The organism is Limnohabitans sp. B9-3 (assembly GCF_002778325.1).
GTDB classification, from domain to species: domain Bacteria; phylum Pseudomonadota; class Gammaproteobacteria; order Burkholderiales; family Burkholderiaceae_C; genus Limnohabitans; species Limnohabitans kasalickyi.
Window position 1 is genome coordinate 110,671 of the sequence record NZ_NESI01000003.1, and the last position, 52,544, is coordinate 163,214.

A 52,544-nucleotide genomic window follows, 5' to 3' on the forward strand; every position below is an offset into this window, starting at 1 on the left:
TGTGACGCACGACCAAGAAGAAGCCCTCGAAGTGGCTGACCGCGTGGTGGTGATGAACAAAGGCCATGTCGAACAAGTGGGCAGCCCGCAAGAGGTGTGGGAGCACCCTGCTAGCCCGTTTGTGTATGGCTTCTTGGGTGATGTGAATTTGTTCCATGGCCGTGCCCACGAAGGCGAAATGCACATTGGTGTGGAAGACCAAACGATGCGAATGGCCAGCCCCGAGCACCACGCCGCAAAGGACGCCAAAGCCTTTGCTTATGTGCGCCCCCACGACCTCGATGTGCGTCGTTACGCATCCGGCAGAGACGACGAAGGCGGCATTGTTGCGCAACTCACCCGTGCCATCGTGGTCGGGCCCATTGCGCGTTTGGAGCTGGTCGCGGCTGAGGGCGGTGCTGCGTCAGATCAGCAGATCATTGAAGCGCAAATCCCTGCATCGCAGTTCTACGAGCAGGGATTTATTGAGGGTGAGACCTTGGTGCTCACACCACGCAAAGCGCGGGTGTTTGTGGCCTAACTTCCAGCTGTTTCAGGGAGTTGGTGGGCTCAGACGTATTGCTTGAACCAAGCCACCGCGCGGCTCCAGCCATCCGCCGCAGGGGCTGCACGGTAGCTGGCGCGGTAGTCGGCATGAAACGCGTGAGGTGCGTCTGGGTAAACCACAAATTCTGAGGCCTTTGCCGCTGTGTTGCCTTTGGCCGCTGCTTGCGCCAAGGCACCTTTCATCGCGTCGACCGACGTCACAGGAATGCCCGTGTCTGCAGCACCGTACAAGCCCAGTACGGGGGCTTTCAACATAGTAGCCAACTCGATGGGATGCTTGGGGTTGTTGGCATTGGTTTGTCCTTCCATACGACCGTACCAAGCCACGCCAGCTTTGATTTTTGGGTTGTGAGACGCATAGAGCCAAGTGATGCGACCGCCCCAGCAAAAGCCCGTGATGGCAACTCGGTCTGGATTGCCGCCGTGGGTTGCGGCCCAAGCCAAACAAGCGTCTAAGTCGCTCATCACTTGGGCGTCAGGCACTTTGGAGATGATTTCTGATTGCAGTTTGGCAATTTCGCCATACATGCTGGGATCACCTTGGCGCACGAACATTTCAGGTGCGATGGCCAAGTAACCGAGCTTGGCAAAGCGTCGTGTGACATCTGCAATGTACTCATGGACACCGAAAATTTCCGAAATGACCAAGACAACAGGCAGATTCTTTTGACCCGCAGGTGCAGATCGGTAAGCGGGCATTTGAAAGCCATTGACGCTGATCATCACTTCGCCTTCTACCAAGCCTTCACCCGAGGTTTTGATCGCTGTTTGTGCCATCAATGGCATGGCTGCAGCGGCATAGCCTAAGCCCAACGCAGATTGCAAAGCCAGACGTCTCGTGGGTGGGGTATGAGACTGTCCGTCGTGGTTGAGCAGAGCTTGGGTGTCTTGAAGGGCGTTCGTGTTCATATGTTTACCTGTGCGTGTGGGACAAAATGTGGGTCAAGCTTACGATGAATCGTGGAATGGGGCTTCGCTTCAAAATGAATTCCCTCCAACAGAATTTAGATTGTTATTGCGGGCTTAAATATAAGCCATCAATGATTCATCGATACAATTTCAAGCAACCCACCCAGGCCAAACCAGCCTGTCTTCATTTCTTAAGGTCGCCATGAACCGCCATTTGTTGCTGCTCGCCATCGCCCAGGGCTTGTTCCTGACCAACAACGTGACCTTTATTGCGATCAATGGTTTGGTGGGTTTGAGTTTGGCGCCACAAGCGTGGATGGCCACGCTGCCTGTGATGGGCTATGTGGTGGGCGGTGCACTCAGCACGGGCTTGGTGGCCAAATCGCAGCAACGTTTTGGACGCAAGGGCTCGTTTCAACTCGGGTTGTTGGTGGCGTTGCTGTCTGCTGCGTTGGGCGCATTTGCGGTGCTTGCACAATCATTTTGGCTGTTGGTCACGGCCACGGTGGTGGCGGGTTACTACAGCGCCAACGGTCAGTTGTACCGCTTTGCTGCGGCTGAATTGTGCAAGCCCGACTACCGTGAGAAAGCGGTGTCGTTGGTGATGGCGGGGGGCTTGATCGGCGCCATCATCGGTCCCAACTTAGCGATTCAAACCAAAAGCATGTTTGGTCTGCCGTTTGCTGGCGCTTATGTGGCGCTGATAGGGGTGGCTGCTTTGTCGATGGCCGTGATGAGCCGCATTGAATTTCCACCGGTGCCCGTTGTCAAAGTAGACGATGGACAGGGCCGTCCTTTGCGCGTGATCATGCGACAGCCCGTATTTGTGATTGCCACTCTGGCTGCAGCTTTAGGTTACGGCGTGATGAACCTGCTGATGGCGGCCACACCCTTGGCTATGCAAGTGTGTGGTTTGCCTTTTGAAGACACAGCTTGGGTGCTGCAATGGCATGTGATTGGCATGTTTGCACCTGGGTTTTTCACGGGCCATTTGATCAAACGCTTTGGCGTGCTGCCCATCATGGGCGTTGGCGTGGTGCTCAACGCGGCGTGTATTGCCATCGCGTTGTCGGGCACCGATGTGCACCAATTTTTACTGGCTTTGTTTTTGCTGGGTGTGGGCTGGAACTTCTTGTTCACAGGCAGCACCACGTTGTCGATGCAGGCGTACACCGCGGCTGAAAAAAATCGCGCACAAGCAGCCATCAATTTTTGTGTATTCACCACCATGGCATTCACGTCGTTTGCATCGGGTGCTTTGGTCACCAGCCAAGGCTGGGCTTGGCTCAATTGGGGCTCTTTGCTCCCCGTGGCGATGACGGGGGCGGGTTTGTTGTGGCTGGCTAAGCAACGAAGCCCCAGCGCGCCATGATGTGGGCACGCTTGATGTGAATCAAGCGTGCCACATTGGCGTTTTAAGGCAGGCTGCGGGCGTAGACCGCCATGGCCTCAATTTCTTCATCGGTCAAGCTTCGCGCAGCGCTGGCCATGGTGCCGTCCATGTCCGCGCGAACGCCAGAACGCAGGTTACGAAGTTGCGCAATGAAATATTCGCTGGATTGGCCAGACAGCCGTGGCACGTGTTTTTGCCCTTGCAGTTGTGCGCCATGGCATGACGAGCAATATTGCTGTTGCGCAATTTGCTGACCGCGAGTAATTTGCGCAGCGTCGCCGCCGGCATGCGCTGGAGGCGCGGGCAGTTTGGCGTAGTGCGCCGCGATGTCGCGCATGTCTTGTTCGCTCAAGGTCGCGGCAATGGCTTCCATACCGCCGCCTTTGCGTCGTTGGTCGCGAAACTGCAGCAGCTGATAAAAGATCGACAACTGTGGTTGTGCAGCCAAGTGAGGCGTGCCGGGGATGGCCGACACGCCGTTCTCTCCATGGCAAGCCGCGCACAGTTGTGCTTTGGCTTGACCTGCCACCGCATCAGGTGCTGCAGTGGCGTAAGAGGTGGTGAGTGCTAAGAAAAAAAAGGCCATTCCAGGAATGGCCTTTGAAACGTTCGAAAACATTATTTGCTGTGTGAGACGCGGAAGATGGCACCGGCCACATCGTCAGACACCAACATCGAGCCGTCTTTCATGACGTGCACGTCGGCAGGGCGACCCCAGAAGTCATCGCCCTGAATCCAACCAGAGATGAACACTTCTTTTTTGGTCACGTTGCCTTTGGTGTCAAGCGCCACACGCACCACATCAAAACCGGTTTTCTTGGTGCGGTTCCAAGAGCCGTGTTCAGCGATGAAGATGTTGTTGGTGTATTCAGCCGGGAATTGCTTGCCGGTGTAGAAGCGCATGCCCAAGGCTGCAACGTGAGGGCCAATTTTCAAGACAGGTTTGTCGAACTCATCACAAGAGCGGCCTTTGCCAAAGTCGATGTCCAGCAGGTCGCCTTGGTGGCAGAACGGATAGCCAAAGTTCATGCCTTTGCGCGTGACGCGGTGCAAGGTGTCGTTGGGCAGATCGTCATTCACCCAATCACGGGCGTTGTTGGTGAACCACAACTCTTTGGTGACAGGGTGGAAGTCCATGCCCACGCTGTTACGCACGCCGTGCGCCACGGTTTCCAAGATGTTGGTCTTGAGGTTCAAGCGAACAATGGTGGCGTGCGTCACAGGCTGAACCACGATGTTGGCAGGTGTACCAATTTGGAAATACAAGTAGTTGCCGTCTGGGCTCAACTTCATGAACTTCCAGCCGTGTGGTTCGTCTTTTGGCAATGCGTCAAACACGACCACGGGTGTCGGTGGTGTGTCCAAGTTGGCTTCAATGTTGTCGTAGCGAATGATGCGCGACAGTTCGGCCACATACAGCGAGCCGTCTTTGAACGCCACGCCGTTGGGGCGGTGCAGACCTTTGGCAATGGTCTTGACTTCGCGCTTACCGTCTTTTTCGACCACGGCATACACATTGCCTGGGAAACGGGTGCCCACAAACAGAGTGCCGTTGGGTGTTTGCACCATGGAGCGTGCGTTGGGCATGCCAGAAGCCCACAGCTCGACTTTGAAGCCAGCAGGGACTTTGAGTTTGTCTGTAGGAATATCGCCTGCAGGCAGAGCGGTCATGCCTGGTGGGTGGGGGACCAAGTTAAGTGCGGCTTGCTCGGCGGTGCGGCCTTGTGCCCAAGTCGGTGGAATGGCTGGTGCTGCGGGTGCAGCAGCAGGGGCCTGCGCCATGGCCAGAGTGCTTAGGGCCATGCCCACGGCGAGTGAAGCGCTTTGCAAAGCGCGATTAAATCGGGTTAATTTCACAAGGGTCTCCTAAAGGTGAGGCGAATTAAAACCGAAATTTGCACCGAAAGAGTCACCAAGGCGATTGGTTTTGCAAATAATTTAGGTTGTCACTGCGGTTGCCACCTGCGCGACACGGCTTGGCTCGACGGGCCCTTAGAGTCAGGCGCGCTGGTCAAACCGCAGGAGATTTTCATGATGCCTTGTTATTTGCTTCGTTTCAAAATGGCTTTGACCTGCTGGCTATTGGCGCTGCCTTTTTGGACGGCTGCGCAAAGTGGGCCGAATTTGCCATCTCGCATTGAGCTTCATCCAGTTCAAAGCACGACCTTGACGGGTGACGAATTTTTAAACGGCGCGAAGACAGGCAAGCCCGTGACCTTGGCGGGTGAGTTGCGCCTGCCAGTGGGCACAACGGCCAAATACCCGGTGGTGGTGTTGGTGCATGGCAGCGGCGGCGTGAGCGGCAGCATGGACATGTGGCTGCACCAACTCAACCAAGCTGGCATTGCCACCTTTGTGATCGACACCTTTTCGGGCCGAGGCATTGTGAGCACCGTGCAAGACCAAACCCAGCTGCACAGTTTGGCCATGATGACGGACGCCTACCGTGCCTTGGATCTGCTGGCCAAACACCCGCGCATCGATGCTAAAAAAATCTCGGTGATGGGGTTTTCTAAGGGCGCCGTCGCCTCCATCTTCTCTGCGTCTACCCGGTTCAAAAATGCCTACGGCAGCAGCGCTCAATTCGCGGCACACATCGGGCTTTACACCCCTTGCAACACGCGTTACTTGGGCGACACACAACTCACGGGCGCACCCATGCGATTTTTTCACGGCACTACGGACGACTATGTGAACGTCGCCCCCTGCCGCACTTACGTGCAGGCCTTGAAGCAGCAGGGTATCGATGTCAGCCTCACAGAGTTTCCTGACACCGAACACGGTTACGACAGCCCGTTGGCGCCCAAACGCTTGGCTGTACCAAGCGCACAAAGCACACGCAACTGTTACTTCACCGAGAAGTCGACCGCTGAGTTAGTCAATGAAAAAACAGGCGCGGCTTTCAGCTACACCGACGCCTGCGTGGCGGTGGGCGCGCATGTGGGCCACAACCCTGAATCCACAGCCCAGACCGTGAAAGCGGTCATCGAATTTTTGAAATCTTTAAAAGGTTGACCTTATGTTTCGTTACTTGTCGCGTTTTCTGGCCATGGGCTTGTCGTTGCTCATGACCTGCGCCACTGCGCAAGACTTCTCCAATCGCAAAGAGGGCGTTTGGGTGGCCAAAGATTTCCGTTTTCATACGGGCGAGGTGATGCCGGAGTTGAAAGTGGGCTACACCACCTTGGGCAATCCTGCGAACGAAGCGGTGGTCATCTTGCATGGCACCACCGGCACAGGCGCGGGCATGTTGAGCCCCGCATTCGGTGGCGAGCTGTTTGGCCCAGGCCAAGCCTTGGATGCCAGCAAATACTTTGTCATCTTGCCCGACGCAATTGGCACGGGGCCTTCTAGCAAACCGTCAGATGGCTTGCGCGCCAAGTTCCCGCGCTACAACTACGACGACATGGTGAACGCGCAATTTCGCTTGCTCACGGAAGGACTCAACGTCAAGCATGTGCGACTGATCTTGGGGAATTCGATGGGCGGTATGCAGGTGTGGTTGTGGGGCGTCACGCATCCTCAGTTCATGGATGTGATGGTGCCCATGGCGTCCATGCCCAGCGAAATGTCCGGACGCAATTGGATGATGCGCCGGCTCATCATCGATTCGATTCGCAACGACCCCGAGTGGATGGGCGGCAACTACACCACCCAACCCCGCAGCTGGCAATTTGCCTCGGTCTTTTATGCCACGGCAACCAATGGCGGCAACCAAGCGCTGCAGCGCTTAGCCCCCACGCGCGAAAAAGCCGACCAGTTGCTGGATCAGCGCTTGAAAGCAAATTTCGCGGGTGACGCCAACGATCACCTCTACCAATGGGACTCGTCGCGTGACTACAACCCACTGGCAAGTCTGGAAAAAATCAAAGCCACGGTCATGGCCATCAACTCTGCCGATGACGAGCGCAACCCCCCTGAGCTGGGGGTGATGGACAAAGTGCTCAAACGTATTCCCAATTCACGCTTGCTCTTGATTCCTGCCAGCGACCAGACCGCGGGGCACGGCACAACAGGCCAAGCCAAATGGTGGAAAAGCGACCTTGAGGCTTTGCTCAAATCCGCACCTCGTCTTTCACGTTGACCTAACGACGATGAACTAAGTTTGACGTGAAGGAATGACGATGCACAAAGTTGCTTGGATCTTGGCCTGTGGCCTTTTGGGCGCGGTTCACATGAGCGCGCAAGCGCGTGTGACACGCATCGTCATTGATGAAACGCAGTCCATGCCGGCAGTGGCAGGCTCGGACATCGCTTACGAGCAAATTGCGGGCCGTGCCTTTGGTGAACTGGATGCCAAGTTGCCTGCCAACGCGATCATTCAAGACATTGAATTGGCCAAAGATGCCGATGGCAAAGTGCGTTACATGGCGTCGTTTGTGATTTACAAGCCTGTGGATTTGAAACAAGCCAGTGGCTTGATGTGGCACGACGTGCCCAATCGCGGTCGGGTCTACCCCTTTGCCGCGCAAGAGCGGGCTTTCGGCGACATTGAATTGGCCAGCGCTTGGCAGGGTGACAACGCAGGCTGGACCGCCATTAAGCCGAAGGCCTCTGTGTCAGGCATGCAGTTTTTGCAAGTGCCGGTGGCCAAGCACAAAGATGGTTCGCGTGTGACGGGCCAAGTGTTGGGCCGTATCGTCAACCAAGCGGGACCAAACTCGCAGCCTTTGATCGTGCAAAACAACCCCGTGCCCTACAAGCCCATGGACTTGGACACGTCCAAAGCTACTTTGACATCGCGCGGTTCAGAAAACATGCGGGGTGAGGTGACCGATGAACAACCCATCGCCGCCACCGATTGGGCCTGGGCCAAATGTGATGCCCAAAATCCGTTTCCTGGATTGCCAGACCCCACACAAATTTGTTTGAAACATGGCTTCGATGCCAAGCGCCTCTACCAAGTGGTGTTCACCGCTGCCGATCCTTATGTGTTGGGGGTGGGCTTTGCAGTTTGGCGCGATGTGGGTGTTTTCTTCAAACACGCCAGCGCGGATGATCAAGGCACGCCCAACCCCATTGCCAACTCAGTCAAGCACAGCATTGGCAGAGGCGTGTCGCAGTCGGGCAACTATTTGCGCGGTTGGTTGCACTTGGGTTTTAACCAAGATGAAGCCGGCAAACAGGTGCATGAAGGTCTTTGGCCCATCATCGCTGGGCGTCGTATTGCCTTGAACTTCAGATGGGCACAGCCCGATGGGGTGCTGGAGTTGTACCAAGCGGGCAGTGAAGGTCCGCAGTGGTGGTTGCCGCATCCTGACCCTGTGCGTGGTCTGCCTTCGGCGGGTATTTTGGACCGCTGTACCCGCACCCAAACCTGTCCCAAAATTGTGGAGCATTTTGGGTCTGCCGAGGTCTGGGCTTTGAAGCTCACCCCTGAGTGGGTGGGCACCGATGGCAAACAAGATTTACCTTTACCTTCCAACGTCAAGCGCTATTACATCGCCAGCAGCAACCATGGCGGTGGTGCAGGTGGGTTTGATACCAGCTTGCCGGGCGTTGGGTTGCCCAAGACAGGCCCGATGTGCCCTGGCAATAACTTTGGCCAAGGCGTGTTGCCTGCCAACCCAGTGCCCCACACACAAACCGTGAATGCCTTGCGCGTGCACTTTCGCAATTGGGTCATGAAAGGCACAGAGCCTCCGGCCAGCCGTTACCCCACCTTGGCGCGTGGCGAATTGGCCGTTGCCAGCAAAGACGCCTTGGGCTATCCCCGTTTGCCCGGCTTGCGTGCCACGGTGCCCGAGCGCGACTTCATCATGCCTGTGCACGATTACGACTGGGGCCCAGATTTCAATGCCTTGGACGGGTCAGGCGTACCGTCATTTGCACCGCCTCGCATCAAACAAGTGCTGACGATGTTCGCACCCAAGGTGGACGCCGATGGCAATGAACGCGGCGGCGTTCCCGTGGTGTTGCTTGATGCACCCTTGGGCACCTATTTGGGATGGAACGTCACGGCCGATGGCGCCAAGCCTTTTCACAAGAACGAGATTTGCAATTACGTGGGCGGCATGGTGCCGTTTGCGCGCACAGCGCAAGAACGCCAGGCCAACCAAGATGTGCGGCCCTCTTTGCAAGAGCGTTATGGCTCACATGACGGTTATGTGCAAGCCGTTCGCAAAGCCACAGAACGGGCCGTGAAAGAAGGCTTTTTGCTGCCTGAAGATGCCCAGTCGCTGATTCAAGCGGCCGATGCCAGCGCCGTGCTGCGTTGAGCGAAAACATGAATGTGAAATAAGGAGACAGCTATGAAATTGAACGTGAACGGAACCGTCCGCACCTTGGACGTTGAACCCCAAATGCCTTTGCTCTGGGCCTTGCGCGAAGAGCTGGGACTGACAGGCACCAAATACGGTTGTGGTGTGGCCCAGTGCGGCGCCTGTACCGTGCATCTGAACGGGCAGCCTGCGCGCTCATGCTCGATCCCGGTGTCGGCCGTGGGGCAAATGAAAGTCATCACCGTTGAGGGTTTGTCCAAAAACGCCACGCATGCGGTTCAAAAAGCGTGGACCGAGTTGGATGTGCCTCAATGCGGCTATTGCCAGTCGGGGCAAGTGATGGCAGCAGCAGCGCTGTTGGCGCGTATTCCCAAACCGACTGACGCCGACATCGATGAAGCCATGAACAACATCTGCCGCTGCGGCACCTACCAACGCATTCGCGATGCCATCCATGTGGCTGCTGGACAGGCAAAGTTGGGCGACGTCTTGGCGTCTTACGACCCCGTTAACACCACCCAATTGGCTTGAGGAGCGCAACATGACTGACTTCAACACCTCACGCCGTTCTTTTTTGATGGGGACAGCCACACTCGGTGGCGGCTTGGCCTTGGGCCTGAGCTTCGCCCCAGACGCCATGGCGCAAGCGGCCTACACGACCTTGACGCCCAATGAGATCAACATTTGGGTGGTGGTCAAGCCCGATGACACCTGTGTGATTCGCATTGCCCGTTCCGAAATGGGGCAAGGCACGCGCACGGGTTTGGCGCAATTGGTGGCCGAGGAGCTGGATTGCGATTGGTCCAAAGTGACCACCGAAATGCCAACACCAGGTCAGAGTTTGGCCCGCAACCGCGCTTGGGGCGACATGTCCACAGGCGGAAGCCGAGGCATTCGCACCTCGCATGACTACGTGCGCCGAGGCGGAGCAGCGGCGCGTTTGATGCTGATGCAAGCGGCCGCAAACCGTTGGAACGTGCCTGTGGCTGAGGTGATGACCAAAGAGGGTGTCATTCATCACGCCTTGTCGGGACGGAGTTTGAGTTACGGCAAGGTGGCGGACGATGCCGCCAAACTCACGCCGCCAGACGTCAAAGCCTTGGTGCTCAAAAAGCCTAGCCAGTGGCGCATTGCGGGCAAGTCCATGCGCCGCTTAGACACCGCAGACAAAGTCGATGGTCGCAAAAATTTCAGCATTGATTTGCAGTTGCCGGGCATGCTGAACGCCTCCGTCAAGCAAAGCCCCGTGTTTGGCGGCAAGTTGGTGAGTTACGACGAAAGCAAGATCGCGAAGATGCGTGGCGTCAAAGGCGTGGTCAAGATCAACGACAGCACCTTGGCCGTGGTGGCGGACACGTTTTGGCGCGCCAATACCGCGCTGGCTGCGTTGCCCATCGTGTGGGACGACGGCGTGAACGCCAACGCTTCCAGCGCCACCATCGACGCCATGCTGCGTGAAGGCCTCAAGGCTGAAGGTGATTTTTGGCAACGCAAAGTCGGTGACGCGCCGGCTGCCATTCAGGGTGCGGTCAAGCAAGTAGAAGCAACCTACACCAGCCCGTTCTTGGCGCATGCCACGATGGAGCCGATGAACTGCACGGTGCGCATCACGGGGGACCGTGCTGAAGCTTGGGTGCCTACGCAAAGTGCCGAAGCCTCACTGGCGGCATTGGCGGAAGCTACGGGTTTGCCGTTGGCCAAGTGCGATGTGTACAAGATGGACATCGGTGGCGGCTTTGGCCGTCGTGGTGGTCAGCAAGAGTATGTGAATCAAGCGGCAGAAGTGGCGAAGAAGTTTCCGGGCAAACCCATCAAGCTGGTGTGGAGCCGTGAAGAAGACATGACGCATGACTTTTACCGTCCCATCTCGATGGCCAAGATGTCGGCTGGCATCGATGCACAAGGTCAGATGACCGGTTTCCATGTGCGTGTGTCTGGACAATCTTTGAATGCCTTGTTGTCCCCCATGTCGATCAAGAACAACAAGGACACGCGCCAAATGCAAGGATTTTGGGAGGAGGCTGGTGATGCCCAACTGGGCTACACCTTCCCCACGCTGCTGACCGAATATGTGATGCGCAACACCCACGTTCCCGTGGGGCCTTGGCGTGGTGTGAACACCAACCAAAACGGCATTTATATGGAGTGCTTCTTAGAGGAGTGCGCCAGGGCGGCGGGCAAAGATTCGCTGGAATTTCGCCGTGCGTTGATGAAGAACCATCCCAAGCATTTGGCCGTGCTCAATGCAGCTGCTGAAAAGGGTGACTGGGGCAAGCCGCTGCCAAAGGGTGTGTACCGTGGCATTGCGCAATTCATGGGTTACGCCAGTTACTCGGCCGCGACGGCTGAGGTGTCGGTGTCGTCCAAAGGTGAAGTGCGCCTGCACCGCATGGTGTTTGCGTTGGACTCAGGCCATGTGGTCAACCCCGCTCAAGTGCGCGCACAGATTGAGGGCTCGGTGGTGATGGGCTTGTCGGCTGTCTTCATGGGCGAAAACACGGTGGAGAAGGGGCGCATGAAAGAGCGCAACTTTGACACTTACCCCGTCATGCGCATGCAGCACACACCCAAGGTGGAAACGGTGTTGGTGCCGAGCGGCGACTTCTGGGGTGGTGTGGGCGAGCCCACGATTTGCGTGGTGGGCCCTGCGGTGCTCAACGCGATTTATGCCGCCACAGGTAAGGCACCGCGTGACTTACCTTTGCGCAACCACGGCTTGACGCTGGTCTAACTCAGCGGCGAATCGAAGGCCCGTCCAGCGGCATGCCGTTGGCGCGCACTTTCAAGTACAGCTCCAGTTGACGCAGTTCCGCACTGCCTGGAGCGGGTATTTGGGCTTGTACGCCGGAGTAGCAAGCACGCAAACGTCGGTCCATGCTGCCCAGTGTTTGCCAATTCAAACGGTAAATCGGAAACCCCGTGGGGTGCGCTGGGCTGATGACCTCAGCGCGCAGCTGGGTGCCCACTTTGCCATCGTGGCAATGTACACACGCCAAGTTCATGCGGCCTAGGCGGGTAGCGTAAAGCTGGGTGCCTTGGGTCAAGGCGCTTAGCCAACCCGCTTGTGCTCTTGAGTCTGCGTTGGGCGGCTGCACGTCAATGGCCAAGCCTTGGGCTTGCGCATGAAGGTAGGTGCTGAGTGACAAGGTCTCCGCATCTTCTAGGCTTTTGGCAGGCTGTAGGGTGCGTTGGCGGCACACATTGATTTGATCTTCCAGGTTACGCAGTTCTGGCGTGGCGTTCGTCATCACCACTTTCGGAAAGCGCGTCGCCACGTCTTTCATGGCCTCGGTTTTGGGATGGCAAGCTGAGCACTGAGCCGTCCACAGTGTTTGGCCTTGGTCTCGCCACAGGCTGATGGGGTTGGTGTCGGGATCGCGCTGCATGGCTTGCAGTTGTGGCGTTAAGAACAGCAGCCCACTTTGCCGAGTTTGTGCGTGGACGACCACCGAGAGGCTAGGCATCAACAACAGTGCCAAGAACAGCGCCAAAATTCCAGCGCGGGGAAGTCGCCAGACGCGCATGGGCTTATTCGACCACCAAGAGCTTGCGGGTGCTGCCACTGCGGCCTTGGTCGTCTATCCAAGTCACGGTCAACGTGCCGCCGCCCGGTGGCAGTGTGAGCGGGAAAAACAACATGGGGTTGGCGGCCATGCCCGTGCCCAAGGTGGCCTCAAAAATCAGCGTCTGGTTCAGCGTCACGGTGATGGTTTCTAGGATGTTTTTGGCCACCCGAACCCCTGAGCTGTCGTGCCTGAAGCCAGTTTCCATGTCGTGACCCAGCATGAGTCGTACTTCGACCTCGTTGTTTGGCCGCATCGCACCTGCAATGGTCAAGCGGACGGGGATTTGAAGCGCTGTGGTGGCCATGTCAGGTCTCGTCAAAACAAGCGGTGGCTGTCACGATGATGGGCGACGCCTTGCCCAACTGTTGACCATTGTCGAGCGTGGCGATCACCCATACCTCTTGGGTCATCGCCAAACGAATGCGGGTGTTCAAGCGGTAGCGGGCTTGGGCTTGCTGAAGCTTGAGTCGCAACACGAGGGGGTTGGGGTTTTCAGGCGCCACGATGTCCAAGCTTTGAATGCGTCGGCCTTGCGGCGCTTGTAAAGCGAGTTGCATGGGAATGGCGTTGCTGTTGTCCGAGAGTGGCGGTAGATCGACGGTGATGCCTTGTTCGGACAGCCCGCGTGATTTCAAGTGCGCTTGTGTCAAGTCCTGGGCTTGAGCAAAGCTTGCAACGCTTAGGCTGGCACTGATGGCCGCGAGCTGTTTCAAATGTTGTCGGCGATGGGTCGGCAGGTTTGGCATGGCGCGTGGGTCTGGGTTATTGCAAGGTGCTGAGTGCGGCTGCCACCGCTTGGCGCTGCTCGTGCGTGAGCAGGGGACGCAAGCCGTTGGCTAAGTTCAGTCCCTCGATGCTGCCATAAGGCGGCATCAAGGTGTCAGGTTTGATTTTGCGTGCATCCGTGACCCATTGCAAAAGGGTTGCCGTGTTGTAGCGCCCGCCCACGCCGTCTAATGGCGGTCCAAAACTACCTTGCATACCCACGCCTTTTGGCGCCAGTTTGGTCAGTTGTGTGGTGCTCAGGGCGTGGCACGTCAAGCAGTTGCCTGATTGCCGATCGAGGATGATTTGGAACCCTGCTTCCACTTGGGCATCAACGTCGGTGACAACGCGTGCTGTGTCTGGATGGCGAGGTGGCGTTTGTCCGTGTGAGGCGCTATGCATCAGCCACACACAGAGTACGCTCCAAAGTACCCTGCGTGGGTGGTGGGTTTGGACTTTGTGCTTCATCGTTTGCGCAACCCTAAAAACATCACCGTTGCCACCACCAGCAAGCCACCGATGACTTGGATTGGGGCAATCGCTTGGTCCAGTAAAATCCAAGCCAACACCAAGGCAAACACCGGCTCCACATTCATGATGGCCGAGTTGCCCACCACGCCTAAGCGCGGTAGCACGGTGAACATGATGGTGAACGCTGTGCCATACAAATAAGTGAGCGCGCCTAAGCCCCACCAGCCGGCTGAAGCAGTGGGTAGGTGAAAACCACCCTGCGCTGCCACAACGCTGCTGCCGAGCAGGAACACCAAGCTCATGGTGCTGAGGGTGCGCAGGCGGCCGTCTAAGTCGCCGGCTTCGTGCTGGGTGAACACCAAAGCCAAGCCAAAGGTGGCGGCTGCGGTGAGTGCAAATGCGACGCCGACGCCAATCACGGCCCATTGCGCTTGAGCGCCTAGGCCAGAGGCTGCCCCGAAGACGTCGAGTGCCAGCGCCAAGCCTAAGAGCATCACCGGCATGGCGCGTAGCAATGTCTGGTCAGTCTTGTGTCCGTAGACGATGCGATCCCACAACGCTGTCCAGAGTGGGTAGGTGTTAAAAGCCAGCAGGGCCAAGGCCACAGGCAAACGCGCCACCGATGAATACAGGCACAGGCTCTGAATGCCCACCAGCAGGCCAACAGCCAGCAAACCACGTTTGTGTTGGCGCGTCAACCGCATGGACACACGGTGATGCCATAGCAAGCATGCCACCACAAAAGCCGTGATACCGCTGCGGATGGTCACGGCGGTGGCGACATCCACCCCGTTTTGAAACGCAAATCGAGCCGCCACATGGTTGGAGCCCATCATCAACGCGATGAGCAACAGCGTGGCAAAGGCCGTTGCCGAAAGGCGAGTTCGAGTGACAGTCATTTTTTCAGCATAAGGCAAGGTGAGAAGACGTGCGGTCGCCACCGTGTCTTTTGCGGCAGGAATGACATTTTTGTAACATTAATAATATTTGTAGAATTCCTTACATGATTGAACATACGCCAATTGGTGTATCTGTTAATATCCATATAAAGAATACGTCTAAGACAATTTTGTGAGATTCCCAGTTTTAACATTTGAGGCACTCTCTTGAAAATCGCTTACTTGCGCTATCTCCAGCTGATCGAATCCCTCAATACAGAACCTTCGAGTCGCATGTCGGAGATGGATCCCTTGGCGAAACAGTTGCTGGACAAGATTTTGTTGCGCCACACCCAAGACAATCCCATGACGGTGAGCGACGCCATGGCGTTGTCCTTCATTGCCTCTCCCGCCACGATTCAGCGTAAATTGGATTTGCTGCGCGAATCAGGTCTGATCGAGCAAGTCTTCAAAGGTAAAAACCGCCGTACCAAATATTTGGTAACGACGGCTTTGTCAGAACAATATTTCAAAGACTTGAGCGATGCGATGGCTCAAGCCGTCGCCCAACCTGATGAGATGAGCGCTTAAATCGGGCGTGTCAAGACTTTGCGGAATTTCACAACGCCGCTGCCAAACTGAAGCGCCATGTAGCCGCTGCTGAATTTGTTGTCGATGGCGTCTGCGGTGACAACGCCATTGAGTTTCACAGTCAATTTGTTATTTTTGGCCTTGATTTCTAAGGTGTTCCATTGCCCACCCGCCTTAGGCATCGGTGAGACTTTCGCGACATCCACAATCGCACCTGTGCCGTAGCTTGGGTCAGGGCGCGTGTCCCAAACATTGATTTCGTAGCAGCTGTCAGCTCCAATTTTTTGAGCGTCTTGGCAGCGAATGAAGATACCGCTGTTGGTGTGTGTGTCCACCCAGATTTCTGCGTAAATTTCTTGGTCGGTGAAGGTTTGCTTGCTGACGAGATAACTGGGCCCTTTGCTGCGCAGCAAGTCGGCTTGAATGGCGCCGTCTTGAAGGCGCCAATTGGCATCGCCCACCAAGGTCCAACCATTGAGGTTACTGCTGCTGTCAAAAAGTGCCGTCCAGCCGTGGGCCGGGGGAGATAGTTGGGCGCAGGCGGCCAAGCAAAGGGTTGCGAGTGGTGCAGCCATGCGTTTGAGTAGGGTGAATTTCATGGGGGTGTCTCCAGTTAGCGAAGCTTAAGTCTGGTGCCTCCGACGGGAATCGAACCCATATCTACACCTTAGGAGGGAGTCGTTCTATCCATTGAACTACGGCGGCGGCTGATGTGTATTTTAGAGACTCACTTGCTCAACATCCGCATGGCTTCTTCCAAGCCTTTCAAGGTCATGGGGTACATGCGGTTGCTCATGAGCTGCTGAATGATGCTGACGCTTTGGCGGTATTGCCACACACCTTGCGGTTCAGGGTTGATCCACGCGTATTTAGGGAACGCATGGGTGAGGCGTTGCAGCCATTCAGCGCCCGCCTCTTCGTTGTTGTATTCCACGCTGCCACCGGGCTGCACAATTTCGTACGGGCTCATGGTGGCATCACCAATGAAGATGAGTTTGTAGTCTTTGTTGTACTTGCGCAGGATGTCAACCGTGGCGAATTTCTCGGCAAAGCGGCGTTTGTTGTTGCGCCACATGAAGTCGTACACGCAGTTGTGGAAGTAATAAAACTCCAAGTGTTTGAACTCAGCTTTGGCAGCAGAGAACATCTCTTCCACACGCGCGATGTGATCGTCCATGGTGCCGCCCACATCCATGAGCAGCAGGACTTTCACGTTGTTGTGGCGCTCGGGCCGCATCAAAATATCGAGGTAACCGGCGTTGGCTGCGGTTTTGTGGATGGTGCCTTCCAAGTCCAGTTCTTCGACGGAGCCTTCACGCGCAAAGCGACGCAAACGGCGCAGGGCGACTTTGATATTGCGCGTGCCCAGCTCTTGGGTATCGTCGTAGTCTTGGTAGCTACGCTGGTCCCAGACTTTGACAGCGCTTTTGTTGCCACCTTTGCCGCCAATGCGAACACCTTGTGGGTTGTACCCCCCGTTGCCGAACGGCGATGTGCCGCCTGTGCCGATCCATTTGTTGCCGCCTTCATGGCGTTCTTTTTGTTCTTCAAGACGCTTTTTGAGCGTCTCCATCAACTCGTCCCAGCCCATTTTTTCAATGGCGGCTTTTTGTTCTGGGGTGAGTTCTTTTTGCAGTATTTTCTCGAGCCAGTCCAACGGCACGTCTTTGGTGAAGTCGGTGAGCCTCTCGACGCCTTTGAAGTACGCACCAAAGGCGCGGTCAAATTTGTCGTAGTGTTTTTCATCTTTGACCAAGATGAGGCGACTCAAGAAATAGAAATCATCCAAACTGCAGGCGTCGCTGCCGGGGCCTACCACTTGGGCTTTCAGGGCCTCCAAAAGCGTCAGGTATTCCTTGACGGAGACGGGCAGTTTGGCGGCACGCAGGGTGTAGAAAAAATCGGTCAGCATGGCGTGGGTCAGTCTTCTTTCGCCTTGCGTGTGTGCAATCGGCGGGCCGCTTGTAAGCCAATACCACCGCCCAAGCCCACCAGCAAAATTGCGACCATGCTACCCGCGCCATAGCCTTCGGCAAACAAGTTCAGCCCAAACGTCACGCCTAAGCCATAACCCAGCAGGGCGCCAACCACGAAGCCCAGGGCATCGGTCAAACCTTCAATGAATTGTGCAAGCATGAGCGTGCGATCAGCGGTTGCGGCTTTGCATGAACACCAGTTTTTCAAACAGTGTCACGTCTTGCTCGGTTTTCAACAGCGCGCCGACCAAGGGCGGCACGGCAACTTTCTCATCTGCCGTTTGCAGGACAGACAAGGGAATGTCTTCTGCCACCAGCAGTTTGAGCCAGTCGATGAGTTCACTCGTCGATGGCTTTTTCTTCAAACCGGGTAAGTTGCGAATGTCAAAGAAGGTTTTCATCGCCATGCTCAGCAACTCTTGCTTGATGTTGGGAAAGTGCACGGCCACGATTTGACGCATGGTGTCCGAATCGGGGAACTTGATGTAGTGGAAAAAGCAGCGGCGCAAGAACGCATCAGGCAGCTCTTTTTCGTTGTTCGAGGTGATGAACACCAAGGGACGGTTTTTGGCTTTGATCAGCTGGCGCGTCTCGTAGCAATAAAACTCCATGCGGTCGAGTTCGCGCAACAAGTCGTTGGGAAATTCGATGTCGGCTTTGTCGATCTCGTCAATCAGCAAGGCAATGGGCTCTTCGGCCATGAAGGCTTGCCACAACACGCCTTTGATGATGTAGTTGTCGATGTTTTTGACGCGCTCGCCGCCGTCTAAATCAGACATTTGGCTGTCGCGCAGTCGACTGACCGCGTCGTACTCGTACAAGCCTTGCTGCGCCTTGGTGGTCGATTTGATATGCCACTGCAGCAAAGGCATGCCCAGCGACTGAGCCACCTCTTCGGCCAACATGGTCTTGCCGGTGCCGGGTTCGCCTTTGACCAACAAGGGGCGCTTGAGCGTCATGGCGGCGTTGACGGCCAACATTAAGTCTGGGGTGGTGACGTAGTTCTCGGTACCGGTGAATTTCATGGTGAGGGGCTCTATATAATTGAAGGCTGACTTTAATCAATCTGTCTCGGCTGGATTTGCACTATGAACAAGTTTCTCTCAATCACATTCGCTTTCGTTGTCGCCGCTGCGACCTTTTCAAGCCAAGCGCAAGAGCTCAAAGGCGATGCCAAAGCTGGCGAAACCAAAATTGCCATGTGTATCGGTTGCCACGGCATTATTGGCTACCAAGCCAGTTTCCCTGAAGTTTACAAAGTCCCCAAAATTTCTGGCCAAGGCGAGAAGTACATCGCCAATGCACTGACAGCTTACAAAAAGGGCGAGCGCAAGCACCCCACCATGCGCAGCATTGCGACCAGTTTGACCGAGCAAGACATTGCTGACCTGTCCGCTTACTACAGCGCGCACGGCAAAGTGGAAGGCGCTGTTCTGCCAGAAGCCGCCACCGAAGCCAAAGGTAATGTGGCCGCCTTGTTGACCAAGGGTGCATGCGCCTCTTGTCACGGCGCTAACTTCGCCAAGCCGATTGATCCGAGCTACCCCAAGATTGCGGGCCAATATGCCGACTACCTGTTTGTCGCTTTGAAATCCTACAAAGTGGAAGGCACATCGTCATGGGGCCGTACCAATGGCGTGATGGGTGGTGTTGCCAAGCAGTTCAGCAATGCTGAACTCAAAGAATTGGCCAACTATTTGGCAGCTCAGCAAGGCGACATGAAAACCTTGCCACAGTCGAAATTCCGTTGAACTGAATTTCTTCAAACGTTAAAAAGCCCGCTGCGCGCGGGCTTTTTAACGTCTGTCTGCGGTGAAGTTCAATCCCGCGTAGCTCGCCGTTGCACCGCGTCGATGTAGGCATGACCATCGGGCGGACGACCGCTGCGTTGGCTCTCCCAAATCATTTGGCCCAAAGCGTCCATGGTTTCATGGTGGGCCGTGTGCAAGCTGTCGCGGCGCACGGTCAGCAACTCAACGGCTTGGCGGATGCCGCGAGGCTGGTCGATCGAGCATTGCTCGCTGACCGACAAGTGCATCGACAAATGCAGAAAAGGGTTGACTTGACCATCCTTGACCTCGTACATGCGGGCCAAGGCTGCATCGACGTCGGCAAAGTCGGCGTGGTATTCGGGGTGCTCGGCCACCCATTGACTGGCAAGGGTTTCGAGTGCGTCCATGGGTTGTGCGTCGCGCCATTTGGCGTAGACCGCACAGAAAAAACGCCGTACATCGGCTTGGCTGGGTTCAAACATGGCTGCATTGTCACTCAGGCGTCCTGGCTGGATCACAAGCAGGAGCGATTGGCTATATTCAGCCATCAAGATTCAAAATCAACGAGGAAGACCATGAACCAAGCTTTTATTTGTGACGCTATTCGAACGCCTTTCGGTCGCTACGGGGGCGCGTTGTCGTCCGTGCGTACTGATGATTTGGCCGCTGTACCGCTCAAGGCTTTGATGGCACGTAACCCCAATGTGGATTGGCTGGCCGTGACTGATTTGATTTACGGCTGTGTGAACCAAGCCGGCGAAGACAACCGCAACGTGGCCCACATGGCCAGTTTGTTGGCCGGTTTGCCCATGGAATTACCCGGTGCGACGATCAACCGTTTGTGCGGGTCGGGGCTCGATGCCATCGGCACGGCGGCGCGTGCCATCAAATCTGGTGAGGCCACGATGATGATTGCGGGCGGTGTTGAGAGCATGAGCCGCGCACCCTTTGTGATGCCCAAGGCGGAGAGCGCCTTCAGCCGCAGCAACACCGTGTACGACACCACCATTGGCTGGCGCTTCATCAACAAATTGATGAAAGAAAAGTATGGCGTTGATTCCATGCCCGAGACGGCAGAGAACGTGGCCACCGACTTCAACATCAACCGAGAAGACCAAGACAAGATGGCCTTGGCCAGCCAAATGAAAGCGGTGGCCGCTCAGAAGTCGGGGTTTTTTGACGCTGAAATTTGCCCTGTCACCATCCCCCAGAAAAAGGGCGATGCCGTGGTGGTCAGCCAAGACGAACACCCACGCGCCACCAGCATGGAGTCGCTGGCCAAACTCAAGCCCGTGGTGCGCGCCGACGGCACTGTGACGGCCGGTAATGCCAGTGGCGTGAACGACGGCGCCTGCGCCTTGCTACTGGCCGATGAGAAAACAGCGGCCAAGCAAGGGTTGACGCCCCGCGCGCGCATTGTCGGCATGGCCACGGCTGGCGTACCACCTCGCATCATGGGCATTGGCCCCGCACCTGCCACACAAAAGGTGTTGGCGCTGACAGGGCTGACCTTGGCTGATTTGGATGTCATCGAACTCAACGAAGCTTTTGCCGCGCAAGGCTTGGCCGTGTTGCGTCAACTCGGTTTGCAAGACGACGACCCGCGTGTCAACCCCAATGGCGGCGCGATCGCTTTGGGCCACCCCTTGGGCGCGAGTGGCGCGCGTTTGATGACCACCGCCATCAACCAACTGCACCGCACTGGCGGCCGCTACGCCTTGTGCACCATGTGTATTGGCGTGGGGCAGGGCATTGCCGTGATTGTTGAACGCGTGTAATCACCATGATCAACAAAGTGGCTGACTCCATCGCGCAAGCGCTGGCCAACATCCCCGACCAAGCCACCGTGATGATTGGTGGCTTTGGCACTGCGGGCATTCCGGATGAGCTGATCGAGGGCTTGATTGCCTCGCTGTCTGACAGCGTGGTGCAAGGCCTGACTTTGGTCAACAACAACGCGGGCAATGGCGATTCAGGCATTGCGGCGCTGTTGAAAACGGGGCGTGTGCGCAAGATCATTTGTAGCTTTCCGCGCCAAGCCGACAGCTATGTGTTTGATGAACTTTACCGCTCGGGCAAGGTGGAGTTGGAGTTGGTCCCGCAGGGCAATTTGTCTGAACGCATTCGTGCGGCAGGTGCTGGTGTGGGCGCATTTTTTTCACCCACGGGCTATGGCACCGAATTGGCCAAAAACGCGGATGGCTCGCTCAAAGAAACTCGCGAAATCAATGGTCGCATGTACGTCTTGGAGCACCCCATTCATGCCGATGTGGCTTTGATCAAGGCTGAAAAAGGCGATCGTTGGGGCAACCTGACTTACCGCAAATCGGCCCGCAACTTTGGACCTTCGATGGCCATGGCCGCCAAGCGCACCGTGGCTTCTGTGCATGAGGTGGTCGAATTGGGGGCGTTGGACCCCGAGGTCATCGTTACGCCGGGGATTTTTGTCACCCATGTGGTGAAAGTGCCGCGTGTCGCCACCCAAGGTGGTGGTTTTAAGAAGGAGGCTTGAGCATGGCCTACACCCGCAGAACCAAAGACCAAATGGCCGCCCGCGTGGCGCAGGACATGCCCGAAGGCGCCTATGTGAATTTGGGCATTGGCATGCCCACCTTGGTGGCCAACCACCTGCCAGCCGGCTTAGAAATTATTTTGCACAGCGAGAACGGCATCTTGGGCATGGGCCCTGCGCCAGCTGCAGGCGAAGAAGATTTTGACTTGATCAACGCGGGTAAGCAGCCCGTGACCCTGATGCCGGGTGGGTCGTATTTTCACCACACCGACAGCTTCGCCATGATGCGTGGCGGCCACTTGGACATTTGCGTGTTGGGCGCATTTCAAGTCAGCGAGCATGGCGATTTGGCCAATTGGCACACCGGCGAACCCGGTGCGATTCCCGCAGTAGGCGGAGCCATGGATTTGGCGATTGGTGCCAAGCAAACCTGGGTGATGATGGATTTGCTCACCAAGCAAGGCCAAAGCAAAGTGGTCAGTCAGTGCACGTATCCGCTCACTGGCTTGGCGTGTGTGAAGCGCATTTACACCGACTTGGCCACCTTGGTGGTGTCACCCCAAGGCTTGCAGTTGGTCGACTGTGTGGACGGCTTGTCGCATGCTGAGCTAGAGCAGTTGGTCGGGTTGAAAATTCAGGCGTAAAAAAAGCACTCAGCGTTCGCCGCTGAGTGCTTGCTCGATTCGGCTTGGCTTACTGCTCAGCGAAAGCACGCTCAATCACAAAATCACCAGGCTTGGTGGTGTTGCCTTCTTGAAATTGGCGTTCTTCCAGCATGTGCTTCAAGTCTTTGAGCATTTGTGGGCTACCGCAAATCATGACGCGGTCGCTCACGGGGTCGAGTGCAGGCAGACCGAGGTCGCTGAACATCTTGCCGCTTTCCATCGCATCGGTTAGGCGGCCTTGGTTGCGGAACGGCTCGCGGGTGACGGTGGGGTAGTAGAGCAGCTGCTTGCTGACCATCTCGCCCAAAAACTCATGCTTGGGCAGCTCTTGGGTGATGTAGTCGTGGTAGGCCAGTTCTTTGACTTCACGCACGCCGTGCACCAAGATCACTTTTTCAAAGCGCTCATAGGTGTCGGGGTCGCGGATGACGCTCAAGAACGGCGCCATGCCTGTGCCTGTGGAGAGCAAATACAGGTTCTTGCCTGGTAACAAATAGTCGATCAACAAAGTGCCTGTGGGCTTACGGCCCACCACGATTTTGTCGCCGACTTTGATGTGTTGAAGCTTGGAGGTGAGCGGGCCGTCTGGCACCTTGATGCTCAAAAACTCCAGATGCTCTTCGTAATTGGGGCTGACGATGCTGTACGCGCGCAGCAACGGCTTGCCGTTTTCGCCACGCAGGCCAATCATGGTGAAGTGGCCGTTGGAGAAACGCAGCGCTTGGTCACGGGTGGTGGTGAAGCTGAACAGGCGATCGGTCCAGTGATGGACGGACAAAACTTCTTCTTCGAGAAATGCACTCATGGGTTGAATAAATCTATAGAAATCAAGCCTCTAGTGTAGGTCAGTGCTTCAAACGCTGGGCTATAAGAACTTGAGCAAAGTTGCATATGGGGTGGGCACGGTGTTCGGGTGGGGTGATACATTTCTTAGCGTTTATTTTCTTATTTTTGTGTTTTTTACCCGATGTCAGACGTCACCCCTTCTTTGCCTTTGACTGATTTACCAGGTCACCACATCCGCCGTTTGCAACAAATTGCGGTGGGCTTGTTCATGGAAGAGACTCAGGCGTTTGGGCTCACGCCGGTGCAGTTTGCGGCGCTGAATGCGGTCGTCGCTCACCCGGGCATTGACCAAAGCACCTTAGCCGCCAGCATTGGGTTTGACACATCGACCATCGGTGGTGTGGTGGACCGCTTAGAAGCGCGTGCTTGGGTGAAGCGTCAGGTCTCGCCTGAGGACAGGCGAGCCCGTTTGTTGTATGCGACGCCCGAAGGGGCGCAGCTGCTTGTTCAGGTGCGTCCTTCGGTGTTGCGGACGCAGCAACGTATCTTGGGGCCCTTGTCTGAAGCGCAGCAACAAGAGTTTGTGAGTATGTTGATGGTTTTGGTCGAAGCCAACAACGATGCCAGCCGCGCACCGCGCAGTGGCGAATGAGGTAATCGTTTTAAGACGACTCGCTGTCTCTTCGTCGACAGCACGAACTTTGCAGTTGTTTCAATGTGCGTCAAAGTCGTGTCCATGAAAATATTCAACACATTGCAAGACGTTCAAGCGTCGGTCGGTCAAGCAGGCGTTGTCAGCGATTGGCTGACCGTGACGCAAGACCAAGTTAACCAATTTGCCCAAGCCACTGGTGACCACCAGTGGATTCACATTGATCCTGAGCGTGCCAAAGAAGGACCTTTTGGCACCACCATCGCACATGGTTTTTTGACCTTGTCGCTGTTGCCGAGTTTTTACGCCACCGCCTTCAAGGTGGACAACGTGCGCATGGGGGTGAATTACGGCTTGAACAAGGTTCGCTTCACCTCGCCTGTCCCCGTGGGCAGCCGTTTGCGGGCGCACATGGTGCTGCAAGCTTGCGAGCCGATTGACGGCAACGGGATGCAGCTGACTTGGCAAGTGACGGTGCAACGCGAGGGTTCTGAAAAACCTGTGTGTGTGGCCGAGTCACTGACTAGGCTTTATGCGTAAACCCGTTTTGTCGCCAAGCTTCAAACACGATCACCGCGACGGCGTTTGACAGGTTGAGGCTGCGTTGGCCCTCGCGCATGGGCAAACGCAGGCGTTGGTTGAGGGGGAAGGTGTCGCGCACTTCAGCAGGCAAACCGCTGGTTTCTGAACCAAAAACCAACCAGTCGCCCGGCTGGAATGCCACGTCGTGTGCTGTGCCCGAGCCCTTAGTGGTGAGGGCGAACAGGCGATCTGTGGCTGGCTTGGCGTCTTTTAAAAATGACGCCCAATTGGCATGGCGCAAAACCGGCGCGTACTCGTGGTAGTCGAGGCCGGCACGGCGCATGTGCTTGTCATCCATCGAAAACCCCAAGGGTTCTATCAAATGCAAGCTGCAACCTGTGTTGGCCGCTAAGCGGATGATGTTGCCCGTGTTGGGGGGGATTTCTGGGTGCACGAGGACGATATGAAACATGCCTACATTGTCTCGCGTGTTTCCGTACGTGCAAAGACCACGGCCGTGATGTGTGAGGCACCCGCGGCACGCAATGTGCGCGCCGCCTCGAACAACGATGCCCCAGTGGTCATCACATCGTCCACCAACACGACGCGTTGACCGTGCACGAAAGCCATGCGCGCGGGGTCTATCCAAAAAGCATCGCGCACGTTTTCAAATCGGGCGTCGCGCTCAGCCCCAACTTGATGGGCGCTGTCTGTGGCACGTTGCAAGGTGTGGGCGTCTGCTTTGTCGGGGGCGAGGTGACGGGCCAGTTCGAAGGCTTGGTTAAAACCGCGTTCGCGCAGCCGTTGGGCAGATAAAGGCATGGCGATCACGGCGTGTGCCGCGTCTAGGGCCGGTTCCACCCAAGGCGCATGCCGCATGACCTCGGCCAAGCTGCGGCCCAGGCTCGGGTCAGCTTGAAATTTGAAGCGAGCGATGCATTCAGACCATGGGAATGAGTAACTCACCGCTGCCACGCAGGCATCCAGTGGCGGCGGGTTTTGGGTGCATGGGTGGCAAGTGGCTTGATTGAGGGTCAGGGCGCAGCTTGGGCAGCGTACCCGCGGTTGTGCATAGAGGGCTATGCAGTTTTCACACACGGGTCGGCTAGGCCAAGCTTGGCAAACCTGGCAAAGGCTTGGCCAATGGTGTAACTTGAGAAATGGGTTCAACCCAAGTCCGAACAAGGCTTTGCTGCGGGATGCAAACGTCATGCCTCAATATACTGCTGACCCATGTCCGAACTTGTCACTGACTCTCCCCCAACCCTTGACCCTATTGCCAGCGCCCGTTGGGCGCAGTGGCCCCACGCGCAGTCGCCTTGGCTGAATGAAGAGGTCGGGCGTCGAATGGCAGACCGCCTGCAATGGATTCGTCTCGAACCGCAACGCTGGGTGGACTGGGCACCTCTGAGCGGAGGTCTCCAAACTCACAGAACCGTGCAGGCTCGCTACCCCAAGGCCTTGTGTGATGTGGTGGAGTCCACTGCAGCGCTTGCTGCAAGGGCTAAAAAAGAGCTGCAAGCCCCCTGGTGGCAGAGGTTGGCGCGTTCTGATGTCGTGTCAATGGATCAACCCGAATCCGGCGCAGCAGAGATGGTGTGGGCCAATATGGCGCTGCATACCGCCGCTGACCCACAGGCTTTGTTGCGTCAATGGCACGACATGCTGGCAGTCGACGGATTTTTGATGTTCTCGTGTCTTGGGCCTGACACCCTGCGCGAGTTGCACGCCGCCTACTACAAAGCGGGTTGGCCACCAGCCAGCCATGCGTTCACCGATATGCACGATTGGGGTGATATGTTGGTACAAGCAGGTTTTGCGGAGCCTGTCATGGACATGGAGCGCATCACCCTCACGTATGACAGCCCAGCGAGCCTGATCGCCGAATGCCGAGTTTTGGGTCGTAATTTGCACCGCGGTCGATTTGCCAATTTGCGTGGACGGACCTGGCGTGCCCAGCTGGAGCAGATCTTGTCGACGCTGGCTCAGCCCTCGCAAGACGGACGATTGGTGGTCACGGTTGAGGTCATTTACGGCCATGCCTTGAAACCCCTACCACGTGCCAAGATGAGCAGTGAAAGCACCGTGACACTTCAGGCCATGAGGTCTCTGCTGAATCAGTCGAAGCGCGGTTGAGGCTTGCTAGAATGCGAGTTGGATTTTTTATAGGGCAAACACCAACCCCCGATGCTGAGTCAAATCAGTATTTGACGTGTGTTTGTAAAGCTGAGGGCTATCAATTGAGGCAATCTAACGTGATGAAGAACAATCTTTTACAAAAGGTGGCTTCGGGTTTGCTGTTCGCCGCCGCCTGGGCGAGTACAGCAGCTTGGGCTGTGAATGACTTGCCTGGAGGTCCAGGTGTGCGACAACTGAACTTGCAGGTCGGCGCGACAAAAATTGCCCAAGAGCAAGCTTGGCTGCATTGGTTCATGTTGATCATCTGTACAGTCATTTTTGTGGCTGTATTTGGTGTGATGTTTTATTCGATTTGGAAACACCGCAAATCAGTGGGCCACAAGCCAGCTACGTTTCACGAGTCTGTGAATGTTGAGATTGCATGGACCGTGATTCCTTTTGTGATCGTGATCTTGATGGCGCTGCCCGCCACCAAGGCCGTCGTGGCACAAAAAGACACGTCAAACGCTGACCTGACCATCAAAGCCACGGGTTACCAGTGGAAATGGGGTTACGACTACATCAAAGGACAAGGCGAGGGGATTGCTTTTATCTCTACCTTGGACAATGCCCACCGCGAAATGTCTAACAACGGCGCCAAAGGCGTTGACTTGGACGACTACTTGCTCAAAGTGGACAATCCTTTGGTGGTCCCCGTCAATCAAAAAGTTCGCATCATCACCACGGCCAATGACGTGATTCACGCCTTTGCAGTGCCCTCTTTGGGTGTGAAGCAAGATGCCATTCCTGGCTTTGTTCGTGACACTTGGTTCCGTGCTGAAACCGTGGGTGACTATCACGGTCAATGCCAAGAGCTTTGCGGTAAAGAACATGCTTACATGCCCATCCACGTTAAGGTGGTGAGCGCAGAAGACTACACCGTCTGGGTGGCAGACCAACAAAAGAAGATGGCCGCGTTGCAAGACGATCCATCCAAAGTTTGGACGTTGGACGACATCACCAAGCGCGGTGAAAAGGTCTACGCTGCCAACTGTTCAGCCTGTCATCAGCCTAACGGCAAAGGCGCAGGCCCAATCAAGCCACTCGACGGCGCGGCCGTTGTGTTGGATGCTGACAAGCTCAAGGAAATCAAAGTGTTGTTGAACGGTCAAAACAATTTGGCGATGCCAAGCTGGAAACAGCTGAGCGACACAGACATTGCTGCCGTGATCAGCTACACCAAAAACAGTTGGTCGAACAAGACGGGTCAGGTCGTTCAGCCTGCCGACGTCAAAGCCGCCCGTTAATTCACTAGCGTTGAGAAGGAAACAATCATGAGCGCAGTCCTAGACTCTCACGGCCACGCAGTGGGTGACCACGGCCACGACCACCACGGGGCCCCTCACGGCTGGCGCCGTTGGGTTTACGCGACCAACCACAAAGACATTGGTACTTTGTATATGTTGTTCGCATTCAGCATGTTGATGATTGGCGGCGTTTTGGCGCTGCTGATTCGTGCAGAACTGTTCCAACCTGGCTTGCAATTGGTGAACCCTGAGTTGTTCAACCAATTCACCACCATGCACGGTCTGATCATGGTGTTTGGCGCCATCATGCCGGCCTTCGTGGGTTTTGCAAACTGGATGATTCCGTTGCAAATCGGCGCTTCTGACATGGCTTTTGCCCGCATGAACAACTTCAGCTTTTGGTTGATGATTCCTGCAGCAGCCATGTTGGCAGGTTCGTTCTTCATGCCCGGCGGTGCTCCTGCTGCTGGTTGGACTTTGTACGCACCGTTGACCCTGCAAATGGGACCATCGATGGATGCAGGCATTTTTGCCCTGCACATCTTGGGTGCTTCGTCCATCATGGGTTCGATCAACATCATCGTCACCATCTTGAACATGCGCGCACCTGGCATGACCTTGATGAAGATGCCCATGTTCGTTTGGACATGGTTGATCACGGCTTACTTGTTGATCGCTGTGATGCCCGTTTTGGCTGGCGCGATCACCATGACATTGACGGACCGCCATTTCGGCACCACGTTCTTCAACCCCGCCGGTGGTGGTGACCCGATCATGTACCAGCACATTTTCTGGTTCTTCGGTCACCCTGAGGTGTACATCATGATCTTGCCGGCCTTCGGCATCATCAGCCACATCGTGCCTGCCTTTGCCCGTAAGCGTTTGTTCGGTTATGCCTCTATGGTGTACGCCACTTCGTCGATCGCGATTTTGTCGTTCATCGTCTGGGCGCATCACATGTATGCCACCGGCATGCCTGTGACCGGGCAGTTGTTCTTTATGTACGCCACGATGTTGATCTCTGTGCCAACAGGCGTGAAAGTGTTCAACTGGATCGCGACCATGTGGAAAGGTTCGATGACGTTCGAGACCCCCATGTTGTTTGCTGTGGGCTTCATCTTCGTGTTCACGATGGGTGGTTTCACTGGCTTGATCTTGTCGATGGCACCCATTGACACGCAAGTGCAAGACACGTACTACGTGGTGGCTCACTTCCACTATGTGTTGGTGGCAGGCTCCTTGTTTGCCATGTTCGCTGGCTTCTACTACTGGTGCCCCAAGTGGACTGGCGTGATGTACAACGAAACTCGCGGCAAGATTCACTTCTGGTGGACCCTGATCTCGTTCAACGTGACCTTCTTCCCCATGCACTTCTTGGGCTTGGCCGGTATGCCACGTCGCTACGCTGATTACCCCATGCAGTTTGCCGACTTCAACGCTTTGGCGTCGGTCGGTGCTTTCTTCTTTGGTTTTGCGCAGGTTTACTTCTTCTTGTGGGTCGTTTTGCCTGCCATGCGCGGCAACGGTGTGAAAGCTTCTGCCAAGCCATGGGAAGCTGCGGAAGGCTTGGAGTGGGAAGTTCCTTCTCCTGCACCTTTCCACACCTTTGAAAACCCACCCAAGCTGGATGCGACTGCAACCCGCGTGATTGGCTAATGATGACAACGCCTGAGCAGCGCAAAAAGAACCTCCGCATGGGCCTGATCCTGGCCTCTGTGGCGGTGGTCTTCTTTGTTGGCTTTTTGGCCAAAATCATGCTGCTGAATCGCTAAAGCCATGTCGACCACGCGCAACAACTTGCTGATGTTTAAAAAGCTGCTCGTCGTGGCAGCTGGCATGTTTGCGTTTGGTTACGCCTTGGTGCCCATGTACAAAGCAATTTGTGAGTTCACGGGCATCAACATCTTGGCTTTAGGTGAGCGTGAACTGCCAGGTTCGGGTTCTGCTCGTGCCAAAGCGACCAACACGCAAATTGACACCAGCCGCACCATCACGGTGGAGTTTGATGCCAACGCACGTGGTCCTTGGAGGTTCAAGCCTGCGCAAAGCTCGTTGCAAGTTCATCCGGGCGAGATGATGACGGTCATGTACGAATTTGAAAACGTGCAGGACCGTGTCATGTCGGCCCAAGCCATTCCCAGTTATGCGCCTCGCCAAGCGGCAGCGCATTTCAACAAGTTGGAATGTTTTTGTTTCAACCAATACACCTTGGCGCCTGGCGAGAAAAAAGAGTGGCCTGTGGTGTTTGTGATTGACCCTAAGCTGGGCAAAGATGTGACCACCATCACCTTGTCTTACACCTTCTTTGAAGTGGGCTCTAAAACCCCACCTGCACCGACAGCCGCTTTGAGTGTGCTGCCTAAAGTTGGAGCAGGCGTGTGAGTGACAAATCGTCTTTGTGGCACTCTGTGCGCGCTGTGGCTTGGTCATTTATCGGAATTCGCAAACGAAGCGGGTTCGAAGAGGACGTGGCCAACATCAAACCTTTGCATGTGCTGGGTGTGGGTGTTGTCGCTGCGTTGTTGTTTGTGATTGGTTTGATCGTGTTGGTCAATCTGGTCGTTGCTAAATAAGAATTGAAGGAGTGAACATGAGTAGCACCACACACGGTTCAACACCGTATTACTTTGTGCCCAGTGAATCGCGCCATCCGGCGTTTGCGGCATTGGGTTTGTTTTTTGTGATTTTGGGCGCAGGCCAATGGGTCAACGGCGCTGAGTGGGGCAAATATTGTTTGTTCTTCGGCTTGGCTTTTTGGCTCGGTGTGTTGTACCAGTGGTTTGGCGATGCCATTTCCGAGAGCGAAGGCGGTCAGTACGGTCACAAGATTGACTTGTCTTACCGTTGGAGCATGAGTTGGTTCATCTTTTCGGAAGTGATGTTTTTTGGCGCTTTCTTCTCTGCTTTGTGGTGGGCGCGCTCGCACTCAGTGCCGATGTTGGGTAGCTTGGACAACGCCCTGCTTTGGCCAGATTTCAAAGCTGTGTGGCCCTCAATGGCCGCTGGTATGACGGCTTCTCCTGCCGGCATCATTGAACCGTTCCAAACGATGACCCCATTTTGGTTGCCCACCATCAACACGGCTTTGCTGTTGAGCTCTGGCGTGACCTTGACGGTGGCCCATCATGCCGTCCGTGAAAACCACCGCGCTACGGCGATCAAGTTCATGTGGTTGACCGTGCTGTTGGGTGTGGTCTTCTTGTTTGTGCAAGGCTATGAGTACTACCATGCCTACAGTGACATGAACTTGAAGCTCACTTCAGGCATCTACGGCTCTACGTTCTTCATGTTGACGGGCTTCCACGGCTTCCACGTCTTTTTGGGTATGTTGATGTTGTTGGTCATCACCTTGCGTTTACAAAAAGGTCACTTCACGGCAGACAAACACTTCGGTTTCGAAGGCGCTGCTTGGTACTGGCACTTTGTGGACGTGGTTTGGTTGGGCTTGTACATCTTGATTTACTGGCTGTAAATCGAACAGTACATTGATGAGAAAAGGCCGCATGTGCGGCCTTTTTTGTTGAGATGAAGAACTGTTGAAGCTGGGTTTATTGGCCTGCTTTGATGCCTGTTGGCTGGATGTATCCCAGCTTCCAGCCGATCAAAATAAACACAAAAATCAGAATTGAGAAGCCGACCCTCAACGACAAAGCTTTCACCATACTGCTCGATTTAGCTTGTCCGTTGCGACCGTCTCGCATCATGAAGACCAGCGCAGAGCCCAAGCTCACCAAAATAGCCAAGAACGCAATTGCAACAATGAATTTCATAAACGCCATTATCACTTTACCGCGCAGCCGTGCTTTTGCATGGGTAACGCTGGCCACGTTGGTCGGTGTTGCGGTGACGGTGCGTTTGGGGTTTTGGCAACTGTCGCGAGCGGATCAAAAGCAAGCCATACATGCAGCGATCATGGCGCAGCAATCTGCGCCTGTGTTGTCTACAGAAACTTTGCTGGCGCAGCCCGGGTTGTTGAAGCAAATGCACCGTCGCGTTCAGTTGCAAGGACGCTGGTTGCATGAGCAGACCGTTTATTTGGACAACCGACCCATGCAAGGTCGCGTTGGCTTTTGGGTCGTGACGCCTTTGGTTCTGAAGGATGACACCACCGTGTTGGTGCAGCGCGGCTGGATACCACGCAACAGCCTAGACCGCACGCAACTCGCGCCGATTGAAACGCCATCTGGGGTTGTGCGATTACAGGGGCGCTTAGCACCTGCACCTTCTCCTCTGTTGAGTTTGGTGGGTGCGCAAGAAGATATCAGCGCTGAATCAAGGACTTCCAAGATTCGGCAAAATCTAAACGTCGACCAAATGACCGCTCAAACGGGTGTCGAGTTTGCTGCGACTGTGTTGCAAACCGATCCTCCATCCGATGGCCTGTTGCGTGAGTGGCTCGAAATTTCAGCGGGGGTTGAAAAAAATCACGCTTATGCCTTTCAATGGTTTGCTTTGGCTGCTGTGCAGTTGATGCTTTATCTTTGGTTCCAATTCATCACACCTTATCGCCATGTCCGACGCTCCACGCCCTGAATCCGACCATCCTTTGGGGATGACGGTGTATGACTTGCCTTCTCCCAATGCGGTCGCACAAGCCGATGCCAAACGTACCCAGATGGGTCGGCTGCGCATGCTCGCTGTTTTGTTGATTTGCGCCGCACCTGTGCTGGCGTCTTATTTCACTTACTACGTGGTTCGCCCTGAAGGTCGGCGCAACTTTGGCGAGTTGATTCAGCCCACGCGTGCGCTGCCCAATGTGACTGTTCAAAACTTGGGCGGTCAAAAAATTCAATTGCCCCAGCTCAAAGGGCAGTGGTTGTTGGTGAGCGTGGCAGATGCTGCTTGCGATGCCGTTTGCTTACGTAATCTGTATTTGCAACGCCAAATTTTGATGGGCCTTGGCAAAGAACGTGACCGCACCGAATGGGTTTGGTTGGTCACTGACGCAGCCCAAGTCCCCGCAGAAATTATGCCGGGCTTGAAAGAAGCCAATGTCTTGCGCGTTAACCCACAAGAACTACAACAATGGCTGGTCCCCGCCGAGGGCAAAGCCTTGTCGGATCACTTGTTTGTGGTCGACCCTCATGGCCATTGGATGATGCGATTTCCTGCGCAGCTGAGCAATGAAGAAGCAGTCAAAGCCAAAAAAGATCTCGAACGTTTGCTGCGTGCGGCAGCCTCATGGGATGAGGCGGGCCGTTGATGGAAAACTTTGACCTCGGACCCGTGATTCACCTCTTGGTGATGGGCGCTCTAGTTGCCTTGGTTCCGCTGTGCTGGGTGTGGTTGCGTAATCCCCGAGCTTCTACCGCCAGACGTGTGCAATTGCTGACCTTGGTGACGCTTTTTCTCACCTTTGATTTGGTTTTGTTTGGCGCCTTCACGCGCTTGACCGATTCAGGTTTGGGTTGTCCAGATTGGCCTGGCTGTTATGGGCACGCAAGTCCAGTGGGTGCGCAGACCATGATTGCGGCTGAGCAAAGTCAAATGCCCAGTGGTCCTGTCACACACACCAAGGCTTGGATTGAGATGGTGCACCGGTACATGGCCATGGCGGTGGGTGGGCTGATTTTGACTTTGGCCACATTTGCTTGGGCTCGGCGCTGGCGTAAGGGGGGGAATAGAGGCATTGCTTTGCCTACATTCACCTTGATTTGGGTCTGTGTTCAAGGGGCATTTGGGGCCTTGACGGTGACCATGAAGTTGTTCCCGTTGATTGTCACTCTTCACCTGCTGGGCGCTTTGGTGTTGCTCGCCTTATTAACCCTGCAAGTTCAGCGCGATCGTCTCCAAAGTGGGGTCACGTTGCCTTCCAACATGACGCAAGGCTTGTTTGTGGCAACGTCTGTGGGTTTGCTGATGCTGACGGTTCAAGTGTTGTTAGGGGGATGGGTCAGTACCAACTATGCGGTGTTGGCTTGCAACACCTTTCCGCAATGCCAAGGCAGTTGGTGGCCGTTGATGGACTTTGAGCAGGGCTTTACTCTGTGGCGTCATCTGGGTCAAAACGCGCAGGGTGATGCCTTGACGTTTGAGGCACTGACAGCCATCCATTACGTGCACCGACTCGCTGCTTATTTTGTTTTGGCTTATTTGGCTTGGCTGGCCTTGCGGCTGCGTCATGTGGCTGAAATGCCTGCTCGCTTGCTGCTGTGTTTGTTGTTGTTGCAGTTGTTGACCGGGTTGTCCAATGTGGTGTTGGATTGGCCTTTGGTGGCTGCCGTGTTACACACAGGGGGTGCTGCTGCAATGGTTGTGGTGCTGGTGTGGTTGTTGACAGGTGCGCGAGCGTCGCGCGCCGCTTTGATTTGATTGTTACGAGACCCGTTTTATGAGCCTCGCTGTTCCTTTTTTCATCCGATTGCGTCAGTTCAATGCGCTAACCAAACCGCGGGTGATTCAACTCATCGTTTTTTGTGCCTTGATTGGCATGGTGCTAGCGGTGCCTGGTGTTCCGAACTTGGACGAAGTCAAACTTGGCGCTTGGTCCTGTTTGGGCATTTGGTTCGTCTCAGGTGCAGCTGCAGCTTTCAATTGTTTGGTTGAAAAAGGCATCGATTCGCGCATGAAACGAACAGCTTGGCGTCCTACCGCCAAGGGCGAGTTGAGCGACTTCGAGACACTGCTGTTCTCCACGGTCATGTGCTTGGTAGGTTCATGGATTTTGTATGAGCTGGTCAATCCGCTCACCATGTGGCTGACGTTTGCCACGTTTGTGGGCTATGCGGTGATTTATACCGTGATCTTGAAGCCCCTGACCCCACAAAACATCGTCATCGGTGGCGCTTCAGGTGCCATGCCGCCTGTGTTGGGCTGGGCTGCCATGACAGGCGACGTGGGGCCTGAAGCCCTGATTTTGTTTCTCATTATTTTCTTGTGGACGCCACCACACTTTTGGGCCTTGGCTTTGTACCGGGTCGAGGATTACCGCAAATCGGGCTTGCCCATGTTGCCAGTGACCCATGGCAATGAATTCACGCGCTTGCAAATCTTGCTCTATACCTTTGTGCTGTTTGCCTCGTGTTTGATGCCATTTATTTACCGCATGAGTGGTTGGTTTTATTTGGTCAGTGCGATTATTTTGAGTCTGGGTTTTTGCGGTTATGCCTTCGCTCTTTGGCGCAATTACTCGGATGCTTTGGCGCGCAAGACCTTTCGTTTTTCGCTCATTCATTTGAGCTTGTTGTTTGCCGCACTTTTAATTGATCATTACCTGTGATGACCTTAAAACGACGTTTTTTCCACGCATGCACCTTGGCCCTCTTAGGCTTGGTCATGACGGCTTGCACGCCTGACAAGCCCAAATTTAACGCCATTGATGTGACGGGTGCCGATTACGCCAAAGGCTTCACCTTGGCCGATCAACTGGGTCAGCAGCGAAGCTTGAGTGACTTCAAGGGCAAGGTGGTGGTGCTGTTTTTTGGTTACACCCAATGCCCAGATGTCTGTCCTACCTCGATGGTTGAATTGGCAGAGGTCAAACGATTGTTGGGTTCGCAGGGTGACAAGTTACAGGGGGCTTTCATCACCGTAGACCCTGCCCGTGATACGGCTGAGGTGCTCAACGCCTACATGGGTAACTTTGACCCGACGTTTGTGGCGTTCATTCCGACGCCTGAGCAGTTGGCGGTCGTCGCCAAAGATTACAAGGTCTACTACAAACGGTCGGAAGGCAAAACGCCCACGAGCTACACCATGGACCACTCCGCAGGCAGTTACGTTTACGACACGCAGGGTAATTTGCGCTTGTACAGCCGTTATGGAAGCGGTGCAGCTGCTCTGGCGCAAGACATTCAAGTACTTTTAAAAGCGCAGCCTTGATGGCTCTTTGATGGCGAGAAGTCAAAGAAAAGGGCCGCAATTGCGGCCCTTGTCATGTCTGCGCTAAGTTCTGTATGACGCAGTGACTTAAGCGTATTCAGCCAAAGCTGTCTTCATTTTCTTCATAGCGGCTACTTCGATTTGGCGGATGCGCTCCGCGCTTACGCCATATTCGGCGGCCAGATCATGCAGCGTCATGCCACCCGAGCCGTTATCTTGAACCTTGAGCCAGCGTTCTTCCACAATGCGGCGGCTTCGCGCATCCAACACGTTCAGTGCCGCTGTCAGGCCGTCCGAAGCTAGCACGTCGCGTTGATGCGCGGCAATCATGGCGGTAGGTTCATGGTTGGTGTCGGTCAAGTAGGCGATGGGACCGTAAGCATCTTCGTTGTCGTCACTGGGCGAGGGGTCGAGTAACACGTCGCCACCCGACATGCGCATTTCCATCTCGACCACTTCTTCTGGCTTGACATTGAGTTTGTGCGCCACGGTATCGATTTCAACCGCATTCAGTGTGTTGCGGTGCGTGGACGCATCGCCTTCGCCCGCGTCAGCCTTGAAGCCTTGCTTCATGGACCGCAAGTTGAAAAAGAGCTTGCGCTGGGCTTTGGTCGTGGCGACCTTGACCATGCGCCAGTTCTTCAAGATGTATTCGTGAATTTCAGCCTTGATCCAGTGCATGGCGTAGCTAACCAAACGCACACCTTGGTCAGGGTCAAAGCGTTTGACGGCCTTCATCAAGCCCACGTTGCCTTCTTGGATCAAGTCAGCATGGGGCAGGCCGTAGCCCAAGTATTGGCGTGACACTGAAACCACCAAGCGCAGGTGCGACAGCACCAGCTTTCCGGCAGCTTCGAGGTCGTTGTTATCACGCAGTTTGCGGGCGAATTCTTGTTCTTGCTCCAGCGTCAGCATGGGCAAGCGGTTCGCCGCCGTGATGTACGCATCGATGTTGCCCAGCGGGGGCACCATCGACCATGGATTCACGACGGAGAGGGGAGCAGCATGTGTCAAATTTGTCATTTTGTAGTCCTTTCGGATACCAACACGCCCATATTAGCACTTGAGGGGAGAGAGTGCTAAAACCTCAAAAATTTAGGGTTTACCCGTTCATGTGCCGGCGGTTCATGGCGGCGTTGCTTAAGCGCCTTGCTGTCTCTAGGTCATCGCTTTGTCCCAATGGCTGAACATGTAGTTCGTGCGAAGAAGGCGTGGGCAGCAATTGCTGGAGGGTGTGGCGAACCTGCGTTAAACGTGGGTCATCGGGCATTGCGTCGTCGGTGGTGTCGTTGATGCAAAAGAAGTCGAGGAGGCCAAATTGCGATCTCAGCTGGTCGAGTTCTGAATTGAGCCGTGCGTCACCCGTGGCCACGTAAAGATGCGAGTGGTCCTTGATCTGGGCGACACCATGGGCTAAAGCCCAGCGCAGCACAAAGTCGGACACGATCGTGGGCTTGTCCCAACTGCGAAAAACAGTGGAGCGGACACGTGCAAACAAGTCAGCTGCTTCGTCTTCAAGTGTCATCAAAATCGATTTCAACATGGGACGGGGCGAGTGCGCAAAGGTGCGCGCTGTGTGAATATAAGTGGCGTCGAGTTGATGTATCAGTTGGGGCTGCGCTAAGACGCTTGACCGTGCGTCAGCCTTGGCTTCGAGCCATTCTTTTGACAAGCGGCTGGCATTTTCGAGCGAGGTCGCATCGGTTTGCATCGTGTGTCCCACCACTTCGGGATCGTCCGACCAAGCGACGTAAAAGCCACCGTCAAAAAACCAATCACTGACTTGAACGGGTGCACCAAAGAACACGTCATCGTTGAAATAGAAATAACGCTCCGCCAGCCCGGGAATGCGGTGGATGTAAGACTCGATGTTGCCTGAGTCAAAGGTGGGCAAGGCGCTTTCGGGAATCAAATCTCTGTGATCGATCAAGGTGAGTCGATCTGAGGTTTTGAGCCATGCCGGTACTTGGCCATCGGTCACGATATAGACGTGGCCATGGTCAGGGAAAAATTGCGCCAGTGCGCGCAAGCTGTAACGCAGCTCATCGTTGTCCCGAAACCGGCCCTCGACGTTGCCAAAGCGTGCGATGGCGTGATCGCCTTGAGCACGCATGAGGTTGGAGGCATTGAGTCGCTTGGCGCGCCATCCGTCGTCGTTGCCGTCCACCCAAAGGTAAACAATGTCGATGGGAGAAGAAATTTGCATACGGTATTTTAGAAGTGAGGGCCATGCCTGGGGTAAATTGGGTCTATGTCTGAATCTCATTTTCTACCCCCCGTTGTTGTGCTCGAACACATGCTGCCTGAGTTGCAAGCAAAAGGGTATGCCGTGTTGGGCCCCCAAGATGTGGCGCGTTGGGCCCATTGCAACCTGTCTGAATTGAACGCGTTGAGTTCTGACTGGCAAGGCATGCCGCCTGATCTTTATTTGAAAGACGGCGGCCATTACCGCCGACGCCGTCATTCATGTTTTGCGTATGAGTCTGACGTGCTGTCACAGGTGCCACACCGTGCGCATTGGCAGTCGCTTGACTACAACGCTTTGCATGGCGGCATGCAGCGTTGGTTTGAGCCGATGCAAGCGCAGACCGTGGGGTCGACCGCTTGGCAGCAGCTGTTGTGTGCCTTTGGTCAAACAGCAAAAGCGTTGCGTGAGTTCAAACACGCGGGTGCAGAGCCTGCAAGGGGCTGCATTGAAGCGCATCAATTTCGCATTGACACCACCGATGGGATTGGTCGCCCCACGCCTGAAGGAGCGCACCGGGATGGGGTCGACTTGGTGGGGGTGTTTATGGTCAATCGGACGGGCATCAAAGGCGGCGAGACCCGCGTGTTTGACGCTCATGGATCAGGTGGCCAGCGATTCACGTTGACCGAGCCTTGGTCTTTGCTGTTGCTAGACGACGCTCGGGTGATTCATGAAACCACACCCATTCAACCGCTGGCCCCCAATGGCCACCGCGATACCTTGGTGTTGACGTGCTTGGCTGGCGCGTTTCAAAAAGAGGTTTCTCCGTAAGGACGCGTCTTAGCAGCGCATGGACAACTGAAACACGGAGTTGGGCGCATGAGGGATAAACATCTCAGGCAAGGGCTTGAATTTGAAGCGATTGGTCGTCGTGCTGGGCGGCGCATCCCAGTCGCGCACATCGACCAATTCAGCCAAGGTGGTGGCGGCCAGATGACGTTCAATCACTTGTTGCAGCCCCAACTCAAAGTCGGTACTCAGCACGGTGTTTTCATTGGCATGCTCTGGGTGAGTCGGCAAAGGTGTTTCAAAAATTTTGGCGATGTCCCATACCGTGACAAATGAAGGGTCCGCATCCATTTGGTAGCCGCCGCCTGGGCCTTTGCCCGATCGGATCAAGCCATGCGCTTTGAGGGACTTCAAAATGCTTTCTAAATACGACACCGACAAGTTGAGCCGCTCTGACATAGCTTTGGTGGTCAAAGGACGGCCCGCAGGCTGGCTGGCGATGGCCAAAACGGTTTTTAATGCGAAATCTGTTTTGTTAGAGATCATGGGGCTTACCTTTGGATACGTTGAGTAGCATTATGTGTTTTAAGTGTTTTTTTGTCTAGGTTTTAGCTCTATATTTCAACTTAACCTATTCAAAATCTACGCAATCAGTGTAGAGCTTACTTTTTTAGCGCCAATATGGATGCGCTGAACTTGCGCTTCAGGCTCTAAAATTCAACCATCTTGATTCAAGATCACCACACACTTCAAAGGACACGCATGGCGGATATCAACCCAAACAACAACAACCTCGTGATTGGCGAAGGCGTCACATTCAAGGGTTCCATCACTGCGCCTGGCAAGGCGGTGATCAATGGCAATGTGACCGGCGAACTCATCGCAGACGACTTGTTGATCGGCAACAAAGGCCAAGTGACTGGCACCGTGCGCGCCCGCGAGATTGATGTGCATGGCGAGCTGAACGAAGACATCATTTGCAAAGAGCATTTGTTGATTCACAGCACCGGCAAAGTGTCGGGTACCTTGGAATACCGCGAGTTGGAAATCCAGCGCGGCGGGCAATTCCGCGGCAATATGACTCAAAAATAAGTCATGCCTTGAATGACAAAGCCCGCTGTTGCAGCTGCAACAGCGGGCTTTTTTGCATTCTGGGCACGCGGGGTGGTCTTACCAATGCCAACCCAAACGGCGCAGCAGCACTTGCGCCACAAACAAAGGGCCAGTCCAAAGGTATTGCAGGTCTTCCAGAAACGAAGGTTTTTTACCTTCCAGTTTGTGGCCGATGAATTGCCCGATCCATGCCAAGACAAAGACGGTGGTGTAGGTGAGTAATTGCTGTGAGTGCAAAGAAGCGATGGCCATCCACAGCACTGAACTCCAGATCAGCATCAACACAGCGGCACGTTGAGACAAGCGCAGGTAATACACCATGCTGGCGGCAAGAAATGCCAAGGCGGCCAAGGGATGCAGCGTGTGAATCAAGCCCACCAAGCTGTACATGATGAGTGGCACACAGACACAATGCAGGGCTTCATTGGTCACGTTTTGGTGACTCAGTGCGTAATGGGCAATCAAGGCGTCGATGCGCTTCTCAGGGGTATTGATGGACGGCTGGTCTTGGCTGGGATCATTCACATTCATGTCTGAGCTCCTTGATGTTGAACAGAGATTTATCCGAGCAGGGCCTCGGCAAACTCTTGGGCATTGAAGGTTTCTAAGTCTTCCACAGACTCACCGACGCCAATGAAATAGACCGGTACGACTGACCCACCCGCAGCGGCGCGCGTTTGGCCCCACAGCGCAATGGCGGCCAGCACGCCGCCTTTGGCCGTGCCGTCGAGTTTGGTGACGACCAGTCCGGTAAGACCCAAGGTGTCGTCAAAGGCTTTGACTTGCGCCAAGGCGTTTTGACCGGTGTTGCCGTCAATCACAAGCAGAACTTCGTGGGGTGCACTGGCTTCGGCTTTTTGCACCACGCGTTTGATTTTTTTCAACTCTTCCATGAGGTGGAGTTGGGTGGGCAAGCGGCCTGCGGTGTCGACCAGCACCACGTCTTTGCCGCGCGCACGTCCGGCGGTGACGGCATCAAAACTGACGGCGGCGGGGTCGCCACCTTCTTGGCTCACGATTTCTACCGTGTTGCGGTTGGCCCAAATCGCGAGCTGCTCTTTGGCGGCGGCTCGAAAGGTGTCGGCTGCAGCCAACAACACGGAGGCACCGCTGTCGCTGAGGTGGCGTGTTAGTTTGCCAATCGATGTGGTTTTGCCCGCGCCGTTCACGCCCGCCACCATGATCACGGTGGGCTTGTGCGAACCGATCACGAGCTGTTTTTCAAGAGGTTTGAGTAGCTGCGCAATACCTGCCGCCAGCAAGGCCTTGACCGCCGAGGGCTCGGTGGTGTGTGTGTCTTTGACGCGTTGTTTCAAATCTTTGAGCAAGTATTCGGTGGCTTGCACGCCTGTGTCGGCCATGAGCAGGGCAGTCTCTAGCTCTTCATAGAGCACCTCGTCAATTTGGGTGCCCGTGAACACCGTGCTGATGCTTTGGCCGGTACGACGCAGGCCTGCGCCCAAGCGCTTGAGCCAACTTTGGCGAGGGCGCTCAGCAGGTTCTGTGATCACATGGCTGGGAACCACACGCAAAGCGGTTGCGTCGGGTGCGGCGACGGCTTGTGGCGAGTCGGTAGGGGGTGAGATTTTTTTCTTGAAAAAGCTAAACATGTGCGGAGGTTTCTAGAATCAAGCCATTCTATGAAACCCATGACACCTACTCCCCAAAAACCAGCCAAACCTACCAAACCGCACAAAGGCGCTGGCGAAGTCCGCATCATTGGTGGTCAATGGCGACGCACCAAGCTGCCTGTGGCCTTAAAGCCAGGTTTGCGACCCACGCCTGACCGTGTGCGCGAAACCTTGTTCAACTGGCTGGGCCAGTCCTTGTTGGGCTGGCGCTGTGTCGATCCGTTCGCAGGCACTGGTGCCTTGGGCCTAGAAGCCGCCTCACGCGATGCAGCGCATGTGTTGCTGTGCGAGGTTGACCCGGCCTTGGTTGAGCAATTGAACAAACAGGTGGCGCGCTTGAAAGCCACGACCGTGCATGTGCAGCGTACCGATGGCGTGGCATGCCTCAAACAACTCATGCCTTCCAGCGTAGATGTGGTTTTTTTAGACCCACCGTTTGACAGCCCTTTGTTTGAACCGGCATTGCAGGCAGCTGCCAAGGCCGTCAAATCCGAGGGGTGGGTGTATCTAGAAGCTCCTGCTGTGTGGACCGACGAGGCATTGGCACCCTTTGGGTTGATGCAGCATCGCCATTTGAAGGCCGGTGCGGTTCATGCGCACTTATTGCGTCGCGTTGCCTAAATTTTTACCGTTTTAGATTGACAGGAGCACCCATGTCCAAGCCCGTGATCGCCATCTACCCTGGCACTTTTGACCCCATCAGTTTGGGGCATGAAGATATTTTGTTGCGCGCTGCTGCCATGTTTGACAAGGTGATCTTGGCGGTGGCCACGGCCCACCATAAGAAAACCTTGTTCACCCTTGATGAGCGCATGGACATGGCGCGTGAGGCCATGGCGGCACACCCACAAATTGAAGTCGCACCGTTCACAGGCTTGGTGCGCGACTTTGCTCGCTTGCATCACGCCAAAGTCATGGTCCGTGGTGTGCGTGCCGTGACAGACTTTGATTACGAATTCCAACTCGCGGGCATGAACCGCCAGCTCATGCCAGATGTAGAAACCGTGTTTCTCACCCCGAGCGCGGAATACCAGTTCATTTCCAGCACCTTTGTTCGAGAAATTTCAATGCTGGGCGGCGAGGGCGATGGCCGTAATCTGGTGTCGCCCGGCGTTTATCAGCGCTTGATGGCCAAAAAAGCCGCTGCAACTTGATGCCCGCATGACCGAGTTTTTGCTCATTCGCCACGGCGAAACGGATTGGAACCGCGAACTGCGCTTCCAAGGCCAAATTGATGTGCCGCTCAATGACATGGGTTTGTTGCAAGCGCAGCGCTTGCAACGCCGTTTTGAGGATGCCTTGGCGGCTTGGCAGGTGGAGGGTCGTGTGCCTACGCGTTTGATCAGCAGCGACTTGGTGCGTGCGCAGCAAACTGCCCAAGCGGTGGCCCAAGCTTTGGGTCAACCGTGTGTGACCGAGACGGGGTTGCGCGAGCAATGCTTTGGCGTGTTTGAGGGCCTGCGTGCGGCGGATATTCAGACTCAGCACCCTGATGCGTGGCAGCGTTGGTTGAAGTTTGATGCGCATTACGCCGTTGAGGGGGCTGAGAGCACGCAAGTGTTTCATGACCGCGTGATCGCTGCGATGGCACAACTGGCGAAGCAGCATGCAGGCGAGCGCTTGGTGGTGGTCACCCATGGCGGCGTGCTTGACATGATTTGGCGTCATGCCCGAGCCATGTCTCTGCATGGTCCGCGGGCGTGTGACATTCCCAATGCCGGCTTGAATCAGGTGGCGTGGCGCGATGCCTCGCTGCATATCTTAGATTGGGCAGATACGGCGCACTTGGCCGATATGCCCCCGCAACCGCACTACCGTCAAACCGCTCCTCACGCATCGCAAGTCGAAGCCAAACCTTGAAAGCGACCGTACGGTCTGTGCGGGTGTCGTGGGCGGGGATAATCCTTTTCTACCTTTGAATTTTGCGGATTTTTTATGGCCTTGATGATCACCGACGAATGCATCAACTGTGATGTGTGTGAGCCCGAGTGCCCCAATGAGGCAATTTTCTTAGGTCCTGACATTTACGAGATCAACCCTGACAAATGTACCGAGTGCGTTGGGCATTTTGACGAACCCCAATGCGTGCAAGTCTGTCCTGTGGCTTGTATTCCTGTGAACCCGCAGCGCTTGGAAGGACGTGATGCCTTGATGGCCAAATTTAGGCTGCTGCAGCAACAAAGCACTTGATCAACCCAGGTTGGGACCGCTTATGGCGCAGCTTTTGGGCTAGCGCCATTTTTTTCGGCCTTGGGTTTGAGCGGCTTGGGCGTGTTGTCCTTGGCTGTGAAATACGGACTGGACAGTTTTTGATGCTTGTCATGCGTGGGTGAACTCAGGTGGCTGCTGTCGACGGTGCTGCTAAAGAGAGCATCACGGCTGAACGGGAGTGGCGTTGCCGTATGAGGTTTGCCCAGCTGTTCTGACTTGAGTCGATGCTTTTCTAAAGCATCTGCTTCTTGCTGTGCGCGGGAGGTTTGTGTGTTTTGTGCTTGGGTTTGGCGTGCGTTGCGGGCATCTTCGACAGAGGCAACAGTCGCACCGTTACAAGACGGGTTTGCACTGTATTGGTCGCCACAGCGGTACACCGTTTGCGCGGTGGTAACTGGCACCATCAAGAGGGTGGCCCAAGAGAAAAGGGCCATCTTGCGTTTAATGAGACGCAGGCTTTTGGCTGTCGTCTGGCTCGGGAGGGGGCGTTGGTGCATGGCGAGACTCCTCTTTGGCGGAGAGGCTAGCCGGCCTAGGGGGTTTGGGCCGAGGTGGCTTCGCCGTGTGAATCAATTGTGTGGCCTTGACCATATCGCCTGAGAGCAAATGGGGCAAAGCCAAACTCGTGCGCGACACGCAGTCTTCGATAGCGCTGCGTTGGTCTGGCGCTGGTTTTTTCAGCACCCAATTGGCCACTTCAGATTTATTTCCAGGATGACCAATGCCGATCCGCAGTCGCCAGTATTGGTCAGTGCCAAGTTGGGCATGGATGTCGCGCAGGCCATTGTGTCCGGCATGGCTGCCGCCGAGTTTGAGTTTGGCTTCTCCAGGTGGGATGTCCAGCTCATCGTGAACCACCAAGATCTCATCGGGCTGAATTTTGAAGAACCTAGCCAAAGCTGCCACAGATTTACCAGACAAGTTCATGAAGGTTTGTGGCTCGAGTAACCACACGTTTTGCCCTTGGACGCTGGTTCGTGCCACCAAGCCATGGTAGGCACGGTCAGGTTGCAGCTGGACTTTGAGGTCGCGGGCAATCGTGTCTATCCACCAAAAGCCAGCGTTGTGGCGGGTGGATTCATAGTCTGGGCCTGGATTTCCAAGGCCAACAAGCAGCTTGATCATGCGCAAATTATCTGTGAGGGAATGGGGCGTGCCTCATCCAAGCGCTCACAAACAAAACGGCCCACCGAAGTGGGCCGTTCAAAGCAAACGCTCAGAAAAAGATTACTTCTTCTTTTTGTTGTCGCCAGCAGCAGCGGCGGCTTCTTGAGGTGTAGGTGCCTCAGCCTTTGTGGCAACCACAGCCACCAACACGGGGTTGGAGCTACCTGGAGCCACAACGGTCACGCCTGCGGGCAGGGTGATGTCTTTGGCGTGCAGGGAGTGACCTTTGGTCAAGTTGCTCAAGTCCACAGCGATGAACTCTGGCAAATCTTTTGGCATGCAAGAGATTTCCAATTCAGTGGCGATGTGGTTGATCAAGCATTGGTCAACTTTGACCGCTGGCGAGTTCTCTTCACCGGAGTAGTGCAAAGGCACTTTTTTCTTCATCTTGGTGTTGGCATCGATGCGTTGGAAGTCGATGTGCAAAACCAATTGTTTGAAGGGGTGGTATTGCACGTCGCGCAACAACACTTCAGTGCTCTTGCCGTCGATTTCCATCTGCAATACAGAAGCGTGGAAGGCTTCTTTTTTCAGGGCATGCCACAAAGCGTTGTGATCGAGTTCGATCAACGAAGCTTCATTAGCGCCACCATAGACAATGCCTGGTGTACGACCTGTGATACGCAGACGGCGGCTCGCACCCGTTCCCTGCTTAGCGCGCTCAAAAGCGACAAATTTCATAATTAACTCCTGTAGGAACCCACCGCGACCAGTGTGGCTCTCGTTTCAAAAAAAGGCTGCCGAGGCAGCCCAAGTAATGTTCAGCGACGCAACGAACTGTTAGAACAGTTGATCTTGGTCGGAGAACAAGCTCATGACCGACTCACCTTTGGCAATGCGCTGGATTGTTTCTGCAATCAGCGGTGCAACAGTGAGTTGGCGAATTTTTTTGCAAGCTTTACCGGCATCGTTGAGGGGGATGGTGTTGGTCACCACGACCTCATCGAGGGCATCACCTTGTGCGATACGTTCGATGGCAGGGCCTGAAAAAATCGGATGGGTGCAGTAGGCGTAAACCTTCTTGGCGCCACGTGCTTTCAAAACTTCAGCCGCTTTGACCAAGGTGCCGGCTGTGTCGATCATGTCGTCCATGATGACGCAGTTACGGCCTTCAATGTCGCCAATCACGTTCATCACTTCAGACACGTTCGCTTTAGGGCGACGCTTGTCGATGATGGCCAAATCACAACCAAGTTGTTTGGCCAAGGCACGCGCACGCACCACGCCGCCCACGTCAGGGGACACAACAATCAAATCGTCGTAATTTTTTTGTCGCAAATCACCCAACAACACAGGGGAGGCATAAATGTTGTCAACGGGGATGTCGAAGAAACCTTGAATTTGGTCAGCGTGCAGATCCATGGTCAGGACGCGTGCAACACCAGCAGTTTGCAACAAATCAGCCACCAGTTTGGCAGAGATGGGGACACGGCTTGAGCGAGGACGGCGGTCTTGACGGGCGTAGCCGAAATAAGGAATCACGGCACTGATACGCTCTGCTGAGGCGCGCTTCAAAGCATCAACCATGATCAGCAGTTCCATCAAGCTTTCGTTGGTAGGCGCGCAAGTGCTCTGGACCACAAACACGTCACGGGCACGGACGTTTTGGTTGATTTCGACGGTTACTTCCCCGTCTGAGAAGCGCCCAACGTGGGCCGCACCCACTTCAATGCCAAGATGCGTGGCGATTTCGGCAGCCATCGCAGGATTGGCATTGCCGGTAAAAATCATGAAGTCTGGGGTATGTGTGGACATGATGACGGAGTGACTTTCGCTTCAGGACCAATGACGCCAACAAGCCGTCGAGTACAAACATAAATTTTGGCAGGGGAAGAAGGACTCGAACCTTCGCATGCTGGAATCAAAATCCAGTGCCTTAACCAACTTGGCGACTCCCCTACACAGGTCAACAGCTTTGCAGCTGACAACCGTTAACTTTATCTGACGACCCACCCAGCCAAGGGATGAACCATCATGTTGCTGCACACCCGCATTTGCCAATTGTGGGGTGCTGATTCTATCAACACATCACTGGACATTTGCGCAAAAACTGCACTGCCAGAACCGGTCATGCGTGGACTTAATCCGAAAAATGTGAGCCATTGAATAGCTTCGTCAATTTCGGGACACAGCGCTTGAGCGACTGGCTGCAAATCGTTTCTACCGAAGTCGAAAGGATGAACAGCGAAGACCGGCAGTATAGCAGCTTCAGAGTCCCTTTTCAAATTCGGATCGCGAAAAATTCTTTCGGTGTTCAGTCCTGCATTGGGTTTAACGACCACAAATCGACTGGGTGGCAAATCGATTGGCGTGATTTTTTCGCCAATGCCTTCTACCCAAGCGTTGTGGCCTTGCAAAAAGAAAGGCACATCAGCGCCTAAGCGCAAACCAATCGGCATCAGCTTTGAGAGCGGCCAATTCAGCTTCCAAAGTCGGTTCAGTGCAAGCAAGGTGCTGGCTGCATCAGAGGACCCGCCGCCCATACCTGCTTGTGCAGGAATGGTTTTTTCGATCGCAATATGCGCACCCAAAGACGAGCCGCTCGCCGTTTGCAAGGCTTTGGCTGCGCGAACAACCAAGTCATCTGCGGGAAGGGGCGTGGTTAAGTCTTCACGGCTAATGTGCCCGTTATCTCGCACATCAAAGTGCAGCGTGTCGCACCAGTCGATCAGCATGAACACCGATTGCAGCAAGTGATACCCATCAGAGCGTTGGCCCGTGATGTGCAAAAACAAATTCAATTTGGCAGGGGCCAAGACATGGGTCAGCGCGCGCATGGTGGGTGAGGGCTTAGTCGAGTTTGATACGGAGTTGCACGGCAGGTGTTGGCGAGACACGCTGTGCGAGGAGCAAGCCTTGTGGCAATTGCGACAAGTCTGCTTGCCATCCGGGCGAGAGGCTAGGAACGCCATTTAGCCAGTCAAACAAGGCACTCACGGGAAGTGTTGCTCCCGTCGCTTGTTCGGTCAATTCGTCCAAGGAGTTAAAACGCTGCAATTGGCCACCTTGTTGCAACTGCACATCGTGGGGAGCCCACCGCAGTGACGCCAAAGTGGTGCCTAAGGGTGAATAGAAATCCAAGCGCCCATGGCTTGCTTCTCCGCGCAGCAAAAAGCCAGCACTCATGGACGTCGCAGGTTCACTTTGAATACGTAGGCTTAGGCGGCCTTGCCATTCAGTGGTGTTAACTTGGCGCTCGCCCAAAGCTGTGTTGTCTTGCAGGCCGGGCCAATTAGGGGAGGCACAGCCAGCAAGTAAGAACATGGCTGCAACAAGGATGAATGCAAGTTGACGCATGCCATCAACAACCAAACGCATGGGTCAAAGAGATGGTTTGAGGCGTTGCAATGTTTCTTGCAAAGTCTCATTGTTGGGCGCGATGTCAAGCGCTTCACGCCACACTTTGCGTGCTTCTTCGGTGCGTTCCAGTTTCCAAAGCACTTCGCCCAGATGGGCCGCAATTTCTGGGTCTTTCCTGTCTTTATAGGCCTTGTTTAAATAAGTCAACGCAGCGGACGTGTTGCCCAATCGAAACTCAACCCAGCCCAAGCTGTCTGTGATGAAGGGGTCGTCTGGCGCAAAGGTCAGTGCTTTGATGATGAGTTGTTTGGCTTCATCCAAGCGCAAGTTGCGATCGGCCAATGAAAAGCCCAAAGCGTTGTAGGCGTTGTGGTGAGCGGGATCGAGCTGCATGACGTTGCGCAGCAATTTTTCCATGTCGTCGAGGCGGTTTAGCTTTTCTGCCAGCATGGCTTGTTCGTACATCAAATCGACGTCATCGGCACTGGCGTTGGCCAGCAACTCGTAAGCGGGTTGCCATTGGCGGTTTTCACGCAGCAACTGCACCTCTGCCAGCAGTCGGGCGCGCTGTTCGTCCGCATTGCGCGATGGCAGTTGGGCCAACAATTGGCGAGCTTCATTGATCTTGCCTTGGCGTGCCAGCAAGGTGGCGCGACGCGTTTGCGCTTGTGCCAGACCGCGGGCGGTATTTTCGTTATCGCTGTTAGCCGACAGCGACACATAACGGGCCAACGATGACTCGGCCAACAGGTCTTGGCCTTGCTCAAATTGCAGCGAACCTAAAACCAACCATGCGTCTGCATGCTGGGGAAAGTTCCGCGTGATGGCTTGCAGCTGTTCATTGGCGTTGTCGTAGCGCTGCAACTCAATCAAGACGCGCACGTAACTCATGGCCAACTCAGGCGTGTCCTGGCGACGCAAAGATTGCGTGACCAAAGGCTCTGCTTCTTTGATTTGGCGGCCCATCAGCTCCAGTGCCAACAGCGCTGGGCTCACGGCCTTGTTGTTTGCCGCAATGCCTTGGCGGGCCGCTTCGAGCGCGGCGGCCGTGTTGTTGTCTCCCAAGCGCATGCGACCAACGGCGGTCCAAGCTTCGCTGGCGGTGGCACTGTTTTTCAAATAGGGCTCGAGCGCTTGCTGAACGATGTCTGCAGCCTGTTTTTTATCACTGACGCGTGCGTATTGCCGTGGAATCTGACTGATCATCAAACTGCGCTCGGCTTCTGGTGCGAGGCTTAATTCTTTTTTGAGCGGTACCAAACTGTCCGTCACTTGGTTGAGTGCGATCAAAATTTGCAGCAAGTGACCATTGGCCTTTCGGTCTTGGGGCGCAGTTTGCGTCCAACCCCGCGCCGCCATGAGGGCGCCGTCCCCCGAGCGGGCTTTCAACGCCACATCCACCGCGCGTGCATACAGCTGCACATCTTGGGTCTTGCGTGCAGCGTCTAGCAGCAGTGCAAAGCCAGCGGCGGGTTCGCCTTGTCGCAGATTCAGCTCACCCAGCAAGATTTGGTACAACATTTCACCAGACAGGGCTGAGTTGTTGACTTTTTCAACCTCGGTTGTGGTTTGTGCCTGGCCGGTGGTGGTCAACACGGCACAAGCACTGGCACACAGAGTGACACGCAAAGCCCAAAGGCGGGCTGCAGACAAGGTGAATTTCATAAGCACATCATAATCGCGGCAGTTTTTTTGAGTCTGTCCATGCCCGAATTACCTGAGGTTGAAGTTACCCGTTTGAGCTTTGCGGATCGCATTGCCGGTGCCCGCATCACGGGCGTTCGCGTTGGCAAACCGCTACGTTGGGCTTTAGGCTGCGGTCCGCAGTCTTTGCGCGGGCGTGTGGTGCTGGGCGTGCGCCGTCGCGGCAAATATTTGTTGGTCGATTTGGACCAAGGTCTGCTGCTGTGGCATTTGGGTATGTCGGGCAGTTTGCGTTTCAGCGATGACCGAAGCCCGCCCCAAGCGCACGACCATTTCGATTTAGACACCAGCCAAGGCCTGCTGCGCCTGAACGATCCACGCCGATTCGGTGCAGTGGTGTATGCCGACGATGAGCACAGCCCCGAAGCGGTCAAGCTGCTGGGGCATTTGGGCGTCGAGCCTTTGAACGGTGATTTCGGTCTCGATGCCTTTCATGCGGGTTTGAAAAAACGCAAAACAGCCATCAAACAAGTGCTGCTGGGCGGTGAGTTGGTGGTGGGTGTGGGCAATATTTACGCGTCTGAAGCTTTGTTTTTGTCGGGGATTCGTCCCACAGTTCGTGCTGAACGTGTCAGTCGACCTCGGGCCGAAAAACTCCGCTTGGCCATCATCGACGTGCTGGCGCGTGCCGTGCAAAAAGGCGGCAGCACCTTGCGCGACTTTTCCAACGCCGATGGCCAGCAGGGTTACTTTCAATTGGAAGCCCATGTGTATGACCGAGCAGGAGCCCCTTGTCGTGTGTGCGGCAATGCCATTCGTCGCATTCAGCAAGGTCAGCGCTCCACCTATTTTTGTCCTGTATGTCAAAAGCCTTGAAGCCAGCCCAAACCTTTGCCGAGGCGGTGGTGGCTTGGCAGTTACAACACGGCCGCCACGACTTGCCTTGGCAAAACACCCAAGACCCTTACGCCGTGTGGCTGTCTGAAATCATGCTTCAGCAAACGCAAGTGGTGACGGTGCGTGACTACTTTGCGCGTTTTATGGCCCGCTTTCCCAAGGTCGCCGATTTGGCTGCCGCGCATCAAGACGAGGTGTTGGGTTTGTGGAGCGGCTTGGGCTACTACAGCCGCGCACGCAATATGCACCGCGCCGCCCAAGATGTGGTGGCCTTGCATGGCGGCGTTTTTCCACGTAGCTCAGAAGCGCTGCAAACGCTGCCAGGCATCGGTCGATCCACCGCCGCAGCTGTGGCCTCGCTGTGTTTCAGCGAGCCCATTGCGATTTTGGATGGCAACGTCAAGCGCGTGCTGACGCGATTTTTGGGGTTCAAAGAAGACTTGGCGTCCTCGCGCCACGAAAAAGCCTTGTGGCAAATCGCTCAATCCATGTTGCCTCAAACGGATGTGGCTCACGCCATGCCGCGTTACACCCAAGGCGTGATGGATTTAGGCGCGACGGTGTGCACGCCTAAAAAACCGCAATGTGACCGCTGCCCCGTTCAGGCCCAGTGCGTGGCTGCTCAGGAAGGCAAGCCCGAGTTTTACCCCGTCAAAACTCGCAAACTCAAGCGCAGTTCAGAGCAACTCTGGCTGTTGTATGCGCAGACCTCGCAGAGCGATGTTTGGCTGGTGCAGCGGCCGCAAACGGGGGTGTGGGCGGGCTTGTATTGCCTGCCCGTGTTTGACAGCTTTGATGCGTTGCAAGCGGCGGTGCCCGTTTCACACCGGTCGCAGCTGGTCGATGGTCCTGTGTTCAAGCATGTGCTGACGCACAAAGATTTGCATTTGCATGCCGTTCGCTTGGTGCTAGCCGAAGCGCTGCCGCTGCAGGCAAGTACAAGCCATGCGAGCGTGGCAGCAAATGAGCCACTGGCACCAGTGGACAACGCTGCTTGGTTTGCCGCCAACGATTGGCCCGCTTTGGGCCTGCCCGCACCCGTGCGCAAACTGCTTACGGGTTGATGTCCAACTCACGGTGGCGCTTGAGCGTGATCCAGCTTTTGGCGAAGCGTTGGCTTAGCAATTCCACCAAATAGACTGATCGGTGTTGCCCGCCCGTGCAACCAATCGCCACGGTCACGTAGCTGCGATGGTCGTGGTTCAAGTCGGGCAGCCACGTGTCCAGAAAATGGCTAATTTGTTCGGCCATTTTTTCTACGGAGGCCTGTGTCGCCAGCCACTCAGCCACCGGCGCATCTCGACCGGTCAGTGGTCGCAGCGCAGCTTCGTAGTGCGGGTTGGGCAGCATGCGCACATCAAACACATAGTCGGCATGCACGGGAATACCGCGCTTGAATGCAAACGACTCAAACATCAACGTGAGCTGCGTGGCGGGCGCTGAAATCAGCGATTTGATGTAGCTTTGAAGTTTGGTGCTGCGCAGCAAGCTGGTGTCGATGATGTGCGACTCTTCGCGCAACTCTGCCAGCAACTCCCGCTCTAGCTCAATTGCCTCCACCAAATCGCGTTGCTGATCACGCACAGGCTCGTCGTCTTTGCGCGACAAGGGGTGGCGACGGCGTGTTTCCGAAAAACGGTGCACCAAAATTTCTGTCGTGGCATCCAAGAACAGCAAGCGCACATTGACGTCCAAAGCACGCAGATGCGCCAGTTGTGCGGGCACCAGCGGCAGCGATTGGGCGCTGCGCACGTCCATCGCAATGGCAATTTTGCTGGCGCTGTGTTGCTGCTCAAGTTGCACAAAAGGCAACAGCAATTCAGGGGGTAAATTGTCGACGCAGTAGTAGCCGGCGTCTTCCAAAGCGTGCAGGGCGACCGATTTGCCGGAGCCCGACATGCCGGTGATCAGGACCAATTCTTGTTTCATGCGTTGCTTTTCAAAGGCGCAGTGTGGTTGAGCATTTCGCGGGCATGGGCCAAGGTGGTGTCAGACACTTTCTCGCCACCCAACATGCGGGCAATTTCGCCCACGCGATCTGCGTGGTTCAGCGCAGTGACTTGGCTGGCCGTGCCTTGTGCATCGCTGTGTTTGGACACCACCCAGTGGTGATCGGCACAGGCCGCGACTTGC

65 protein-coding genes and 2 tRNA genes (2 of these 67 only partly in view) are annotated in these 52,544 nt (G+C 55.3%); 34 read left to right on the forward strand and 33 right to left on the reverse strand.

What is annotated here, in order from left to right; translation table 11 throughout:
- A protein-coding gene (locus tag B9Z42_RS05790; RefSeq protein ID WP_100132414.1) for a sulfate/molybdate ABC transporter ATP-binding protein crosses the window boundary here: on the forward strand, positions 1–520 show its 3' portion. The gene continues 575 nt to the left of window position 1, outside the view; 520 of the gene's 1,095 nt are visible here — the last part of the coding sequence; its start codon lies beyond the left edge, outside the window; its stop codon occupies positions 518–520.
- A 29-nt stretch (positions 521–549) separates the two neighbouring features.
- On the opposite strand, the gene B9Z42_RS05795 is transcribed toward B9Z42_RS05790, so the two are convergent.
- Complete coding sequence (locus B9Z42_RS05795; protein WP_100132415.1) at positions 550–1,455, reverse strand: dienelactone hydrolase family protein; 906 nt, start codon at positions 1,453–1,455, stop codon at positions 550–552.
- Between the two features lie 202 nt (positions 1,456–1,657).
- On the opposite strand from B9Z42_RS05795, the gene B9Z42_RS05800 reads away from it, so the two are divergent.
- Positions 1,658–2,827 (forward strand): MFS transporter, encoded by a 1,170-nt coding sequence (locus tag B9Z42_RS05800; RefSeq protein ID WP_100132416.1) that lies wholly within the window; start codon positions 1,658–1,660, stop codon positions 2,825–2,827.
- A 43-nt stretch (positions 2,828–2,870) separates the two neighbouring features.
- Here B9Z42_RS05800 and B9Z42_RS05805 read toward each other — a convergent pair whose 3' ends face one another.
- A complete protein-coding gene (locus B9Z42_RS05805; protein WP_158235911.1) occupies positions 2,871–3,434 on the reverse strand; it encodes a cytochrome c in 564 nt (187 codons plus the stop codon).
- Between the two features lie 32 nt (positions 3,435–3,466).
- Positions 3,467–4,630, reverse strand: coding sequence for a PQQ-dependent sugar dehydrogenase (locus B9Z42_RS05810; RefSeq protein WP_100132758.1), 1,164 nt, complete (start codon positions 4,628–4,630; stop codon positions 3,467–3,469).
- A 249-nt stretch (positions 4,631–4,879) separates the two neighbouring features.
- Between B9Z42_RS05810 and B9Z42_RS05815 the strand changes: the two genes are divergently transcribed.
- From B9Z42_RS05815 to B9Z42_RS05835, 5 genes are read left to right on the forward strand one after another with little or no spacing between them, the layout of a single operon-like run.
- Positions 4,880–5,863 (forward strand): dienelactone hydrolase family protein, encoded by a 984-nt coding sequence (locus tag B9Z42_RS05815; protein ID WP_199171991.1) that lies wholly within the window; start codon positions 4,880–4,882, stop codon positions 5,861–5,863.
- Positions 5,864–5,867: 4 nt separating this feature from the next.
- Entirely contained in the window at positions 5,868–6,932 is a 1,065-nt protein-coding gene (locus tag B9Z42_RS05820) for an alpha/beta fold hydrolase (protein WP_100132418.1), read from the forward strand.
- Between the two features lie 40 nt (positions 6,933–6,972).
- Positions 6,973–9,066: an alpha/beta hydrolase domain-containing protein gene (locus B9Z42_RS05825; protein ID WP_233203547.1), complete on the forward strand. Its 2,094-nt coding sequence runs from the start codon at positions 6,973–6,975 to the stop codon at positions 9,064–9,066.
- Positions 9,067–9,099: 33 nt separating this feature from the next.
- Positions 9,100–9,600 carry a (2Fe-2S)-binding protein gene (locus B9Z42_RS05830; RefSeq protein WP_100132419.1) on the forward strand — a complete coding sequence of 167 codons (501 nt, stop codon included), beginning with the start codon at positions 9,100–9,102 and terminating at the stop codon, positions 9,598–9,600.
- 10 nt (positions 9,601–9,610) lie between these two features.
- Positions 9,611–11,800, forward strand: coding sequence for a xanthine dehydrogenase family protein molybdopterin-binding subunit (locus B9Z42_RS05835; protein ID WP_100132420.1), 2,190 nt, complete (start codon positions 9,611–9,613; stop codon positions 11,798–11,800).
- A gap of 1 nt (position 11,801) precedes the next feature.
- On the opposite strand, the gene soxA is transcribed toward B9Z42_RS05835, so the two are convergent.
- The 5 genes from soxA to B9Z42_RS05860 are packed head-to-tail and all read right to left on the reverse strand — an operon-like array spanning position 11,802 to position 14,770.
- Positions 11,802–12,593: a sulfur oxidation c-type cytochrome SoxA gene (gene soxA, locus B9Z42_RS05840; protein WP_100132421.1), complete on the reverse strand. Its 792-nt coding sequence runs from the start codon at positions 12,591–12,593 to the stop codon at positions 11,802–11,804.
- A gap of 4 nt (positions 12,594–12,597) precedes the next feature.
- The gene (locus tag B9Z42_RS05845) at positions 12,598–12,939 is read right to left on the reverse strand and encodes a thiosulfate oxidation carrier complex protein SoxZ (RefSeq protein WP_100132422.1); all 342 of its coding nucleotides are present in this window, start codon (positions 12,937–12,939) and stop codon (positions 12,598–12,600) included.
- A 1-nt stretch (position 12,940) separates the two neighbouring features.
- On the reverse strand, positions 12,941–13,348 hold the full coding sequence (locus tag B9Z42_RS05850; RefSeq protein WP_158235912.1) for a thiosulfate oxidation carrier protein SoxY: 408 nt from the start codon (positions 13,346–13,348) through the stop codon (positions 12,941–12,943).
- Positions 13,349–13,397: 49 nt separating this feature from the next.
- On the reverse strand, positions 13,398–13,868 hold the full coding sequence (locus tag B9Z42_RS05855) for a c-type cytochrome (protein ID WP_158235913.1): 471 nt from the start codon (positions 13,866–13,868) through the stop codon (positions 13,398–13,400).
- Positions 13,865–14,770: a DMT family transporter gene (locus tag B9Z42_RS05860; protein ID WP_100132425.1), complete on the reverse strand. Its 906-nt coding sequence runs from the start codon at positions 14,768–14,770 to the stop codon at positions 13,865–13,867. The genes B9Z42_RS05855 and B9Z42_RS05860 overlap by 4 nt, the downstream gene beginning before the upstream one ends.
- Before the next feature lie 207 nt (positions 14,771–14,977).
- Here B9Z42_RS05860 and B9Z42_RS05865 point away from each other — a divergent pair, with 207 nt between their 5' ends.
- Entirely contained in the window at positions 14,978–15,340 is a 363-nt protein-coding gene (locus tag B9Z42_RS05865; protein ID WP_100132426.1) for a hypothetical protein, read from the forward strand.
- Here the strand turns inward: B9Z42_RS05865 and B9Z42_RS05870 are convergent.
- From B9Z42_RS05870 to B9Z42_RS05890, 5 genes are all read right to left on the reverse strand, one after another.
- The gene (locus tag B9Z42_RS05870) at positions 15,337–15,939 is read right to left on the reverse strand and encodes a DUF1080 domain-containing protein (RefSeq protein WP_199171992.1); all 603 of its coding nucleotides are present in this window, start codon (positions 15,937–15,939) and stop codon (positions 15,337–15,339) included. The two genes, B9Z42_RS05865 and B9Z42_RS05870, sit on opposite strands and share 4 nt — an antisense overlap.
- Positions 15,940–15,970: 31 nt before the next feature.
- Positions 15,971–16,045, reverse strand: a tRNA-Arg gene (locus B9Z42_RS05875).
- A 22-nt stretch (positions 16,046–16,067) separates the two neighbouring features.
- A complete protein-coding gene (locus B9Z42_RS05880) occupies positions 16,068–17,252 on the reverse strand; it encodes a VWA domain-containing protein (protein WP_100132427.1) in 1,185 nt (394 codons plus the stop codon).
- Positions 17,253–17,260: 8 nt separating this feature from the next.
- The gene (locus tag B9Z42_RS05885) at positions 17,261–17,476 is read right to left on the reverse strand and encodes a hypothetical protein (protein WP_100132428.1); all 216 of its coding nucleotides are present in this window, start codon (positions 17,474–17,476) and stop codon (positions 17,261–17,263) included.
- A 10-nt stretch (positions 17,477–17,486) separates the two neighbouring features.
- Positions 17,487–18,341 carry a MoxR family ATPase gene (locus B9Z42_RS05890; protein ID WP_100132429.1) on the reverse strand — a complete coding sequence of 285 codons (855 nt, stop codon included), beginning with the start codon at positions 18,339–18,341 and terminating at the stop codon, positions 17,487–17,489.
- Between the two features lie 63 nt (positions 18,342–18,404).
- Between B9Z42_RS05890 and B9Z42_RS05895 the strand changes: the two genes are divergently transcribed.
- Complete coding sequence (locus B9Z42_RS05895; protein ID WP_100132430.1) at positions 18,405–19,067, forward strand: cytochrome c; 663 nt, start codon at positions 18,405–18,407, stop codon at positions 19,065–19,067.
- Positions 19,068–19,135: 68 nt separating this feature from the next.
- On the opposite strand, the gene B9Z42_RS05900 is transcribed toward B9Z42_RS05895, so the two are convergent.
- Positions 19,136–19,570, reverse strand: a complete 435-nt coding sequence (locus tag B9Z42_RS05900) for a DUF1841 family protein (RefSeq protein WP_100132762.1) — start codon at positions 19,568–19,570, stop codon at positions 19,136–19,138.
- Between the two features lie 93 nt (positions 19,571–19,663).
- Between B9Z42_RS05900 and pcaF the strand changes: the two genes are divergently transcribed.
- Genes pcaF through B9Z42_RS05915 form a run of 3 tightly spaced genes read left to right on the forward strand, consistent with a single transcriptional unit; the run spans position 19,664 to position 22,244 of the window.
- The gene (pcaF, locus tag B9Z42_RS05905; protein ID WP_100132431.1) at positions 19,664–20,866 is read left to right on the forward strand and encodes a 3-oxoadipyl-CoA thiolase; all 1,203 of its coding nucleotides are present in this window, start codon (positions 19,664–19,666) and stop codon (positions 20,864–20,866) included.
- Between the two features lie 5 nt (positions 20,867–20,871).
- The gene (locus B9Z42_RS05910) at positions 20,872–21,600 is read left to right on the forward strand and encodes a 3-oxoacid CoA-transferase subunit A (RefSeq protein WP_100132432.1); all 729 of its coding nucleotides are present in this window, start codon (positions 20,872–20,874) and stop codon (positions 21,598–21,600) included.
- 2 nt (positions 21,601–21,602) lie between these two features.
- The gene (locus B9Z42_RS05915) at positions 21,603–22,244 is read left to right on the forward strand and encodes a 3-oxoacid CoA-transferase subunit B (protein WP_100132433.1); all 642 of its coding nucleotides are present in this window, start codon (positions 21,603–21,605) and stop codon (positions 22,242–22,244) included.
- Positions 22,245–22,293: 49 nt separating this feature from the next.
- Here the strand turns inward: B9Z42_RS05915 and B9Z42_RS05920 are convergent, their stop codons facing one another.
- Positions 22,294–23,070, reverse strand: coding sequence for a ferredoxin--NADP reductase (locus B9Z42_RS05920; protein WP_100132434.1), 777 nt, complete (start codon positions 23,068–23,070; stop codon positions 22,294–22,296).
- 162 nt (positions 23,071–23,232) lie between these two features.
- Between B9Z42_RS05920 and B9Z42_RS05925 the strand changes: the two genes are divergently transcribed.
- Entirely contained in the window at positions 23,233–23,703 is a 471-nt protein-coding gene (locus tag B9Z42_RS05925) for a MarR family winged helix-turn-helix transcriptional regulator (protein ID WP_100132435.1), read from the forward strand.
- Positions 23,704–23,787: 84 nt separating this feature from the next.
- Positions 23,788–24,243 (forward strand): MaoC family dehydratase, encoded by a 456-nt coding sequence (locus tag B9Z42_RS05930; RefSeq protein WP_100132763.1) that lies wholly within the window; start codon positions 23,788–23,790, stop codon positions 24,241–24,243.
- Here B9Z42_RS05930 and trmL read toward each other — a convergent pair.
- Together trmL and B9Z42_RS05940 are read right to left on the reverse strand one after the other, a co-directional pair.
- Entirely contained in the window at positions 24,227–24,697 is a 471-nt protein-coding gene (gene trmL, locus B9Z42_RS05935; protein WP_100132436.1) for a tRNA (uridine(34)/cytosine(34)/5-carboxymethylaminomethyluridine(34)-2'-O)-methyltransferase TrmL, read from the reverse strand. The two genes, B9Z42_RS05930 and trmL, sit on opposite strands and share 17 nt — an antisense overlap.
- A 2-nt stretch (positions 24,698–24,699) precedes the next feature.
- On the reverse strand, positions 24,700–25,200 hold the full coding sequence (locus tag B9Z42_RS05940; RefSeq protein ID WP_369806845.1) for a ComF family protein: 501 nt from the start codon (positions 25,198–25,200) through the stop codon (positions 24,700–24,702).
- A 258-nt stretch (positions 25,201–25,458) separates the two neighbouring features.
- Here B9Z42_RS05940 and B9Z42_RS05945 point away from each other — a divergent pair, with 258 nt between their 5' ends.
- From B9Z42_RS05945 to B9Z42_RS05970, 7 genes are all read left to right on the forward strand, one after another.
- Positions 25,459–26,361, forward strand: coding sequence for a trans-aconitate 2-methyltransferase (locus tag B9Z42_RS05945; protein WP_100132438.1), 903 nt, complete (start codon positions 25,459–25,461; stop codon positions 26,359–26,361).
- 122 nt (positions 26,362–26,483) lie between these two features.
- Positions 26,484–27,650 carry a cytochrome c oxidase subunit II gene (coxB, locus tag B9Z42_RS05950; protein ID WP_100132439.1) on the forward strand — a complete coding sequence of 389 codons (1,167 nt, stop codon included), beginning with the start codon at positions 26,484–26,486 and terminating at the stop codon, positions 27,648–27,650.
- A gap of 27 nt (positions 27,651–27,677) precedes the next feature.
- Positions 27,678–29,306, forward strand: coding sequence for a cytochrome c oxidase subunit I (ctaD, locus tag B9Z42_RS05955; RefSeq protein ID WP_100132440.1), 1,629 nt, complete (start codon positions 27,678–27,680; stop codon positions 29,304–29,306).
- A 2-nt stretch (positions 29,307–29,308) separates the two neighbouring features.
- On the forward strand, positions 29,309–29,422 hold the full coding sequence (locus tag B9Z42_RS16415) for a cytochrome oxidase small assembly protein (RefSeq protein WP_233203549.1): 114 nt from the start codon (positions 29,309–29,311) through the stop codon (positions 29,420–29,422).
- Positions 29,423–29,426: 4 nt separating this feature from the next.
- The gene (locus B9Z42_RS05960) at positions 29,427–30,032 is read left to right on the forward strand and encodes a cytochrome c oxidase assembly protein (RefSeq protein WP_100132441.1); all 606 of its coding nucleotides are present in this window, start codon (positions 29,427–29,429) and stop codon (positions 30,030–30,032) included.
- Positions 30,029–30,223 (forward strand): DUF2970 domain-containing protein, encoded by a 195-nt coding sequence (locus B9Z42_RS05965; protein ID WP_100132442.1) that lies wholly within the window; start codon positions 30,029–30,031, stop codon positions 30,221–30,223. Before B9Z42_RS05960 ends, B9Z42_RS05965 begins: the two co-directional genes overlap by 4 nt.
- 17 nt (positions 30,224–30,240) lie before the next feature.
- A complete protein-coding gene (locus B9Z42_RS05970; RefSeq protein WP_100132443.1) occupies positions 30,241–31,122 on the forward strand; it encodes a cytochrome c oxidase subunit 3 in 882 nt (293 codons plus the stop codon).
- Positions 31,123–31,198: 76 nt separating this feature from the next.
- Here the strand turns inward: B9Z42_RS05970 and B9Z42_RS05975 are convergent, their stop codons facing one another.
- On the reverse strand, positions 31,199–31,429 hold the full coding sequence (locus tag B9Z42_RS05975; RefSeq protein WP_100132444.1) for a twin transmembrane helix small protein: 231 nt from the start codon (positions 31,427–31,429) through the stop codon (positions 31,199–31,201).
- Here B9Z42_RS05975 and B9Z42_RS05980 point away from each other — a divergent pair.
- The 5 genes from B9Z42_RS05980 to B9Z42_RS06000 are packed head-to-tail and all read left to right on the forward strand — an operon-like array spanning position 31,410 to position 35,471.
- Entirely contained in the window at positions 31,410–32,183 is a 774-nt protein-coding gene (locus B9Z42_RS05980) for an SURF1 family protein (protein ID WP_100132445.1), read from the forward strand. The two genes, B9Z42_RS05975 and B9Z42_RS05980, sit on opposite strands and share 20 nt — an antisense overlap.
- Complete coding sequence (locus tag B9Z42_RS05985) at positions 32,161–32,853, forward strand: hypothetical protein (RefSeq protein ID WP_100132446.1); 693 nt, start codon at positions 32,161–32,163, stop codon at positions 32,851–32,853. Before B9Z42_RS05980 ends, B9Z42_RS05985 begins: the two co-directional genes overlap by 23 nt.
- Entirely contained in the window at positions 32,853–33,962 is a 1,110-nt protein-coding gene (locus B9Z42_RS05990; protein ID WP_100132764.1) for a heme A synthase, read from the forward strand. The genes B9Z42_RS05985 and B9Z42_RS05990 overlap by 1 nt, the downstream gene beginning before the upstream one ends.
- 19 nt (positions 33,963–33,981) lie before the next feature.
- Entirely contained in the window at positions 33,982–34,869 is an 888-nt protein-coding gene (cyoE, locus tag B9Z42_RS05995) for a heme o synthase (protein ID WP_100132447.1), read from the forward strand.
- Entirely contained in the window at positions 34,869–35,471 is a 603-nt protein-coding gene (locus B9Z42_RS06000) for an SCO family protein (RefSeq protein WP_100132448.1), read from the forward strand. The genes cyoE and B9Z42_RS06000 overlap by 1 nt, the downstream gene beginning before the upstream one ends.
- An 87-nt stretch (positions 35,472–35,558) precedes the next feature.
- Here the strand turns inward: B9Z42_RS06000 and rpoH are convergent, their stop codons facing one another.
- Complete coding sequence (rpoH, locus tag B9Z42_RS06005; protein ID WP_100132449.1) at positions 35,559–36,494, reverse strand: RNA polymerase sigma factor RpoH; 936 nt, start codon at positions 36,492–36,494, stop codon at positions 35,559–35,561.
- A gap of 79 nt (positions 36,495–36,573) precedes the next feature.
- Positions 36,574–37,677, reverse strand: coding sequence for a stealth family protein (locus B9Z42_RS06010; RefSeq protein WP_100132450.1), 1,104 nt, complete (start codon positions 37,675–37,677; stop codon positions 36,574–36,576).
- Between the two features lie 45 nt (positions 37,678–37,722).
- Here B9Z42_RS06010 and B9Z42_RS06015 point away from each other — a divergent pair, with 45 nt between their 5' ends.
- Positions 37,723–38,490: a 2OG-Fe dioxygenase family protein gene (locus B9Z42_RS06015; protein ID WP_100132451.1), complete on the forward strand. Its 768-nt coding sequence runs from the start codon at positions 37,723–37,725 to the stop codon at positions 38,488–38,490.
- 9 nt (positions 38,491–38,499) lie between these two features.
- On the opposite strand, the gene B9Z42_RS06020 is transcribed toward B9Z42_RS06015, so the two are convergent.
- Positions 38,500–38,994, reverse strand: a complete 495-nt coding sequence (locus B9Z42_RS06020) for an Rrf2 family transcriptional regulator (protein WP_100132452.1) — start codon at positions 38,992–38,994, stop codon at positions 38,500–38,502.
- Between the two features lie 216 nt (positions 38,995–39,210).
- On the opposite strand from B9Z42_RS06020, the gene B9Z42_RS06025 reads away from it, so the two are divergent.
- Positions 39,211–39,540 (forward strand): polymer-forming cytoskeletal protein, encoded by a 330-nt coding sequence (locus B9Z42_RS06025; RefSeq protein ID WP_100132453.1) that lies wholly within the window; start codon positions 39,211–39,213, stop codon positions 39,538–39,540.
- A 78-nt stretch (positions 39,541–39,618) separates the two neighbouring features.
- On the opposite strand, the gene B9Z42_RS06030 is transcribed toward B9Z42_RS06025, so the two are convergent.
- On the reverse strand, positions 39,619–40,092 hold the full coding sequence (locus B9Z42_RS06030) for a DUF962 domain-containing protein (RefSeq protein WP_100132454.1): 474 nt from the start codon (positions 40,090–40,092) through the stop codon (positions 39,619–39,621).
- A 29-nt stretch (positions 40,093–40,121) separates the two neighbouring features.
- Positions 40,122–41,171: a signal recognition particle-docking protein FtsY gene (ftsY, locus tag B9Z42_RS06035; protein ID WP_100132455.1), complete on the reverse strand. Its 1,050-nt coding sequence runs from the start codon at positions 41,169–41,171 to the stop codon at positions 40,122–40,124.
- Positions 41,172–41,210: 39 nt separating this feature from the next.
- On the opposite strand from ftsY, the gene rsmD reads away from it, so the two are divergent.
- From rsmD to B9Z42_RS06055, 4 genes are all read left to right on the forward strand, one after another.
- The gene (rsmD, locus tag B9Z42_RS06040) at positions 41,211–41,813 is read left to right on the forward strand and encodes a 16S rRNA (guanine(966)-N(2))-methyltransferase RsmD (protein ID WP_100132765.1); all 603 of its coding nucleotides are present in this window, start codon (positions 41,211–41,213) and stop codon (positions 41,811–41,813) included.
- Between the two features lie 32 nt (positions 41,814–41,845).
- Complete coding sequence (coaD, locus tag B9Z42_RS06045) at positions 41,846–42,346, forward strand: pantetheine-phosphate adenylyltransferase (RefSeq protein ID WP_100132456.1); 501 nt, start codon at positions 41,846–41,848, stop codon at positions 42,344–42,346.
- Between the two features lie 7 nt (positions 42,347–42,353).
- A complete protein-coding gene (locus B9Z42_RS06050; RefSeq protein WP_100132457.1) occupies positions 42,354–43,052 on the forward strand; it encodes a histidine phosphatase family protein in 699 nt (232 codons plus the stop codon).
- A gap of 75 nt (positions 43,053–43,127) precedes the next feature.
- On the forward strand, positions 43,128–43,382 hold the full coding sequence (locus B9Z42_RS06055) for a YfhL family 4Fe-4S dicluster ferredoxin (protein ID WP_100132458.1): 255 nt from the start codon (positions 43,128–43,130) through the stop codon (positions 43,380–43,382).
- 20 nt (positions 43,383–43,402) lie between these two features.
- Here the strand turns inward: B9Z42_RS06055 and B9Z42_RS06060 are convergent, their stop codons facing one another.
- The 8 genes from B9Z42_RS06060 to B9Z42_RS06095 all read right to left on the reverse strand — a co-directional run bounded on the left by B9Z42_RS06060 (position 43,403) and on the right by B9Z42_RS06095 (position 49,535).
- Entirely contained in the window at positions 43,403–43,837 is a 435-nt protein-coding gene (locus B9Z42_RS06060; protein ID WP_143474044.1) for a hypothetical protein, read from the reverse strand.
- A 7-nt stretch (positions 43,838–43,844) separates the two neighbouring features.
- Positions 43,845–44,528, reverse strand: coding sequence for an aminoacyl-tRNA hydrolase (gene pth / locus B9Z42_RS06065; protein WP_100132460.1), 684 nt, complete (start codon positions 44,526–44,528; stop codon positions 43,845–43,847).
- A gap of 102 nt (positions 44,529–44,630) precedes the next feature.
- Complete coding sequence (locus B9Z42_RS06070) at positions 44,631–45,251, reverse strand: 50S ribosomal protein L25/general stress protein Ctc (RefSeq protein WP_100132461.1); 621 nt, start codon at positions 45,249–45,251, stop codon at positions 44,631–44,633.
- Between the two features lie 99 nt (positions 45,252–45,350).
- Positions 45,351–46,325 carry a ribose-phosphate pyrophosphokinase gene (locus B9Z42_RS06075; RefSeq protein ID WP_100132462.1) on the reverse strand — a complete coding sequence of 325 codons (975 nt, stop codon included), beginning with the start codon at positions 46,323–46,325 and terminating at the stop codon, positions 45,351–45,353.
- A gap of 67 nt (positions 46,326–46,392) precedes the next feature.
- A tRNA-Gln gene (locus B9Z42_RS06080) sits at positions 46,393–46,469 on the reverse strand.
- A gap of 38 nt (positions 46,470–46,507) precedes the next feature.
- Positions 46,508–47,347, reverse strand: a complete 840-nt coding sequence (gene ispE, locus B9Z42_RS06085) for a 4-(cytidine 5'-diphospho)-2-C-methyl-D-erythritol kinase (RefSeq protein ID WP_100132463.1) — start codon at positions 47,345–47,347, stop codon at positions 46,508–46,510.
- A gap of 13 nt (positions 47,348–47,360) precedes the next feature.
- Positions 47,361–47,867 carry a lipoprotein insertase outer membrane protein LolB gene (locus B9Z42_RS06090; RefSeq protein WP_233203550.1) on the reverse strand — a complete coding sequence of 169 codons (507 nt, stop codon included), beginning with the start codon at positions 47,865–47,867 and terminating at the stop codon, positions 47,361–47,363.
- A gap of 24 nt (positions 47,868–47,891) precedes the next feature.
- Positions 47,892–49,535, reverse strand: a complete 1,644-nt coding sequence (locus B9Z42_RS06095) for a tetratricopeptide repeat protein (RefSeq protein WP_100132465.1) — start codon at positions 49,533–49,535, stop codon at positions 47,892–47,894.
- Positions 49,536–49,574: 39 nt separating this feature from the next.
- Between B9Z42_RS06095 and mutM the strand changes: the two genes are divergently transcribed.
- Positions 49,575–50,390 carry a bifunctional DNA-formamidopyrimidine glycosylase/DNA-(apurinic or apyrimidinic site) lyase gene (gene mutM / locus B9Z42_RS06100; protein WP_100132466.1) on the forward strand — a complete coding sequence of 272 codons (816 nt, stop codon included), beginning with the start codon at positions 49,575–49,577 and terminating at the stop codon, positions 50,388–50,390.
- Complete coding sequence (gene mutY / locus B9Z42_RS06105) at positions 50,375–51,475, forward strand: A/G-specific adenine glycosylase (RefSeq protein WP_100132467.1); 1,101 nt, start codon at positions 50,375–50,377, stop codon at positions 51,473–51,475. Before mutM ends, mutY begins: the two co-directional genes overlap by 16 nt.
- On the opposite strand, the gene rapZ is transcribed toward mutY, so the two are convergent.
- Both rapZ and recN read right to left on the reverse strand, forming a co-directional pair.
- On the reverse strand, positions 51,465–52,340 hold the full coding sequence (gene rapZ, locus B9Z42_RS06110; RefSeq protein WP_100132468.1) for an RNase adapter RapZ: 876 nt from the start codon (positions 52,338–52,340) through the stop codon (positions 51,465–51,467). The genes mutY and rapZ overlap by 11 nt on opposite strands.
- Positions 52,337–52,544 carry the end of a DNA repair protein RecN gene (gene recN, locus B9Z42_RS06115; RefSeq protein ID WP_100132469.1) on the reverse strand. The gene runs 1,469 nt beyond the window's last position, so 208 of the gene's 1,677 nt are visible here — the last part of the coding sequence; its start codon lies off the right edge, out of view; its stop codon occupies positions 52,337–52,339. The genes rapZ and recN overlap by 4 nt, the downstream gene beginning before the upstream one ends.

What these genes read in the sequence shown, in the direction of transcription:
- B9Z42_RS06070 (WP_100132461.1), bottom strand. Translation starts at nt 45,251, where the DNA reads ATGAAATTTGTCGCTTTTGAGCGCGCTAAGCAGGGAACGGGTGCGAGC.
- B9Z42_RS05870 (WP_199171992.1), bottom strand. Translation starts at nt 15,939, where the DNA reads ATGAAATTCACCCTACTCAAACGCATGGCTGCACCACTCGCAACCCTT.
- B9Z42_RS05925 (WP_100132435.1), top strand. Translation starts at nt 23,233, where the DNA reads ATGTCAGACGTCACCCCTTCTTTGCCTTTGACTGATTTACCAGGTCAC.
- B9Z42_RS05845 (WP_100132422.1), bottom strand. Translation starts at nt 12,939, where the DNA reads ATGGCCACCACAGCGCTTCAAATCCCCGTCCGCTTGACCATTGCAGGT.
- B9Z42_RS05985 (WP_100132446.1), top strand. Translation starts at nt 32,161, where the DNA reads ATGTCCGACGCTCCACGCCCTGAATCCGACCATCCTTTGGGGATGACG.
- B9Z42_RS05805 (WP_158235911.1), bottom strand. Translation starts at nt 3,434, where the DNA reads ATGGCCTTTTTTTTCTTAGCACTCACCACCTCTTACGCCACTGCAGCA.
- B9Z42_RS16415 (WP_233203549.1), top strand. Translation starts at nt 29,309, where the DNA reads ATGACAACGCCTGAGCAGCGCAAAAAGAACCTCCGCATGGGCCTGATC.
- coaD (WP_100132456.1), top strand. Translation starts at nt 41,846, where the DNA reads ATGTCCAAGCCCGTGATCGCCATCTACCCTGGCACTTTTGACCCCATC.
- B9Z42_RS05830 (WP_100132419.1), top strand. Translation starts at nt 9,100, where the DNA reads ATGAAATTGAACGTGAACGGAACCGTCCGCACCTTGGACGTTGAACCC.
- B9Z42_RS05960 (WP_100132441.1), top strand. Translation starts at nt 29,427, where the DNA reads ATGTCGACCACGCGCAACAACTTGCTGATGTTTAAAAAGCTGCTCGTC.
- B9Z42_RS05795 (WP_100132415.1), bottom strand. Translation starts at nt 1,455, where the DNA reads ATGAACACGAACGCCCTTCAAGACACCCAAGCTCTGCTCAACCACGAC.
- B9Z42_RS05820 (WP_100132418.1), top strand. Translation starts at nt 5,868, where the DNA reads ATGTTTCGTTACTTGTCGCGTTTTCTGGCCATGGGCTTGTCGTTGCTC.
- B9Z42_RS05910 (WP_100132432.1), top strand. Translation starts at nt 20,872, where the DNA reads ATGATCAACAAAGTGGCTGACTCCATCGCGCAAGCGCTGGCCAACATC.
- B9Z42_RS05980 (WP_100132445.1), top strand. Translation starts at nt 31,410, where the DNA reads ATGAATTTCATAAACGCCATTATCACTTTACCGCGCAGCCGTGCTTTT.
- B9Z42_RS05915 (WP_100132433.1), top strand. Translation starts at nt 21,603, where the DNA reads ATGGCCTACACCCGCAGAACCAAAGACCAAATGGCCGCCCGCGTGGCG.
- mutY (WP_100132467.1), top strand. Translation starts at nt 50,375, where the DNA reads ATGTCAAAAGCCTTGAAGCCAGCCCAAACCTTTGCCGAGGCGGTGGTG.
- soxA (WP_100132421.1), bottom strand. Translation starts at nt 12,593, where the DNA reads ATGCGCGTCTGGCGACTTCCCCGCGCTGGAATTTTGGCGCTGTTCTTG.
- ctaD (WP_100132440.1), top strand. Translation starts at nt 27,678, where the DNA reads ATGAGCGCAGTCCTAGACTCTCACGGCCACGCAGTGGGTGACCACGGC.
- B9Z42_RS06020 (WP_100132452.1), bottom strand. Translation starts at nt 38,994, where the DNA reads ATGATCTCTAACAAAACAGATTTCGCATTAAAAACCGTTTTGGCCATC.
- B9Z42_RS06030 (WP_100132454.1), bottom strand. Translation starts at nt 40,092, where the DNA reads ATGAATGTGAATGATCCCAGCCAAGACCAGCCGTCCATCAATACCCCT.
- B9Z42_RS05855 (WP_158235913.1), bottom strand. Translation starts at nt 13,868, where the DNA reads ATGAAGCACAAAGTCCAAACCCACCACCCACGCAGGGTACTTTGGAGC.
- cyoE (WP_100132447.1), top strand. Translation starts at nt 33,982, where the DNA reads ATGAGCCTCGCTGTTCCTTTTTTCATCCGATTGCGTCAGTTCAATGCG.
- B9Z42_RS06010 (WP_100132450.1), bottom strand. Translation starts at nt 37,677, where the DNA reads ATGCAAATTTCTTCTCCCATCGACATTGTTTACCTTTGGGTGGACGGC.
- ispE (WP_100132463.1), bottom strand. Translation starts at nt 47,347, where the DNA reads ATGCGCGCGCTGACCCATGTCTTGGCCCCTGCCAAATTGAATTTGTTT.
- B9Z42_RS05885 (WP_100132428.1), bottom strand. Translation starts at nt 17,476, where the DNA reads ATGCTTGCACAATTCATTGAAGGTTTGACCGATGCCCTGGGCTTCGTG.
- coxB (WP_100132439.1), top strand. Translation starts at nt 26,484, where the DNA reads ATGAAGAACAATCTTTTACAAAAGGTGGCTTCGGGTTTGCTGTTCGCC.
- rpoH (WP_100132449.1), bottom strand. Translation starts at nt 36,494, where the DNA reads ATGACAAATTTGACACATGCTGCTCCCCTCTCCGTCGTGAATCCATGG.
- B9Z42_RS06000 (WP_100132448.1), top strand. Translation starts at nt 34,869, where the DNA reads ATGACCTTAAAACGACGTTTTTTCCACGCATGCACCTTGGCCCTCTTA.
- B9Z42_RS06055 (WP_100132458.1), top strand. Translation starts at nt 43,128, where the DNA reads ATGGCCTTGATGATCACCGACGAATGCATCAACTGTGATGTGTGTGAG.
- B9Z42_RS05945 (WP_100132438.1), top strand. Translation starts at nt 25,459, where the DNA reads ATGTCCGAACTTGTCACTGACTCTCCCCCAACCCTTGACCCTATTGCC.
- ftsY (WP_100132455.1), bottom strand. Translation starts at nt 41,171, where the DNA reads ATGTTTAGCTTTTTCAAGAAAAAAATCTCACCCCCTACCGACTCGCCA.
- B9Z42_RS05815 (WP_199171991.1), top strand. Translation starts at nt 4,880, where the DNA reads ATGATGCCTTGTTATTTGCTTCGTTTCAAAATGGCTTTGACCTGCTGG.
- B9Z42_RS05825 (WP_233203547.1), top strand. Translation starts at nt 6,973, where the DNA reads ATGCACAAAGTTGCTTGGATCTTGGCCTGTGGCCTTTTGGGCGCGGTT.
- B9Z42_RS06015 (WP_100132451.1), top strand. Translation starts at nt 37,723, where the DNA reads ATGTCTGAATCTCATTTTCTACCCCCCGTTGTTGTGCTCGAACACATG.
- pcaF (WP_100132431.1), top strand. Translation starts at nt 19,664, where the DNA reads ATGAACCAAGCTTTTATTTGTGACGCTATTCGAACGCCTTTCGGTCGC.
- B9Z42_RS05920 (WP_100132434.1), bottom strand. Translation starts at nt 23,070, where the DNA reads ATGAGTGCATTTCTCGAAGAAGAAGTTTTGTCCGTCCATCACTGGACC.
- B9Z42_RS06060 (WP_143474044.1), bottom strand. Translation starts at nt 43,837, where the DNA reads ATGGCCCTTTTCTCTTGGGCCACCCTCTTGATGGTGCCAGTTACCACC.
- trmL (WP_100132436.1), bottom strand. Translation starts at nt 24,697, where the DNA reads ATGTTTCATATCGTCCTCGTGCACCCAGAAATCCCCCCCAACACGGGC.
- B9Z42_RS05800 (WP_100132416.1), top strand. Translation starts at nt 1,658, where the DNA reads ATGAACCGCCATTTGTTGCTGCTCGCCATCGCCCAGGGCTTGTTCCTG.
- B9Z42_RS06095 (WP_100132465.1), bottom strand. Translation starts at nt 49,535, where the DNA reads ATGAAATTCACCTTGTCTGCAGCCCGCCTTTGGGCTTTGCGTGTCACT.
- B9Z42_RS06090 (WP_233203550.1), bottom strand. Translation starts at nt 47,867, where the DNA reads ATGCGTCAACTTGCATTCATCCTTGTTGCAGCCATGTTCTTACTTGCT.
- B9Z42_RS05900 (WP_100132762.1), bottom strand. Translation starts at nt 19,570, where the DNA reads ATGTTTGAACCCAGCCAAGCCGATGTACGGCGTTTTTTCTGTGCGGTC.
- mutM (WP_100132466.1), top strand. Translation starts at nt 49,575, where the DNA reads ATGCCCGAATTACCTGAGGTTGAAGTTACCCGTTTGAGCTTTGCGGAT.
- B9Z42_RS05975 (WP_100132444.1), bottom strand. Translation starts at nt 31,429, where the DNA reads ATGGCGTTTATGAAATTCATTGTTGCAATTGCGTTCTTGGCTATTTTG.
- B9Z42_RS05880 (WP_100132427.1), bottom strand. Translation starts at nt 17,252, where the DNA reads ATGCTGACCGATTTTTTCTACACCCTGCGTGCCGCCAAACTGCCCGTC.
- B9Z42_RS05810 (WP_100132758.1), bottom strand. Translation starts at nt 4,630, where the DNA reads ATGGCGCAGGCCCCTGCTGCTGCACCCGCAGCACCAGCCATTCCACCG.
- B9Z42_RS05860 (WP_100132425.1), bottom strand. Translation starts at nt 14,770, where the DNA reads ATGACTGTCACTCGAACTCGCCTTTCGGCAACGGCCTTTGCCACGCTG.
- B9Z42_RS05930 (WP_100132763.1), top strand. Translation starts at nt 23,788, where the DNA reads ATGAAAATATTCAACACATTGCAAGACGTTCAAGCGTCGGTCGGTCAA.
- B9Z42_RS06025 (WP_100132453.1), top strand. Translation starts at nt 39,211, where the DNA reads ATGGCGGATATCAACCCAAACAACAACAACCTCGTGATTGGCGAAGGC.
- rapZ (WP_100132468.1), bottom strand. Translation starts at nt 52,340, where the DNA reads ATGAAACAAGAATTGGTCCTGATCACCGGCATGTCGGGCTCCGGCAAA.
- B9Z42_RS05835 (WP_100132420.1), top strand. Translation starts at nt 9,611, where the DNA reads ATGACTGACTTCAACACCTCACGCCGTTCTTTTTTGATGGGGACAGCC.
- B9Z42_RS05990 (WP_100132764.1), top strand. Translation starts at nt 32,853, where the DNA reads ATGGAAAACTTTGACCTCGGACCCGTGATTCACCTCTTGGTGATGGGC.
- B9Z42_RS05895 (WP_100132430.1), top strand. Translation starts at nt 18,405, where the DNA reads ATGAACAAGTTTCTCTCAATCACATTCGCTTTCGTTGTCGCCGCTGCG.
- B9Z42_RS05970 (WP_100132443.1), top strand. Translation starts at nt 30,241, where the DNA reads ATGAGTAGCACCACACACGGTTCAACACCGTATTACTTTGTGCCCAGT.
- B9Z42_RS06075 (WP_100132462.1), bottom strand. Translation starts at nt 46,325, where the DNA reads ATGTCCACACATACCCCAGACTTCATGATTTTTACCGGCAATGCCAAT.
- rsmD (WP_100132765.1), top strand. Translation starts at nt 41,211, where the DNA reads ATGACACCTACTCCCCAAAAACCAGCCAAACCTACCAAACCGCACAAA.
- B9Z42_RS06050 (WP_100132457.1), top strand. Translation starts at nt 42,354, where the DNA reads ATGACCGAGTTTTTGCTCATTCGCCACGGCGAAACGGATTGGAACCGC.
- pth (WP_100132460.1), bottom strand. Translation starts at nt 44,528, where the DNA reads ATGATCAAGCTGCTTGTTGGCCTTGGAAATCCAGGCCCAGACTATGAA.
- B9Z42_RS05890 (WP_100132429.1), bottom strand. Translation starts at nt 18,341, where the DNA reads ATGAAATTCACCGGTACCGAGAACTACGTCACCACCCCAGACTTAATG.